Below are 57,671 nucleotides of genomic sequence, written 5' to 3' on the forward strand. Positions count from 1 at the left end.
CCCAGCATCAACGAATGGAAGAAGCTTGGCCTTGAATTCTCCGGTATCTGCACCGGTTTCCTCGGATCTGCCAGACAGATTGCCATCGTATCCGACTTTATCCGTGATTTTAAGCGGCCGGACAATCTGGTCATCATCGATCCGGTTATGGGCGACTACGGCAAACCATATCCGACCTACACAAAGGAAATGTGCGATCATATGAAGGATCTTGTCTGTTATGCCGATATCCTGACCCCAAATATGACCGAGGCCTGCATCCTGACAGATACCCCTTATGAAGATAAGAAGTGGCACCTTTCCGAGATCGAAGCCATGGCTGCCAGACTCTCCGAAAACGGCCCATCCAAGATTGTTATCACCGGCATCACACAGGGCCAGTACGTGGCCAATTTCTGCTACGAAGCCGGCAAGCCATCCAGAGTACTCAGAACCCACAGGATTGGTACATCCCGCTCAGGTACCGGCGACATCTTTACAGCGATCATTGCTGCCGATGCCGTTAATAGCGTTCCTTTCGACCACTCGGTTAAAAAGGCATCCAACTTCATCAAAAAGTGTATCCAGCGCTCCATTGAACTTGACATTCCACTGACAGATGGTGTATGTTTTGAAGAAGTACTGCATACATTGAAATATAACTAACTGACAATTTGAATCAGAAAATTGCAAAGGAGTATTAAATATGACTATTCTTTATAAAGTACACAACAATCTTTATGTCAATCTTACGAATAAATGTCCATGTTCCTGTACTTTCTGTCTGAGACAGACAATGGATCATGTGGGAGAATCCGATTCCCTGTGGCTTACCCGTGAACCGGAATATGATGAGATTATCGCCGATTTCGCCAACTTTGACGTGGCTTCTTTTGATGAACTCGTCTTCTGCGGTTTTGGCGAACCGACAGAACGTATCGATGTGCTTCTGAAAGTTGCCCGCTATTTTAAAGAAACTTACCACAAGCCGATCCGTATCAATACCAACGGTCTCGGCAATCTTGTCAATGGCCGCGACATTGCACCGGATTTCAAAGGACTGATTGACACCATTTCCATCAGTCTGAACACACCGAATGCCGACCGTTACCACGAACTGGTCCGTAGCCGTTTCGGTGATCAGTCTTTCCAGGCGATGCTCGACTTCGCCAGGGAATGTACTCACTATGTACCGAATGTTGTCATGACCACTGTCGATACAACACTGACCAAAGAAGAAGAAGCCCAGTGTAAAGCCATCTGTGACAGTCTCGGCGTCACATACCGCATCCGCCCATGGGAGAGCTAAAGGCGGCCGCAGGTTCTTATGTCAGCATAGGCTTTAATACGCTGCTCATATAGATAATAGCTCTGAACAGTTACTGTAAAATCTAAAAACAGGATTCAAATGGAAGCAACCTGCATTAAACTTCTCATCTGCATCCTGTTTTCATTTTTATGACTGCATGTTATTTTTCTTTATTATTCTTGCTTCCTGCAAATAACCACCATAAAACAACTACAATGATCACAATCACAATAATCCATATGATCCATGACCATACAGACATTCCGGAAGCAGTATCCACAGCCGCATTTATTTCAGTATCCATCTCCGGCGCCTGACTGTTCAGTTCCTGCGCATCCTGTGTATAACTGACAGTGACAAAAGGCATCACATAATCTTCCGGAAGATTTCCTGCTATCTTATACCCATCACCCAGCTGGGCCTCAAAAGTATAGACTGCAGATACATCTGAATGTTTTGGTACATAAGTATTACCACCCAGATTGTCACTGACGCACACCCACGTCACCGGCACTTCCACTTCCTCGCCTGTTGTCAATTTAGCCGTCAGCGTTGACGGCAATTTGCGTGTCACATCCGCAACAACAGAGCCGTAAGCCACTTCATATTCTCCTATCGCTTCATAAACACCATTCTCACCATAGTTATTAAAGGAGGAAATCTCTCCTTTTTCCGTTGTTTCTGCTGCAGAAACAACACCTGCAAGAAAAACTGTTATCATACATGCCATCAGCCATTTTGCAATTCGTCTTACATTTTTCATCATCTTATCACCTTTCTGCTTTCTATTATATTTTTATCAGCATTTTGTCCAATCAACGCCCAAAATATGTATCACCATATGTCAATCGTGACATTGCACAAGAAACGCATCGTCATTTTGTGCAAAATTAAATGAATAATTTTTTAATCTTTGGTAACACTTATAGACATCACCTATGATAAGATACAAACATAGCAAAAGACAATTTCTTAATCCCTTTTTTAAATATATACCTTCCCCTTACAGGCAGCCGAAAGGCTGCCAATTTTTTTTGCTTTTTTACCTGTCATGCTCAATATCACCTTTTTCTGTGCTTCCGTTCAGGTAACGCACAATTCCCACTGAAATCGCCCAGGCTGTTTTCTCCTGATACATCTCCGACTTCAAAAGCGCCTCTTCAGCTGCATTACTCATAAAACCACATTCACAGATAACCGTTGGTACAGTTTCCTTTCTCAGCAAATAATAATCCTCATTGGCTTTCTCCTGTCTTGTATTATCCGGATCCTGGAATTCTATCAATGCCTGCTGGATAGACGCTGCAAGCCCTCTGCTGCGTTCTGACGGTCCATAATAAAAGACCTGGGCACCCCTGTATTTTTCTTCTGTAAAGCTGTTCTGATGGATGCTGACAGCCAGTATACAGTTTTCATCCGTCATAAGGGATACTCTTTTCTGCATATCCTCCTTTTTATCTGACGGTCGCATGCCATCATAGAGCTGTACGTCATTCTCCCTCGTCATACGCACATGAAATCCCTGCGACTCAAGATCCGCTTTCAGTTTCAACGCGATGGCCAGATTAATATCCTTTTCCAATGCACCGCTGACACCGATTTTACCCGCATCGAAAAACCCGTGTCCACTGTCAATAACAATAAAATGCGCTTCTTCTCCGGCCATAACGGACACAGTTTTATTCACCCTCGTTTTATAGCCGGATATTGTCCGTCCAAATAGTACACTGTAAACCATCACAATCGCAAGTCCCCACAGAAGTCCGCTAATTCCTTTTTTCCACACAAAAAAATCCTGCCCGCATCTATCATCCCTTTCAAGACAATATATGCAAACAGGATTTGTTTTATCCTTTGTCTAATACAGCTTCATGTACTCCCGGAAATGTTTCAAACCCGTCTACTGAAGATAAGATCTGATCGTATTCCAAATATCCGTTCCGCTCTCAAAACCAATCTTCCACTCAGCAACCCCTGCAAGGTCAAACTCTTTGATGAGTTTCATCTCTTCTTCAACGGCCGTTGCATCCTGCAACCAGATCTCATAGAAGTTGCCATCCTTATCCGAAGTATAACTGCCATAATTCAAACCGATATCTTCAAGGAACTGTGGCGTCACACCATGATCCGTCAGATAGCTCAGCGCTTCTGACATACCACAGGCAAAGGCACTGACTGTGCCGTCCGGGGTTGTACACCACACTCTGGAATAGAACGGGATACCATTGATGACCTTGGACTTATCCACGACATTCAATGTATCTGTAATCCCTTTTCGGACAAAATTCAGTGATGCGACAGGCCCCGGTGTTTCAGAACTTGGCAGCGTCTCATCATATCCCATAATAACAACATAGTCTGCAACAATTCCCTGCTCCCTGCGATTATAATAATAGGTATACTCAGGTACGTAATTGTCAATGGACAAAATAATGTTGTTGGCACGGCAGGCAATCGACAATTCTCTGATAAACTCAATATAGTCATCTGCACCTTCCTGTGAAATCAGCTCAAAATCAATATTGATACCATCAATACCATACTGATTCACATAACCAATGACATTGCGGATAACCTGTTCCCTCTTAGATGTATATCCCAAAACCTCATCTGTCTTAGATGAATCGAAGTAGATCGTTCCGTCATCACCCGGAAATTCATTGGAAAACAATGCCCATACTTCAATATTGTTCGCATGGCATGTATCCACATAATCCTGTGTGGCAATGGATGTCACACCGCCATTTGTATCAGAAAATGAAAACCAGGTTGGTGCCAGCGTATTAATCCCCGGCGCAGAAGTCAGAACACTTGATAAATTGCTGTTGGCGGCTGCACTCATCACCTGATGCCAACCCATATTGATCTTATAATCCTTGTGGATGCTGGTATACTCCGGTTCATCAAATGCCGGCGCCTCGGGCGTCTCAGTCTCTGCGTCATACAGTGTCTTATTGGATACCCAACCGACATAACCATCCTCTGTAGCTACATTGCTCCAATCATCATAGGCTTCAAGAAGCACCATCTTCTCTCCCTTGGTTGCCTGTCTGAGTACTTCACTCTTGACACCGCCCTTATAGCGGACTGCTGTATCCTTCTTCAGTGTTACAATCTGTTGTTCTGCCCACTTTGTAGCCATCACAACACGGTTCGGCTCAGTATACTCGGCATAATCCATCTGCGTATGTGCCTTCACATAATCTGCAGCCACATAGTAGCTGTCATTGTAAGTACGCACGATCATGTAACCCTCATCCGCATCACTGCTGCCATTCCATGTCTTCACAGTATATTCCTGCTGATCCGGGGTTATCATCATCACTTCTGTCGGCGTTGTAAACAACAGCAGCTTCTCATTGTCATCCCAATAAAAACGACTGTTGATGGTTTCTGTGACCAGAGCCATACTCAGATAAACTCTTCCGTCAATGGCAACAGCCCTGTCTTCCTTCAACACTTCCTGATTCAACGTGATGGCATATTCATTCTCAGATAATCCCATCTCCGCAGCATAATCTATCACCTCTTCTGTCGGCTTATACCGGCCTGCCAGAATACTCCAGACTACTCCGCCTCCTACGCCTATAATCAGCAAAATAACGATTATAATCGGCAATACTCTCTTCATTGGTTCCTCCTTTGCCTACTGACCGCCATCATAAATTTTCTGACACGATCTGCGTTCCCAGTCTGGATTCAGACCAGAGAATCGCACCTGCTGCAACAGCCCCAACTGCCAATACAAGCAGCATCAGCTGATAGATACGAAGACGTTCCTGATCACCATCATAATCATGGATCTCCACATCAGCCATATGGTAATAGTTCCTGTAATCTTCAAGTGTCATGTTCTCGGCCTCGGCCAGCTGTTCTGTAATCTCGTTCTTCCTGACAACCTGTCCTGTTAATGTATAATCGCTCAGCGTATTCGCGTCCAGTGAACTGTCCTCAACCAAAGCCCCTTTATCTCTGGCCGGTATATCTGTCAATATATAATAATCACCCACTGAACCCATATAGCAGTATGAACATACTGTTCCACTTCCATTGACTTTATAGTAGCCGGTAAACGTCAGTTCCATCCCTTCAATCTTGATATAAGGGGATCTGCTGTCGGCAATCTGTCCTAGTACTTCTGTCGTCGCCTGGGAAGCGTCCATACGATGTACAAGCCACGGATTCCTGTAGAACAATATACTGCCGATGGTCACTGCAACCAGCGCACCTGACAGTATCCAGAGTGCTAACGCCTTCCGTCGGAGCCCACGCTCTGCGATCTCATCCGTTATTACTTCCATATAAACAGTCTCCTATTCATATACTTATCTTATGATTATACTACATAGCCGTCAATCCATCAACATTTCTGCCTGTAAAAAACACTAAAACCGGTATTTTCTTCCATTTTTTCTGAAAAAATGGGCTCATTTTCTCTTCTTCCTCCACTTTTCATGGCTGAAATCCGTAAAAACGTCCTCTGTTCTCCATTTTTATGCTGTGCTGCCTGTGATATGTTATATTCTGCACCCGCATATTCCCATGTAATGATACTGTTCATCAGACATATAATAATGATAACAGCCGCTCACCCCTGCATCAACCATCTTCAAATGACAGCTTCCATTGATCTTCGACACCTGACATAATGCCTCGACACCCATCCGCTCTGCAACCAAAATCCCATGCGTTTTCCCCTTTACAGCCTATTAAATAATCGCTATAATGAAGATACTTGCAGAAAAGGAAGTGATTTGTCCTGTTTTTGCATGGAAAGGAGTGAGAACATGAAGTTAGAACGCATCAGTGAGAATCAGATTCGCTGCACACTGACCCGCAGTGATCTGGCAGAACGTGAATTGAAGATAAGTGAGCTGGCCTACGGCACAGAGAAGGCTAAGGCTCTTTTTCGCGAGATGATGGTTCAGGCATCTGATGAACTCGGTTTTGAAGCAGATAATATTCCTTTGATCATAGAAGCTGTTCCTGTTTCCAATGAATGTATTATGTTGATTGTCACCAAGGTGGAGGATCCGGAGGAGCTGGATACACGTTTTTCCAAGTTCACACCTTCTCCCGAGGATACGGAAGATCTGTCAGACACCGATGATGAGATCTACAGCAGCGCAGACGATATTCTTGACATCTTCAAGCGTCTGGGCAGCGATATTCTGTCCAAGACCGCTGAATTACACAGTATTTCCGGAACCGCCGATCTCCCATCCGATACAGAGACAACCAGCAACGATGCTTCCTCTGAGGATGAAGAGCCCCAGAAGACCATTTTGCGGATTTACGAATTCAGGACATTGAATGAAGTGTCCTGCCTAAGTGAACAGCTTCCGGCAGATTTCGAATGCGGCAATACCCTGTACAAGAATCCGAACAACGGTCATTATTATCTTGTACTCTCCAGCGAAGGCGTATCACGCACTGTTTTCGGCAGCATCTGCCGCCTGGCTTCAGAATTCGGTTCCATACAGAAGGCCAGCGCCAATACCTTATATTATTTTGATGAACATTATGAGACAATCATTCGTGAAAACGCACTGCAGATTCTTCGAAGCTTATAAGAAGTGTATGCTTAGATCAGATTCTGAATTTCATATGTATAAACCTAACAAAAAAGGTTACTATATTGCTATAGTAACCTTTTCTTCATGTTTCATAATAAACCGGATATACCGGCCAACAGGATTATTCCTGAGAAATAGCTTCTGTAGGGCAAGCGCCTGCACAAGAACCACAATCTAAGCATGCATTAGCATCGATAACGTATTTGCCATCACCTTCGCTGATAGCGCCAACAGGACATTCACCTGCACATGTACCACAAGAAACACAAGCATCAGAAATTACGTATGCCATAATCGTATACCTCCTAATAATGATAAATATTAATTTTCGTACGACTCTATTCTATAACAAATTGGCATTGAATACAAGTATAAACTTGTATAAATCAAGAAAATTCATTGGTAAATGAGAAAATTTTCACATTTACCAATAGCCTCAAAATTTTTCAAATGATGTCTTGTTGCAAAATAATTTAAAGTATATTATAATGTGAGAAGATGCGTTTTTCGCACAATACGAAAGGAGTGATATTATGGCAGCAGCTGTAGTTACAAAAGATACTTTAATCGGAGATCTTCTCCGCATTGATGCCAATGTAGCACCTATTCTTTTAGGTATTGGCATGCACTGCCTTGGCTGTCCTTCTTCTCAGGGTGAGACAATTGAAGAAGCAGCATTTGTTCATGGCATTAATCCTCAGGAATTAGTTGACAAGATCAACGAATTTCTTGCAACAAACAACTAATCCTGCACATCTTTATTAGGTTCCAGGTATACATAGAGCTGCAGTGGCTATTCAACCAGCAACGCTGCAGCTCTATGTATGTCCGGACCTTTTTTAATATCTGAATTTTCTTTTGAATAACCGTTTCCGTCGTTTTGGCACACCATAGGACGGCACCTTTGCAGCTGCCACTTCCCGGCCTGCTCTCTGTTTGCCGCGAATCGCCTCATCCAGCAGTTTATAATAGCGTTCCGACTGTCCTTCCTGTCTTTCCTCAACCTTTCCAAGCTCCTGTATAACCACATCCGCCACCTGGGAAATCATTGTATTTTCAAGCTGTACATTGTTTCTCTGCAAAGCTTCGGTTACAATTCCGTCCATAATGTTCTTAAAATGCTTCATTTTATCCTCTGCCGACAGAACCTTATACGGCTTCGCCTCTACAGGCACCGGCTTGTCCTCTTTTTCCTTTATCTCCTGTTCCTCATTTCCGCCGGTTGTCTCATTGTCTGAAATCTGATTCTCAGGCTTATGATGCTCTCTATCATCCTGTTCCCGCGAAGCCGCCGGTGAAACTGCCGCAAGCTCATCTTCTGTCATATTGTCCTCAGCATTCTCCTTCTTTCCAAACGGCGCATCTTCATTCAAGGTTGTAATGATCAGACGAATAGCCTTCAGCTGAAAGCCTTTCTCCTTCAAATCGCGGATGTTTTCGAAAAGATGTATTTCCTTCTCTGTGTAATATCTGTGTCCAAGTTCATTTCTCGGAATCTCAATGGCCAGTTCTTCCTCCCAGTATCTCAGGACATGGGGCTCAACATTGATCATTCTGGCCGCATCCGATATAATATATCTCGTTTCTGCCATTGGCTACCTCCATCAATTTCCTCTCATCTTGTCTTCTTATCTGGTGTAGAAATCGCAGTTGGCTTGCCTGTTGATTCCATTATAACAAAGTTCCTGTATTAAGCAAATTTTTTCCCTGCCAATCCTTCGTTTGCTTCCAACAAAAAAGACCCTTTATCTATTCCGCTGAATAAATAAAAGGTCTCTCGCTGTCGCATCCGGTTGTGATTTGCGATAATTTCAAGTTTCGCTATTTCTCTTTATTGGCAAACTTTGTATAATTCGGCAGCCATACAAGCTCTACTGTACCGATCGGGCCATTACGCTGTTTGGCAATAATAACTTCCGAAATATTCTTCTTGTCCGTGTCTTTGTTGTAATAATCATCACGATAAAGAAACATAACCACATCCGCATCCTGCTCGATGGCACCAGACTCACGAAGATCCGACAACATCGGGCGATGATCCGGTCTCGTCTCACATGCACGGCTGAGCTGCGAAAGGGCAATCACCGGTGCATTGATTTCACGGGCCAGCGCTTTCAGAGAACGTGAAATCTCTGAAATCTCCTGCTGCCTGGACTCCTGTTTCTTGCTGCCGCCGGTCATCAGCTGCAGGTAGTCAATAATGACCAGGCCCAGATCATTCTCAAGCTTATACTTACGGCACTTCGAACGCAGCTCTGTGATCGATATACCCGGTGTATCATCAATAATCAGCGGCGCTGTACTGATCACACCTGCGCTTTCTATTAACTTCTCCCAATCAGCCGGCTGAAGTGTCCCCGTTCGCATGGACTGGGAATCCACTTTGGATTCCATGGAGAGAATACGATTGACCAGCTGATCCTTCGACATTTCCAAGCTGAAAATTGCTGTCGGCACATGATTGCGCACACACATATACTGGGCCAGATTCAGAACAAAGGCCGTCTTTCCCATAGATGGTCTGGCAGCAATAAGAATCAGATCTGAGGGCTGAAGGCCTGATGTCTTGTAATCCAGATCATAAAAACCTGTTGCCAGCCCTGTTACAGTTCCTTTATGGCGGGCCGCCGCCTCTATCTTATCTATTACCGACAAAACAACGTCCTGAATCGGCACATATTCATCTGTACTCTTCTTCTGGATCACATCAAAAATACGTTTCTCCGTCGTATTCATGATCTCTTCAACAGACTCCTTGTGCTGATAGCAGGCATTGGCAATCTCTTCATTAACACGGATCAGTCTGCGCAGCATCGCATCATCAGCCACTGTCTGCGCGTACTGCCTGATGTTCGTCGATATCGGTACACTATCAACCAGCTCACTGATATATTCAATACTGGCAAATTCCTCAGGGACGTCTTTCATCTTCAGGCGTTCCTGAAGCGTCAGAACATCTACAGGCTTTCCTTCATTGTAAAGTTCTACCATGGTCTCAAAAAGGATGCCGAATTGCCGCTGATAAAAATCATCTCCTGTAAGCATCTCAGATGCCGCAACAATCGCATCCGCATCCATGATCATGGAACCGATAACCGCTTTCTCCGAATCGATGCTATGGGGCATAATCTTCTTTATAATCGCCTCATCCATGTTCTGTGCCTCCTGACTCAAGTTCAGTACAGGCCAAATCAATCACTGACTCGGCCTGTACTGAATGGTTTATCTGTAATATATTGTAACTGTTCAGAGCCAAGCAAAATTTCAAAAAACAGGTATAAAATGCTTGCGTTTTTAAGACTGTTTTTGAAATTTTATTTGGCGGATACGCCACATCGACGAAATGCGTAGCATTTTGGAGGTTAGCTCTGAACAGTTACAATATTTTAATGTGTGCCGCTTATGCTTCGGCTACTTTTACTGTAAGCTCTGCTGTTACCTTCGGATGGACTTTGTAAGGGACTTTGTACACACCCAGTGAACGAACAGGTTCAGCCAGCTGCAGTTTTTTCTTGTCAATTTCAATATTCAGCTGGCTCTTGTAAGCTGCTGCGATTTCCTTCGAAGAAACAGAACCGAATGTCTTACCGCCTTCGCCTGTCTTGATCGTTACTGTAACGGATTTCTCCTTGATATCCTCTGCAAAAGCTTTAGCTGCTTCAAGAATCTCTTTTGCCACCTTTTCTTCATTGGCTTTCTGAAGCTTCAGATCATTGATATTCTTTGCTGTTGCTTCAATACCAAGCTTCTTCGGCAAAATAAAATTACGCGCATAACCATCGTTGACATTGACTGTATCTCCCTTTTTGCCAAGAGTTTTAACATCCTCAATTAAAATAACTTTCATTTTAGATTTCTCCTTCCATTTTCATCGATTTGATGACGGATTTCACTTTAGCCTCCGCTTCTTCCACCGTCATATCCTTCAGCTGTGTTCCGGCCATCGTACTGTGACCGCCGCCCCCAAGACGCTCCATAACCAACTGTACATTCATGCTGTCATAGGATCTGGCACTGACATAAATCACACCCTTCACCACCGTAAAGACAAAGGAAGCCTCCACACCGGTAATATTCAACAGCTCATTGGCTACCTGTGCCCCAACAACTGTCGGACTCTCCAGCCCCTCAGATGGGCATTCGGCATAAGCATACGCACCCTCTACAGATGCATTCTTCACAGCTTCCGCCCGTGCCTTGTAGGTCTGCATATCATCTCTGAGTTTCAGGCGGACACGGGTAATATCTGCGCCGCTCTTCTTGAGAAAAGCAGCTGCTTCAAAGGTTCTGACACCTGTTTTACTGATAAAATTGTTCGTATCGATCATTAATCCGGCATACATAGCATCTGCCTCTTCCGGACGCAGCTTCACCGAATCTGTAATATACTGCAAAATCTCGGCAACCATCTCACATGCTGATGATGCATACGGCTCAATATAAGAAAGCACCGGATTCTCGATGGAATTTCCGCTCTGACGATGATGATCGATAACAACGATCGTCTTCGTCAGGTTCAAAAGTTCCGGTCCTTCCGTCCTCTCACTGGTGTTCACATCCACAACAACCATGGCCGTATTCATATTGACAATGCCTCTTGCTGTCTCCGATGTAACAAACATATCACTGTCATACTCCGGATTGTCCATAAAATGATCGATCACCGGACGTACCGATGTGGTAATATCATTGATGACGATAAATGCCTTCTTGTTCAGGCTTCGGGCCGCTCTGTAGACACCGATTGCTGCGCCAAAACTATCCAGGTCACCGATCTTATGACCCATAATAGCCACCTGTTCCTTGCCTTCAATTACCTGACGCAGCGCATGTGCTTTGACACGCGCACGGACACGTGTAGACTTCTCCACCTGCTTCGTCTTGCCGCCATAATAAGAAATCTTGTCTTTCTCCTTGACAACCGCCTGGTCACCGCCTCGTCCAAGAGCCAGATCAATGGCATGACGAGCCCAGTCCAGCGCCTGCGCATAACTGGCTGCATTAACACCCAGACCAATACACAGTGTTACACTCATCTCATTGCCGATATTAATCTCTCTGACTTCATCCAGCAATGCGAACTTGGAACTCTGAAGCACTGGCAGATATTTCTGACGGATGACAAACATATACTTGTCCTTCTCCATCTTATTCACAATGGCATCATAGTTCTGCATATACTTGGTGATCTTTCGCTCTACCAGTGCCGACAGAAGGGAACGTCTGACTTCCTCTGTACTGTTCAATGCCTCTTCATAGTTATCTACCAATATAATACCACATATGAGCTTCTGATTCTGGATCTCCTTCCTGGACATCTGTATCTCTGTCTCATCGAACAGATAAAATGCAAATAACTGATAGGCCTCCGGCTGCATCTCTACAACCTTATTCTCCATCGCAAAGTCATCAATGCACACCTTCATAATCTCAGCCTTGTAGTAGCGCTCTTTATAGCGAATATGGGCATACTTCTTCTCTTCCTCATCATCCGGAAACATCTCCTGCTTGATATCCGGAATCAATGTTCTGATATTCTTCATATCAATAAATTCACCCATTATCTCTTTCATACAGGAATTCGCCCATAAAAGCTTTCCTGTCTCATCCAGAATGGCATAAGGAATCTCAAGATCATGAATCAGATTATGCTGGACCTGTGCAAATTCGATGGCAAAATTCACCAACTCATCCACAATAGACGGCTTTAAATAAAAATAAATCACGATGGCTGCTGCCACATATAAAACAAAACAGGCAGTCATCAGAAGACCTGCACGGTAATCAACCAGATACATCAGCACTGTTGCCACCAGCAACAGTGCACTCAATAGTACCGGCCAGCGCATGTACATATTCAGCCGTCCTTTAAGTTTGACCTTCTTATTCATACGATAACCTCTTAAAAACACTATGAAATTTGCTTAGAGGTGGGAAAACACTCCCATCTGTTACTATGTGCTGAAGAATTCCGCTAAAATGCAGAATCCCACTTATACGCTCTAGTATATCATTTTCCACCCTTTCAGTAAAGCATTATTCCACCCAGCCAACCTTCCTGCATGAGATAATCACTCAAAATCCCCACAAACCACCAAAACTGTGATATACTTCAAATATGTACCGCTACACGGGCTGGCATCAAAAGCGGCCTGCGTTGAAACATTTTCTTTGTACACTATGCGAAATCTTTGATGTTTCGCAATCACTATTCATTAGAAGAAAGGAAGAATTTTATGAACACAGCAATTTTCCTTGCAGATGGCTTCGAAGAAATCGAAGGTTTGACAGTTGTAGACATGTTTAGAAGAGCCGGTATCCCGATTCAGACAGTCTCCATTTCAGACTCTCTGACCGTTACCGGCTCCCACGATATCAAAGTTCAGGCAGACTGCCTGCTTGCTGATTTTGATTTTAATACTGTAGAAATGCTGATTTTGCCGGGCGGCATGCCGGGTACCACAAACCTCAGCAAATGTGAACCGCTTTGCGATGCCCTTATGCAGTTCAGCCGTCAGGGCCGTTATCTCGCTGCTATCTGTGCAGCGCCAAGCATTCTCGGCAGCCTCGGCATCTTAAACGGACGTGTTGCCACATGCTACCCTGGCTTCGAAAAGAAACTCTTTGGTGCCTATATCACCACTGATCCCGTTGCCAAAGACGGTCATGTCATTACAAGCCGCGGCATGGGTACAGCCATCGAATTTGCCTCCACATTAATCGGCATTATTCAGGATCCTGAGTCAGCGGATAAGATCAAAGCATCTATTCTTTATTCCTCTGACGCTCCTCAAATTCTTTAATCTTTTTCTCAACCTTGTAGATATTCCGGCATTCCGGATATCTTGCAAGGAACATATTCTTGAAGGCGAAGAACGAAGACACTTCATATAATTCGCCTTCTGCGCGCAGCGCAGGCTCTTTTCGTTCAATGAGATCCTGCATGAAACTGTCTTTCTTCAATGCCGCATATTTCTTCATAAATTCAATGGTTACCGGCAGTCTGCGAAGTCTCGTCACATAATCCGGATGTGCCGCTTTCTCGGCATCATATTTCTTCTTTTCATTCGAATTTTCATCATTCAAGGCTTCCTCAAGTGCTTCATTAATATAGATCACTTTCAGTTCATCATGGATCATCATCTTCGGTTCCATAACTTCCAGTTCTGTCAAATCCATATCCTGTCCATTATTCTCCAAACTTGTCATTGCCATATACCTCCATTTTCCTTACTCTGTCACATTCATCTGTCTCTATTATAATCTAATCCTGCGCTTTTGCAAAGCAATAGACCGTATAAACCTGAAAATCACCGCCGAAATATACCGATGTTTGCGGCTTTGCACGCTGTCTGCACAATCCAAACAGGCGGCCCGCATATGCAGACCGCCCGATTTATTACTTTTAAATACCTTCTCTTATGAATTTCACTTTAATACCTTATGTACTTCAATCGACGCTTTGTAATAACCCCTTATTATGCGCCAACGAAACAGAATACACAAAGGATAACCAGATATAATACACACCATCCGATTGTCTTGCTCATGATCTTACCATCAGAACCAGGAAGGTTGATAGCTGCAACACCAAGAGCGATACTCTGTGGAGAAATCATCTTACCGGCTGTAGCACCTGCGCCATTTGCAGCCACTAACCAGATTTCGTTGATACCTAACTGCTGTGCAACAGACTGCTGTAATGTTGCGAACATAACGCTGGCAGATGTAGCGGAACCTGTAACGAAGCATCCGATACCACCGATCAGTGGAGCGATTGCGATATAAGCATTGCCCAATAATGATGAAAGGGCATTTGCCAGATCCATAACCATACCTGCATAACCCATAACCTTAGCAATGGAGATAATGAAGATAACAGTCAGCATTGCTTTCCAGTAACCCTTGAAAGTCTTGCCAAGCTCTGCGCCCATGTCGCTGATGCTTGCGCCCTGAACAGCTGTACCGATAATCGTTGCAATGATCATCAGGATACCAGGTGTGTTGATCCATGATAAACCAACCTTGGCACCGCCTTCGCCGCAATAAATAACAAATGATGACTTAAACTGTCCCAGGAACTGATTGATCGGAGGAACAAGTTTGGATGTACCTAACAGGAAAATAACAACTAAGATGTAAGGAAGCCATGCTTTAACCATGCTCATCTGAGGCTTATCAGAGGAAGCTGCTGCTTCTTCTTTGGACTCAAGCATATATTCTTCCGGAATATTCGTGTGTTTTCTACCCATAACGATTGTACAAACGAGGCAAACCAGAGAACCGATAACTACGCAAAGCTCAGGACCTACGAATGTGGCTACAAGATAGAAAGGAATAACAAATGATAATGCAGATACAAGTGTAATACCTACAACACCCTTTAATGCCTTTGTACCACCGCAAAGAAGGATGATAACAAATGGAGAAACAACACAAAGAGGAATCAGCAGACGGGCTGTCGGTTCTGAAAGCATCTGAGCAAACACACTTGCATCGGCTGCACCTGTAATGGTTGTAGGGAATGCAGTATTCGCTGCTGACAGAGTAGGTGTACCAATGGCACCAAACTCAGGAGATGCAGCATTACCAATCAGACAGATAACACAAGCTGTAACCGGATTAAATCCAAGTGCAACTAACATCGCTGCAGGAATAGCTACGGCTGTACCGAAACCTGCGATACCTTCCATGAAGTTGGAGAAGCCCCAGCCGATAACAAGAGCAGCTACACGTTTATCATTGGATACAGATGCCAGCATTGCTTTGATGACATCCATCGCACCTGTTCTTAAACTCATGTTATACAGGAACATGGCACCAACGATAATAACACAAATCGGCCATACCGCTGAAACAACACCTTCTAAAGTACCTGTGATCGCTTCCGGAACTGTCATGTGATAAACAGCAACACCTTCAATGATTGCAATAACCAAACCAATACCACATGATTTGTAACCGGCCATCTTCAGACCAGCCATAGAAATAATAAGCCAGGCAATAGGAATAATAGCAAGAATAATTTCTAGTAACATAAAATCTTCCTTTCTCTCATCAGACTCCAACTGGTCAACCAGTTAGGTGATAAAAATGGTCTTATTCCATCTTACGCATTTCTTGAGTTCTGCAGGCTACCATCCCTGCCAGACTCTGTGTCAATGAAATAAGACTTGTCGTCCTTAACCCTACCACAGATTAAAAACATTCGCTCCACACCGACCGCTAGCCTGAAGGTGTGAACCATTTGATTTGTCTAAATTATATAACTTTTATATCTGAATGTCTACACTTTTATTTAATGTATACAATATCTTTATAATTTTTTTGTCTATTTTTTCACATTTTATGTATATAATGGAAACTATTTTAGGCATAATTTGCATTTATTATACATCATTTCTTCGGGTATTAATGTATAAATTGTTATTTTATGTTTATTTTTCTGTCCCCTTTTCCTTTCTTTGACAAGAAAATAACGGACAAATATAAAAAAACAGAGCGTTTTCTAAAAAAATTGTAAAAAATTTCATAGAAAACACTCTGTTTTTTATTTATTTAGAGAAAAATATCTGGCAAATTAACCCATGCTCTTAGCTGCAAAATATGTTGTACCATATTTTTCGGAAGCTTCTGCTTTTGCTTTCTCAAGATCTTCAATTGTCAGTGCATCAAGTGCTTTAACAACAGCTTCATGATCCAGTGGTGCAAGACCAAGCATTTCACGTGCTTCTGCAGATGTAGCAACTTCGTTGCCGTAAGCTTCAACAGCTCTTGCAGCACGTTCAACGAGCATCAGGTTGTTGGCAAGGATCTTCTTGCCTTCTTTATCGTAACCATAGACAACGTTATCTTCCATACCTACACGTACGTGGCATCCGTTAGCCAGTGCAGAGAACATAACCGGCAGATGACCTTTACCGATACCGAAACCGGAAACTGTAACTTCCTTAGGAAGGTTGCCTTCTGCCTGAAGACGCTGGATGTATGCAAGCATATCCTGAACATCAGCTGGTGTAGCTGCAAGACCGCCTACAACACCAAGACAAAGCTGGAAGTGCAGAGGTGCTTTTACGATACCTTTCTTCCAGTATACACCTACGGCACGGATCATACCCATATCGAATACTTCGAATTCAGGTTTGATATTTCTTTCCTGATACAGATTACCAAGAGTTGTCAGGAATGTTGGAGAGTTGCTGAAGATACCGCCCGGGATCCCCCAGTTGAATGTACCTGCATCGAATGTACCCATTTCGATACCAGGAACATTTGCATGATGCAGCATACGAACTGCGTTGCCGTAAGGTGAGTCATCAGATACACGGTTATCACCTGAAGATGTGCAGTTGATGATAACATCGCAGTCTGGGTAGTTCTTACGGATCAGTTTGATTGTTTCGTAGAATTTAACAGGATCCATAACACCTGCGCCGTTGTCATCACGCATATGCAGATGAACGATAGCTGCACCTGCTTTCCAGCACTCATAGGCTGTTTTTGCGATTTCTTCCGGTGTTTCAGGAACATCGTAACCGTGAGGTGTGATGGCACCTGTTAAGGCTGCTGTGATAATTGTCTTTGCCATAATATAATACTTCCTTTCGTGAAAATAATAAAATACTTTGTCATAATTGTACAGCTCTGCTTCCAAAATGCGCTGCATTTCGTTCAATTACATTGTATTGATATTTCTTCGCATTTTCAAGTCCATTTCCGAAAGTCATTATGCCTGCTTTGGCGGGCATTATGTGAAAAAAGCATAACAGCATCCGACATCAAAGTCCCCTTAAACACCTCTCGATATGGTATCATAGATGTATGTATGCAATTAGCATTTTTGTTTCTATATATAATATACTAAATTAAAATATTTCGATGCATTGCAAAATCAATTTCCCTGTGATGAACTGACGATTTTATACAACTTCACAGTCCCTGGTTTGCAATGCCCCATATTTAAGGAGGAAATTTTATGAACTTATATGATACCCATACAATGAAGCGCGGCGCAATCCTTGTGGATGTCTGCGGTTACACCGGCGAAGAAGATTTTTATGCCATGCACAAAATTATCGATGAAGTCATCAAACCGGAGGATTCCGGCTTCAGCGTGGATTCCATGTGTATCGGCGGCTATTTTAATAAGGATGGTATTCTTGTCCGTACCAGCAGTGAAAGCCCTTATGACGGCCTGAGTTTTTTCTACGAGCCGGCCAAAATGTCCGCAGAAGATGTCAAAAAAATCGAGGATTGGATTGAAACAGTTGTCAAAGAGCTGCATGCCCGTCTCCCTCGATAACCGTTTTTGAGTCTACTCCCAAAGTCATCATGCCAAATCATGCATGATGGTTATGCACATTTTGCATAGACTTGGGTTTATCAATTATTTCACAGTCTTTTATTTATATGTTAAGATGAAGAGGACGAAAGCTGTCAAGGCTCGAAGCCTTACAGTCTATAAGTAATATTTTGTGAAAACAAATAAAAATATAATTTTAATTTTTGAAAAACAGGAAGGAGACTCATAAGATGGAAATCGAAAGAGGAAAAGTCAGAACAAGAGAAGAAATCATGGCTTGTTTCAAGGATGGTCAGACAATCGCCATTGGTGGTCAGGCCGGCGCTTACATGCCTTGGGATCTTCTTGATATGCTTGAAGAAAGCGGTGTTAAGCACCTTACAATCTGCTCTATTGATTCCTGCAACCCAGGTTTCGCAATCAGCCGTCTGATTGAAAATGGCCAGGTTGACAAAATGATCACAACCCATATCGGTACAAACCCTGTTGCCCAGAAGTTGCTTGCAGAAGGCAAACTGGAAGTTGAATTCTTCCCAATGGGCAGTTTCATTGAAAAGATGCGTGACGGCGGTGCCGGTATCGGTGGATTTCTTACCAAAACAGGTCTTGGCACAGATATGGAAAAAGGCAAACAGATTATTACAACATCTGATGGCGAACGTTATATTCTTGAAGAAGCAATCCATGCAGATGTAGCACTTACAAGATGCCGTCGTGCCGATCCTCTCGGCAACCTTGCTTACCACGGAACAGGTACAGCTTCACACCCTGTTATGGCAACATGTGCAGATATCTCCATCGTACAGTGCGACCTGTACTGCGACTTAAACGAAATTTCTCCTGATGATGTAAAGGTACCTGCTATGTATGTTGATATGCTTTACACAGACAGCCGTGAACAGAATCACATTATCGGACGAATCAAGAGAAATCAGTTGGAGGGTATGTAAGATGGATAACAGAAGATTTATTGCCAGAAGAGCTGCTCAGTATTTTAATGAAGGTGACACTGTTAATCTTGGTATCGGTATTCCAAGTGCCTGCAGTGATTTTGTAGATCCGACAATCGCTTTCCAGACAGAAAATGGTATGATCGGTGTCGGTCCTGTTGCTAAAAAACTTGCCATCTGCGATACTTATCAGAACGCAGGCGGCATCAACTTCGTACCGCTTATGGGTGCTTCCGCATTCGATACAGCTTATTCTTTCGCTGTTATCAGAAGCGGTCGTATGGCTGCCACTGTTCTCGGTGCCCTTCAGGTTGCTGAAAACGGTGATATCGCCAACTGGGCAAGTCCTGGCCGCGCATTCGGTATGGGCGGTGCTATGGACCTTTGCAACGGTGCAAGAAAAGTTATCGTTGCCATGGAGCTGACAACAAAGAAAGGTGAGCCAAAGATCTTAAAGAAATGTACTTATCCTTTAACAGCTCAGGGCTGTGTTAACCACATCGTAACAGAGCAGTGCGTAATCGATGTGACTCCGGAAGGTCTGAAACTGGTTGAGATCCGTGCAGGCAAGACACCTGAAGACATTCAGGCACAGGTTGAGCCAACACTGATCATCGCTGACGATCTGAAAGTGATGGAAGAAGAATAAGAGATGAAGGTTTGCTCAAGGTTTACTGAGCGCTGACCTGATGACAAAAATCCCCATGAAGCAGCACGTTTTTAGAACGTGAATCGTTTCATGGGGATTTTTTCACAGGTTCAACTGAATCAGTGGGACTGAGTGCAAATAAAAAAGGTTCGCAATCAACAACTTTATACAAGCTCAATCTGTGCATAATCTTTCTCAAACGTTTTGCATCCTAAAAACGCATTGTTTAAGAAAGAGAATGCAGCAGATGAACTGTCAAAGTTCCTGAAGCGAACCTTCTTTATTACAGAAACCTCAAGCCGAAGCGACCCTCGTTTTCCTATTCTTTTTTATCAGAAAATGCTCTGTCGGCTGCGGTACGTACCATTTCATCCCATGATGTGAAGCGGGTACTTTCTCTGACAAACCCATCAAACACTTCCTCATTATATACCATAATATCTGATTTCCAGTTTGTAAATACTGCGCTGGAAGACTGAAAATCTCTGAAAGCTTCAAAATTCGTCTCCGCCTGCATGAATTCATCGGTGAAAATTGTTTCCAGCAACTTCTTATCATCGGGAGACATTGGAATATACGCAAATGCCATTTTACTGATTCTCCGGATTCTCGTAGAACTCTTTAGCTTTCTGTTCTACATATGCACGCCACTTCGGATGGTCAGCTTCCATGCTAGGACGGATTACATTTTCAATACATCCTGGGATTTCACCATCAACAACCTGGCCTGTCTTGATTGTCAGGTAAAGACCTGTTTCTCCTGGAGGGCATCCTGGAATCCACATACCTTTATCTGCAAATCTCTTTGTACAGTTACCATGAAGGATGATCTTATCCTTTGGCTTATCAGGAATAGTATTTCTAGGACCTACAACGATTGTCTTATCAGAGTTTTCTTCATAGATACCCAGTGCTTTAAGTGTTTCCATGTTCAGTGCAAGCAGAGCCTGGCAGCTTGAGCATGCACCCTCGCAGCGGATATCATATTCTGGCCAACGGTCAGCCATGTTGCCAAGGTATGGAATCCACATCTTCTTGTAAACATCTTTCACCTGTTCACCAACAACTTCGATCTTGTCACGATCTGTTGTACCAAGACCAGCTTCATCAGCTGCTCTGAAGTAGTCCACCTGGTTTGTATCGATACCTACAACATCACATGCGATAAGGTCAAGAGCAACTGGATCATAACTACCCATGATGATACCTACTTCCAGAGGAGTTGGTGTATGTGGGCTGTAACCGGATGCTACATTGATAGCGTCTACGATGTTGATATCAGGACGTACTGCCCACCAAACATCCATCATAGCCATTGTCAGGTTCTGCTGATGCATCTGGGAATGTACCTGATCCTGTACAGTACCTTTGATGTTCTTTAATGCACAGCTGAATACCATGGAAGCATGTGCTTTCATGATAGGCAGGTTGATGATATGATCTGCTTCAAGCAGTAAACGAGGGATTTTACATCTCTTAATGTTGGATTTGTAACCTCTTACAGCTACATTAACAAGGTCTTTTTCAGCCTTGATATCGTAAAGTTCAACACCTTCTTCTCTTGCTACATCAGCCTGACCGGATACTTCGAAACATTCCATTGTATCACAGCCGATAGCTGCTGATTCTGCAACAATGATTCTTGAAGGCTGAGCTTTCTTAACTTCGCGGATAACTGCACGAAGTGTTTCAGGGCTTGTACATACAGCTGTATCCGGACCTTCTGCATGACCTGCATTTGGTTTCAGAATAACTGTTTCGCCTCTTTTAATCATGTTTGTAACGCCGCCAAGAAGATCGAATACCTTAGTGACACTTTCCTGGACAGTAGGTTCTTTCGCAATGGCTACAACTGCTTTTTTATCTTTTGCCATTAGTTAATTCCTCCCATTCATTTTATATGTATAATTAATTTTTATTATACTCCAACTCATTTAAAATTGAATTTTAGTAAGTACCGTATTTGTAAACACGGTCCGGTACATCATTCATATCATCTTTATCGATGAATACAACCATACGCACCTTGCTGCCATCACCCATATACCAGCGGGATGGAAATGCACAGATGACACATCTCTTACCTAAAACTTTATCTTCCTCCTGTATTGACTTGCAATTATTATTATAGTTTCTCACACCGCATTTGCAATGCATTTTATCTATATTTCGACAAAATGTTGATATCTTTTTCGAATTATGATATGGTTTAGTTATGAATTTTACATCAACATTCTGACGTTTGCTTAATTATATCAGCATTTTTGCTGATAGATTTATGGTAAAGGCATCACTTTTTGAAAGGAGCACTTTTGTTTATGGATATTAATCGACTTAACGAATTCATCACACTGGCCACGCTGCTGAACTACAGCAAAGCTGCCAACCAGCTTTATCTGACACAGCCTGCTCTCAGCCGTCATATTCATGATCTGGAACAAACACTGGGAACTCAGCTTTTCATTCGTGACACCCACAACGTGCATCTCACATCCGTCGGCGAAATCTTTCTCAAAGAAGCTCAGGAAATCATCCAGCGTTACAATCATGCCCTTGATCTGATCAAAGAAGTTTCTTCAACCTCCACCGGAGAACTGAAAATCGGTTTCCTTGGAACAGCTTCCCAGTCTTTCCTGTCGGATTTTGTCATGGGGTTCACCGCCAGCCATCCACAGATCAAGCTCTCTATGACCAGTGATGCCCTGGATATTCTTGTTAAACAGCTCAATGACGGTTTCACTGATCTTGCTTTCGTCACCCATGTAGATAAGAATTACCTCATCGGTCTTGAAAGTAAAACAATCATGAAGAGTCCGTTAATCGCAGTGATGCACCCAACGCATGCTCTGGCTAACCGTGACTCACTTTCTATCAAAGATCTGTCCGGGTTCCCAATGATCAATTTCTCACCTCAGGCGAATCCGATCACCAGTGACTTTAATAAACAGATTTTCAAGAAAGCCGGTGCCCAACTCAATATTGTACGAGAAGTCCCAAATATTGAAACCGCTGCTTTCTGCGTCAGCATCAACGAAGGGATCTTTATCATGCCCGAGTATCTGCGTTCTTCTATTGGCTCTCTCAGAACAATTCCTCTGTCAGACCCATTTGCCTATGTTACACTCAATCTTATCTGGAAAAAGAAAAATCCAAACATCTCCATTCCTGTGTTTGTTGACAGTTTCTCAACTTATATACAAAACAGAAATCCTAATCTGACACCTGATGATTAATCAGGGGGAGGGTTGGAGCAATTGCTTAGTGCAGTTGCTCCTTTTTTAATGTTTGTAACAATCAAGTAAACTAATATGTCGTATTCTGTATAGTATAACTTGCTTCAAGGTGAGTATAACAATTTTACCCTTCAAATGGAAATTCTATCTATAAAAAAGCGTTATGTAAAAAAAACATAACAATATTTCATGTTTTCACTGCTTTTTGGCATAGCATTTTTCACAATTTTCCCGTGCCAACTTTCATGCAGAAAGTGAAAGAACGATTATTCGTCTTTTGCATAAACCTGTTTGGAAACGACATTTCCCATCAAAGACGGACTATTGTATAATACACTTAAGCGAACAGCGAATAAAAAAACGCAAACATTAAATTAATTTTTAAAGAATGTATGTAAAACACAGGAGGTATTATTTATGTGCGACAATAAGCCAATGGCACCTTACGCCAAACTGCCGGAACTCGAAGAATACAAAGAATGGTTCAAAGACTTTGCTGACCTTTACCGTGAAGATGGTATCCTTCAGGTAACATGGAAGACAAACGATGGCCCTATGCACCACAGCGGTATGTCCCATCGTGCAATCGGTCAGTTAGTAAGAGTTCTTTCTCTTGACTTCAAGAACGAAATCATCATCTTCACTCATATCGGTGACAACTGGATGACAGAATCTGACCCTAACGGTTGGGAAACATATTCTGAACTTCCTACACAGCGTTTCCAGCATCAGTACTTTGATGATACAAACCTGATCAAGAACATGGTATTCGATCTTGATGTTCCTACAATCGGTGCTGTACCTGGTCCTGGTTTCCACTGGGATTCCGCTTTCTTAAGTGATGTGACTATCTGTACAGAAGATACTGTTATGGAAGTTCCACATGCCCAGGGCGGTCTGGTACCTGGTGATGCTATGGGTCTTATGTGCCAGCATTACTTTGGAACAAAACGTGGTAACTACTACATGATGACAACAAGACAGTTCACAGCTAAAGACATGCTTGATCATGGTATGGTAAGCGAAGTTGTTCCTAAGGGCAAAGCTGTTGAACGTGCTTGGGAAATCGCCCGTATGTGGAAACTCATGTCCTACGAAAACCGTACAATCATGTCCAACCTGGCTAAACGTCCTCTGAAGAAACTCCTTGTTGAGGATCTGAAGCTTCACACAGTCAGCGAACAGTATGGTTCTCTTCTTCGTATAGCTGCCGGTGATCTTGGTGACGAACATTCCGCACAGCAGGATGAAAAATACATCAGCCGTGTTAACGATTATCGTTACGCAACAACCGATATGCAGGAACCAATGACAGCTGAACATTGGGCTGGCATGGCTAACAGAGCAGCAGACTGGTTCAAGAAGGTTGAAGCAGGCGAAATCGAAAACCCATTCGATACAAGCAAGCCAGTAAAACCTTATCGTCCAGCTCCAGCTAAGAAATTAAATAAATAATAACAGCAATCGGTATTGATGACCGATTTCACCTCAAAGGCGGTCTTCCTTGACAGAAGATCGCCTTTTTATACAATTATCAGGAGGTATGATTATGTGTAACAATAAACCAATGGCACCTTACGCCAAACTGCCGGAACTCGAAGAATACAAAGAATGGTTCAAAGATTTTGCAGATCTGTACCGTGAAGATGGTATTCTTCAGGTAACATGGAAGACAAACGATGGCCCTATGCACCACAGCGGTATGTCCCATCGTGCCATCAGCCAGTTAGTAAGAGTTCTTTCTCTTGACTTCAAGAACGAAATCATCATCTTCACTCATATCGGCGACAGCTGGATGGTAGAATCTGATCCTAACGGTTGGGAAACATATTCTGAACTTCCTACACAGCGTTTCCAGCATCAGTACTTTGATGATACAAACCTGATCAAGAACATGGTATTCGATCTTGATGTTCCTACAATCGGTGCTGTACCTGGTCCTGGTTTCCACTGGGATTCCGCTTTCTTAAGTGATGTGACTATCTGTACAGAAGATACTGTTATGGAAGTTCCTCATGCTCAGGGAGGTCTTGTACCTGGTGATGCTATGGGTCTTATGTGCCAGCATTACTTCGGAACAAAACGTGGTAACTACTACATGATGACAACAAGACAGTTCACAGCTAAAGACATGCTTGATCATGGTATGGTCAGCGAAGTTGTTCCTAAGGGCAAAGCTGTTGAACGTGCATGGGAAATCGCTCGCATGTGGAAACTCATGTCCTACGAAAACCGTACAATCATGTCCAATCTGGCTAAACGTCCTCTGAAGAAACTCCTTGTTGAGGATCTGAAGCTTCACACAGTAAGTGAACAGTATGGTTCTCTTCTTCGTGTGGCTGCTGGCGATCTTGGTGACGAACATTCCGCACAGCAGGATGAAAAATACATCAGCCGTATTGCTGATTACCGTTACGCAACAACCGATATGCAGGAGCCAATGACAGCCGAACATTGGGCTGGTATGGCCGACAGAGCTGCTGAATGGTTTAAAAAAGTCGATGCTGGCGAAATCGAAAATCCATTCGATCCAAAGAAGCCAGTAAAACCATATCGTCCGGCTCCGGCCAAAAAACTGAATAAATAAAAAATAGAGTGCACTAGGTAATCTATGGCGCGCGTCCGCACGTCTCATCTTATCGAATGCACTCTTTCTACTTAACATAAGTGCTTTTCATCGCTGTTATTTTTGAATACTTTTCGCTTTTGAAAGTTCTTCGGGAAATTCTGCCGCCACGGTTCTGAGCATTGCTTTCGCATTCATATCAAAGGCTTCTCTCGGCCATGCGCCATCTGCCGCTTTCTTCCAGAAAACTTCTTCCATCTCAAGAATCTGCGCTTCCAGCGTCGGATAGGATGCCAGGATACGGATAATCTCATCTTTTGTTGCCGCAAGGCCTTTCTCCATATACTTCCAATAGCGTTCGTCCGGAATCACAAGTCCCCGGTGCGGCATATAAAGCTGCTTCGGATCTGCCTCTCTGGTACGGCGCAGACTGTCCACTGTCTTCTTATAGCTAATCAGGAATGCCGGTACATATCCCCCTTCAAAATCCCCTTCCAGACCGATCGTCTCAGATGAGATCATCACTTCATCATTAATCAGGAAGGATACCGAGCACTGTGTATGCCCAATCGTCTCGATCACTTCCACTACAAACTCACCCAACGCAATACGGTCGCCATCTTCAAGCGGCTTATCCGCATACAACAGCTCCCCTTTGTAATCGTCACTCTTCCATTCATGATGTGATTCTTCCGCTGCTGTCTTCGACATATGAAACATCATCTGCTGCACTTTCGTTTTCTCAAATATATGACAGGCATATTCCGCAGCGTACACTTTAATCTCCGGCCATTCCTGTCTAACATACGGAACTGCAGCCACATGATCATAATGGGAATGTGTCAGGAAAACGGCCCGCAACGGCTGCGTACCTAATATTTCTCTCACACGCTGTACAACGGTTTCACCATAGTAGGCCATCCCAGGGTCAAATAATATCGCTTCCTGCTCTCCCTGAACCAGAAAACAGGTTCCCTTAATATCTTCATCAATATAGTAAACTTTCACCTTTTTCTCCTTTTCATTATTTTCTAATCCTCTTTCAGGTTCGAATGTCTTTCGCCGATTATCCCGGCATTCACTGGTACTATTATAGCATCGCCGCACCACTTTCGCCAATTCATAATAGCCTCCTCATTATGTCAAATCCTCATAATCACCGGATTTACATATCACTTTGCCTTGAAGAAAAAAAGAAAAGCCGCAGAATCAAATTTCTTTAATTCTGCGGCTTTCTATACACGCATTGACTATACGACTATAGTCATTTTATTCAATTTACTGAATAGCTTTCTTTTCCTTTACAGCTACGATCAGGATACCACCGATAACAGCGATAACAGCAAATACCACGTAAGGTACTGTATAACCGCTTGTCATTGAACGCAGTACAGCAAGTACAAAGAATGAGCAGGATCTTACGATACCACAGATCATGTTCATGCAAGCATAAGATACGTTGAAGTCTTTACGACCGAATACCTGAGCTGCCAGGGATGGAAGGAAGTTACCGTTACCGCCGATAGCACCGCCGAGCATGAAAAGTCCAATGTACATGCAAGGTGTTGGAGGTGCGATCAGGAATGCGATACCGATAAAGTACCAGATACCGAACATCAGGCAGGCTTTCTGTGTACCAAGTTTCTGGTCAACAACACCCCATGCCCATGAACCGATCATACCGATAACAGCAGCGATTGTCAGCATAGACAGAGCGCCTGTTAATTCATAACCTCTTGCAGCCATAAAGTAGCTGACTAACTGAGACATAATACCTACAGTAGCAAGACCGAAGAAGCCGGCGCCAAGACCGAAGATCCAAACATATTTATTCTTAAGAGCACCAGCATAGGAAACCTTTTCCATTTCCTTTACGCCTTCTTCTTCTGCCTTGATGATTGCAGCAATTTCAGGGTCATTATCCGGATAGCAGCCAGCTTCTTCAGGTGTCGCTTTTACAAAGATACCAAGTAAGATAGCCAGAAGAATAACAACACCACCAAGGATGGATAAAGCACCGGAAATCTGGAACTGGCCTGAAAGACCTGACAGAATCCAGTTAATTAATGCAGATGCAAGGTTCATACCAATTGTTGTGATACCCATAACGATACCTTTTTTTGTTGGGAACCAGTTAGCGCAGATTGCGAAACCACAGTTGCAAGCAAAAGCATTGATGAATGTAACGATACATACAAGTGATACTGCGTACATTGCGATGTTTACGGAGTTACCGTAAGCGATCATACTGATACCGGCAAGCACCATTGTAATGATAGTTGTCTTTTTAAGACCTGCCTTTTCAATAAATGCAGCCCATAATACACAAGCAAACAATGCGATAATGGATGCTGGTGTTGAAATAGATAACAGAACATCCGGGTTCCAACCATGATACTCTGCCATCATAGGTACGATTGTGTTCAGACCATCAACTGTAATACCTGTCATAAAGAACAGCATGACGATTTCAAAACCGATAACAGTCCAGCCTTTTGTACCAAAATTATAACTTACTTTGTTAAGATCGACGTTCTTTTTATTATCACTCATGATCTTAAATCCTCTCCTTCATGTTCATGCATAATCGTGCAAAAAATAACTTTGTTGCAAAATAGCGTTTAAAAATAAATTCTCCCTTGCGCGCTTTTTTGGAATCATTTAATCTTGAGATTATTTTAACAAACTATAGCAAATAATGGAAATTCACTTTATGTTTTGCTTTTATAACAAATGGTTATAACAAATTCTGCATTTTATTCGTTTTTTCGATAACCGTGCCAACTTTTTACAAAGCGTATAGGCCTATTCAAAATCCTTTTCATGATTTCGCTGTAAGCAGTTGGCGAGCGAACCTTTTTTAGATTATACTAATAACAGATGAATTTCAACGATATGATTTTTTCAAAGGAGGATTTACAATGAATTACGTTAATACAGTAACAGGTCCTGTGGCTGCTTCTGAACTTGGCCGTACACTGATGCATGAACATTTCTTATTCGGTTTCTGTGGTTTCCAGGGTGATGCCACACTCGGTGGTTTTAAAGAAGAAGAATACACAAGAGACTGTCTGAAAGCGGTTGATGATGCACGCGCATATGGTATCAATACAATTGTTGACGCAACCACCAACGAATGTGGTCGTAACGTACGTTTTCTGAAAAAGATTTCTGATATGACAGGCATGAACATCATCTGTTCTACCGGTTATTACTTCCAGGCTGAGAGTGCTTATGCTTACTGGAATTTCAGAAGAGGCTTCGCTAACATTGAAGAAGAAATCTACGAAATGATGGTTACTGAGCTTACAAAAGGAATCGAAGGCACAGATATCAAAGCCGGCGTCATCAAACTGGCCAGCAGCTTCAATGAAATCACACCTACAGAGGAAATCTTCTTCAAAGCCGCTGCACGTGCTCAGAAGGAAACAGGATGCGTTATCATTACCCACACACAGCTCGGTACAATGGGACCAGAACAGGCACAGCTCTTAATTGCTAACGGTGCTGATCCGTCCAAGATCGCCATCGGTCATATGTGCGGCAGCACGGATGTTGACTACCACGAGGCCGTTCTGAAGCAGGGTGTTTACGTCAACCTTGATCGTTTCGGTCTTGAAGGCGAACTTTTCCATACACCGACAGATGAACAGCGTATGGATCTGATTAAAACGCTTTCTGACAAAGGCTACGGCAACAAGATCCTTCTCGGCCACGACTCTGTCAATGTCAACCTCGGCCGTGGTCTGATCATGACACCATTTATGCAGGAAGCTATGAAATGGGCCAATATCACAGATATCGGTGCCAGAGTTCTTCCTGGTCTTGCAAAACGCGGCATGACAGAAGAACAGATCGATGCGCTTCTTGCAGCTAACCCAATGACTATCTTCGGCTAGCCTATTAATAAGGAAGGCAAGAATGAATACACACGCTTACACACCGATGCATATACAGAATCTGATTAACCGTACGGCTATGGAAGCGAATATTCTGCCCCTGACATCCAGATGTGATTCTGCATGTATTTTCTGCAGTCATCAGAACAATCCGCCCCAGGTACAGGTGCTCTCCGTCGGGGAACGCTCCCTGGCGGATATTCTGGATACCATGCAGTATCTGGATCCAGCAAGGACAATCACCATCGGTGAATCCGCAACAAACATTATCGAAGGCGAACCGACCTCTCACAAAGATTTTCTGAATGTTCTTCAGATTTTACGCCAACGTTTTCCACAAACACCTGTCAGCATCACAACGAACGGACATCAGCTGACAAGAGCGCTCATCGCCCAATTAAGCAGACTGATGCCTGTGTATATTAACCTTTCTATGAACAGTTCATCCGTCACCTGCCACAGACAGCTCATGCGGGATTCTGAAGAAAAAGCAAACTGTGCCATTGCCGCCATTGCTTTACTGGATGAATATCGTATTCCTTTTTCCTGCAGTATGGTCGGTATGCCTAACATCACCGGCACGGATGATATGCGTCAGACAATCCGGGATATCGCGCACTACGGTGCTGATTCTATTCAGATTTTCATGCCGGGATTTTCCTCCCATATAAAAAAGAATATTTTTCCGGATCCGGATCATATCTATGCCGAGCTCAAAGCGCTCGTTGATGAAGTTGCGCCTCAAACCGAGTGCCCGGTTCTTTTAGAGCCGTCTTATGTTCAGGATCTTCGCTGCATGATCAGCGGCGTTCGGAAAAACTCTCCCGCATGGCAGGCGGGACTTCGCAAAGGAGACGAAATTCTGACCGTCAACGGTGAAACACCTTACTCAAGAGTCGCCGCTTACGGCTATCTGAATGGTCCCGGCACACGCACAGTCACTTATCGCTCCAGTCAAACGGTGCTCGAAGCCACATGGCAGAATACGTCGGACGGCTCCTGTGGGATTGCCATGGAATATGATTTTGACCCGAACAGAGCCGATTATATGAAAAAAGCATTAAGTGACGCACCAGGCAAGGTTCTTTTACTTTGTTCAGAGTTTGCGTATCCGCTGATGCAAACTGTGCTGTCTGGGATGGCACTTCCAGAAGACGCATGGGATCTGATTTATGTACCGAACATTACCTTTGGCGGCACAATCCGCGCAGCCGGTCTGCTCTGCTACGATGACTATGTTCAAGCCGTCCGGGATTATTGTGATCATCATACACCCCCGGACGCTCTGGCTGTCCCGGGAGAAAGCTTTAACTATCTCGGCCTTGATCTGACCGGACATCATTATTCAGAAATCGGTAAGTCCTTTCATTTACCTGTCGCATTGATGTAATGCCGCTACTTTTCTGAATTGCTACACGATTATTTATAACGATTATTTACAGGAGATTTTTATGAGTCATAAAACTGTTATTTGCTTTGCTATCTGGACCAGCTTCTGGTCTGCACTTTTTAATCACTTTTACACTGTTTACTTTGGTTCATTCGGTGTTCCATGGATCATGTTTGTCTGCATGGCCATCTACTTCGGTATGGGCGGCACACCAAAACAGGTACCGGGTATGATTCTTTCCGCATTCTGTGGTCTGGCATGGGGACAGTTCGACTTCATCCTCATCAACTTCTTCGGCGGCACATGCCATATGTCTGCTGAAATGGCCAGCTTCATGGCCATCCTCGTTGGTACAGCCATCACCATGTACATTCATATCAAACTGCTTGGTGCAACACCGCTTGGCTTTATGCCGTTTATCTTTGCCGGTGTCTGCCTGACATTCTCACAGGGCGGCGGCAACGTGGCAGGACTTGCCTTCACATTATTTGTCGGTATCATCCTGGCGATGATCTGTGGTCTCGGACTGACCTACTGCTCAAAGAAATTTGATTCGGCCGAGAATACGAAATAGTTTTTCTAAATCAAACGTAAAAAATATCCATCCTTTCTCACTGCAAACGCACGTCTTACGCCGTGAAATGTTTGCCGCGAGAAAGGATGGATATTTTTTACTGTTTTTTGATGACTTGACATATATAGTCGATACCAATCGGATCACGTATTCTCTTTAGCCGCAGATAGCACCCATATCAGCAACAATCGCCTCACCATTAATCATACCGGACATATCCGATGCCAAAAACAGTACCAGGGCTGCCACTTCATCTACAGTTCCGAGCCTTCTCTGAGGAATCGTTTTCAGTACATGATCTCTGAATTTTTCATTTTCAAATTCAGCTTTATTAATCTCCGTCACCACATAGCCCGGGCAAACAGCGTTTGTCTGGATACCGTAACGACTCCATTCAAGGGCCATGGTCTTCGTCAGATTGATCACACCGGCCTTGGAGGCACCGTAGAGTGAAAGTGCGCTTGTGCCTTTTAAGCCGCCAACAGAAGCAATATTGATGATCTTTCCGCCCTTTTCGGATGCCTTCATCACAGCTGCCGCTGCCTTGGAAGCAAACAAAACACTTCTGAGATTCGTCTCCATAACCATGTCGTAATCTTCCACGTCCAGATCAAGAATCTTTTTCGTAATCGCGACACCGGCACAATTAATCAGAATATCCACGCCACCAAAAGTCTCCGCTGCACCTGCAATCAGGGCATCGATCTCATCAATATTTCTTACATCGGTACGAATACCCTTACCATGACCGCCCGCAGAAGTAATCGCCTCTGCAACAGCAGTACATTCATCCTCATGTCTTCCGGCCACAACCACATTGGCGCCGCACTGACCAAAAGCCAGCGCAATTGCTTTACCGATACCCTTTGTACCGCCGGTAACAACCGCCGTCTTGCCAGCCATATCGTAGGATGCCATCTTCACAGGCCCATTCATATTTACCATTTCAATACCTCCTATTCCTTCAATAGTCCACCAATTAATATCTGCTTATAAAAGCAGCTCCAACTATCAACTGTTTCAAAAAATCACTCACATTAACAACAAACTAATCGCAAAAAGGGAGCTGCTGTGACAAATTTATCCTGTCTGACAGCAGTTCCCTTTTGATAGGCAACAGATAATTTCAAAACTCATTTTTCTGGATAAACGTAAAAAATTATTTTGAAATTATCTGTACCGTTTTTTAGAATTTATGATGCAGTTTAAGGATATCGATTAGCATCTTATCTCTGTACTGAGCGATTTCTGCATTTGTATGGCCCACTTCATCTGGAAGATTTTTCATAATCTCATCCATTTCCTTCTGAGCCTTTGTACCGTAATCGGCAGGAATTGTATCCCATGCAGCGATATCTGCGCAGAGGTTAAAGCCACCTGCCAGCATATCCATCATACCTTTAAGACCATCTTTGTTGCCTAACTGCATGATCATGTTATGGCCAAAGATTGCCCATCTGATAGCAGGGCCAAATGTCAGAGCCTTATCAGCTTCTTCTACTGTACAAACGCCTCTTTCAACAAGGTCAACCATTTCACGGAATACAGCAAGCTGCAGTCTGTTGCAGATGTAACCTGGGCAGTCTTTCTTCAGAACGATTGCCTCTTTGCCAAGAGATTCATAGAATTCTTTTGCAAGTTCAACATTTGCTTCGTCTGTCTTTTCTGTCTTCGTGATTTCTACGAGTGGGATAAGGTGTGGTGGGTTGTAAGGATGACCGCCAACACATCTTTCAGGATGTACAGCATGTTCTGTAATCTGTCCAAGAGGAAGACCTGATGCAGATGTAGCTACGATTGCATCAACCGGCGCATACTTTTCGATTTCAGCAAGCATGCTGTGTTTGATTGGAAGTCTTTCAGGACCGGATTCCTGAATAAACTGAGCATCCTTTACAGCTTCTTCCATGCTTGTTGTAAACTGGATTCTTGCAAGAACCGCATCCTTGTCTTCAATTGCACCGTTTTCAGCAAGGAATTCAAGGTTGCTTACGATTGTCTTCTTATCGTTTGCAAGACAATCATCATTAATATCATAAAGTTTTACGTTCAGGCCCTTCATTGCGAAGAGAACAGCCCAGCTACCGCCGATTACACCGCCGCCGATACCGGCAACATTCTTAATATCTGCTACTTTCATTATTCACACCTCTGTAAAAAAGTTCATTTAAAAGTTTCTTTATTAAGCCGCCCAAAGCTGGCATCATAAAATGTCAGCTCTGAACGATTCTACATTTACTTTTATCTTACAGTAATTCAAATACTGCTGCTGCGCCCATACCGCCGCCGATACACATTGTAACAAGAGCTGTTGTCTTCTTGTTATCCTGAAGGTAATCAAGTGCTTTACATGTAAGGAATGCACCTGTAGCGCCCATTGGATGACCAAGAGCCATAGCGCCACCGTAAGGGTTAACCTTTTCTGGGTTCATCTTAAGGACTTTGATACATGGAATAGCCTGAGCAGCGAAAGCTTCGTTCAGTTCGATGACATCCATATCATCAATTGTCTTGCCGGCACGTTTCAGAGCCTTTGGTACAGCATAGATCGGTCCAAGACCCATCATTGTTGCGTCACAGCCTGCAACGCCGAAGGATACCATCTTTGCAATTGGTTTGATACCAAGTTCTTTTGCTTTGTCAGCAGCCATTAATACAACGAATGCTGCAGCATCAGATGTCTGTGAAGAAGTAGCAGCTGTAACTGTACCGCCTTCTTCAGCCGGGATGAAGCAAGGTTTAAGACCTGCAAGTATTTCCATTGTTGTTGTTGGACGGATACCTTCGTCTTCTGTAACAACTTTTTCGTTGCCATCCTTGTCAACAACCGTTACAGGGATGATAGATGGAGCAAGTTTGCCTTCCTTCTGAGCTTTTGCAGCTTTCATGTTGGATTCGTAAGCCATACGGTCCATTTCTTCTCTTGTTACGCCGTAGTTCTTAACGATGTTTTCAGCTGTCATACCCATGCTCATGTAAGCACCTGGTGCATGCTCATTTAACCATGCATCCTGAAATTCTACAGGATATGGTGCGTATGTATCTGTCATACTTTCAACACCACCGGCTACGATAACATCACCCTGACCGCAAGCGATTGCATTGGCACCTGTTGCGATAGCCTGAAGACCTGAAGAACAGAAACGGTTAATTGTATGACCTGCTACGCATTCCGGCAGTTCTGCTCTTGCGCAAACACTCTTAGCAATATTCATAGATGTTGTACCGTGCTGTACTGCACAACCCATGATAACATCTTCGATTTCAGAACGATCTAACTGAGGCACTTTGTCCAGTACACCCTTTAAAACCTGTGCGGAATATTCGATTGGGTGAGTACCTGCGAAAGAACCTTTTCTTGATTTACAAACTGCTGAACGACCATATGCAACAATAACAACTTCTCTGCTCATTTTGCAAAACCTCCTAATAATCTTTATGAAATCATTCGTGATATCTGTTGAAACGATATCTTGCTTTCCGTATTTCTTTTCATAGTTAGCATACCACATTTCTTTTTGACACTGAAATAACCCTTTTCGGCACGTTTATACAAAAACTGAATAACCATAAATATGGTAGAAACGGGCTTTTGGCACGCAGTGTCTTTTTTAGATCAGACAGCGATTTCGCCGTAATTTCCACCTAATCGAAAAAAGGCACCCGATTCATTACTGAACCGGATGCCCGAATTTCAATTAGTCTGTGATATATGGCATTAAAGCGATATGTCTAGCTCTCTTGATAGCTGTTGTAAGCTTTCTCTGATGTTTAGCACAGTTGCCTGTGATTCTTCTAGGAAGAATTTTACCTCTTTCAGAGATATATCTCTTTAACTTGTTTGTATCTTTGTAATCAATAACTGCATTCTTATCTACACAGTATACACATACTTTTTTTCTTCTACGCATAGGTCTTCTCTTCATCTGAGTGCCTCTGCCTTCTTCTTTATTGTATGGCATATCAAAACCTCCTTCTCAAATTCAATTCTTTCTGTTATTCATTCATAACAGATCATGTCCTATTTTAGCTGAATGGCAATTCCTCATCAATGCCATCCGGAATGTTCATAAAACCATCCGATGGTGCCTGACTTGGTACAGGTCTGCCGGACTGCTGATAACCACCGCCATAATTATTATTGGCTGCAAAATCACTGCTGTTGCGATCACTTGCTGCTTTGCTCTCGGCAAATTCCTGTTCTTCAACAATAATATCTGTTGTATAGACTCTCACACCGTCTTTGTTGGTGTAACTGCCTGTCTGGATTCTGCCTGTGATCACAATGCGAATGCCCTTATGAAAATACTTCTCTGCGAACTCAGCCTGACGGCCAAAAGCAACGCAGTTGATAAAATCGGCATCCGGCTCACCGTCACGCTTAAATGTACGGTTCACTGCCAGTGAGTAACGGGCAACTGCTGTTGAGCGCTCACCCTGTGAATATCTGATCTCCGGATCTCTGGTTAATCTTCCCATCAAAATAACTTTATTCATTTAGACTTACCCCTTTTCTAATTAAGCGTCCTGTCTAATGCATAAGTATCTGATTACATTCTCCATAATACGGACACGCTGTTCAACTTCGTTTGGACAGTTTGAATCGGATTCGAAAGTGATGAAGTAGTAGAAACCTTCTTTCATCTTCTGAATTTCGTAAGCAAGTCTCTTCTTGCCCCATTCGTCAACGTTAGTAACAACGCCACCAAAACGAGCGATAACTTCCTTGATCTTCTCGATGCTTGCTGCTCTTTCTTCATCTTCGATCTTTGTAGTAAGAACTACTGCTAATTCGTATTTGTTCATGCTAGTGCACCTCCTTCTGGACTTCACGGCCCTCCCATTGCGGAGAGCAAGGAATTAATTTATAACATATCACAATTCACTAGTCTATCATATAAATTCAAGCATTGCAAGTATTTTTTATCCTAGTTCTTTTAAAAATTTGTCCTCAAAAACTTTTATTCAGCAATTGACACATAATGACAAATTTTTTAATTCGATTCTGATATACTCGTTGCATAAAACAATCAAAACAGATTATAATATAAGGAGGAAGTATATGTCAAAAACCAACTTAACACCAGCAAACGCCTATACATATGGAGGGAATCTTGCTATGTCATTACCAAGTAACACGACTTACACCGCAGATGATTATTGGAATCTTCCAGATGGAGAACGAGCCGAATTAATCAATGGTCAACTTTATGCACTGGCTTCACCAAGCAGAATGCATCAAAAACTCATCATTGAGCTTACTTTTTATTTTCAACAATATATTAAATCCAACAACGGTGACTGCGAAATTTATGCAGCTCCTTTTGCTGTCAATTTAAACGCCAACGACCAAACTTTTGTAGAACCAGATATTTCTGTCATCTGTGATCCTGACAAGCTTAGTGACAGGGGCTGTGAAGGCGCACCAGATCTTGTGATTGAAGTTGTATCGCCAAGCAGCCGTCGAATGGACTATATCAGGAAAATGGCACTTTATGCCGATGCCGGTGTCCGGGAATACTGGATCGTTGATCCTGCTACCGAACAGACGACACTCTACCGATTTGAAGAAACAGATGCACCTGCCATTATTCCCTTTAATCAGGACATCCCGGTTGGCATCTATGAAAATCTGCAAATCAATATCGCAGACTTACTCCAATAAACAGCATTCAAGCTTTTAACAGTCTGGTGGTATCAGAATCCCGGCAAACGTTTGGCGATGAGCCTGTTTGCCGGGATTCTGATTACCACAGACTAAAAGCCTGGGACTTTGATCTATCTCACGATTTTAACTTCTTCTCCATCTCGCTCCAACCTGCGGATATTCTTTTCCACCAGCTTGCATTTTACCTTCAACAAGGGGCATAACCTTCTCTTCTTTTGTTGAAAGCATTATTCCTTTTGTAAAAATTTCTGTTCTTTGATTCCAATTATCCAAAGGGAATGCCCATAAAGATTCCGTTGATACTTGTCCACCACTTCGCTTAATGTTAATCTCATTCATCTGACCACTTTCTAAATTTAAATATCCTTTAAGAAGCTTCTTACTTACTATACGATTCACAACAGCCAAAAGTCACAACAATTTATAAAAAAACAACCAATTGTCATCCGGCCTAATATATGTTACATTGTAAATGTTTGGTTCGTTTTTTACATAACAAATGCAAATATATTACGTATCGACCTTGAAATCATTAATTTTATGTCAGGTGCTTCTGTCACGGCCGGCATTTGGATGCTGTATTTTGGCATCCTATGTGCCGCTGCCAGTGATAGACAACGGGAGTGTTAAAATTTTCGTAACTGTTCAGAACCAATGTCATTAAGTTAAGCTTTAGGTACAAGACCCCAGCAACAGTCTAACCTGTTTTTTATATACTACTTGGCAAAAAATCCTGGAGCCTTTTCGAAACATCCGGAGAAAGATTTTTCCAGAAATTTAATTCCAATTATGCTTTTTCTCTTTATCGCGGAAGATATCAGTTGCTTGCCTGTGACGGTTCATCCTTTACTTTTACAAGAAACCAGAAAGATATTGACTCTTATTATGATCCGGATGGCAGATCCATCCGGGGATATAACCAGATCCATGCATTCAACGTATTTGCTCATGCCATAGAAAGAAAATCTTATTTTTTAATCCGGGCAAAAGATGTAAATGTTCACCGGCTTCTTGGCAGGGACTTTCTTTCGGAAGATTCCTTTGATCTTCAGGTAGAGCGGATACTTACACGCTCCCAGTCAAAAAAGAAGTGGTGTCACCCGGAGCTGGAAGACCGATACCTTTTCAATCGAAGAAATAAAAATGCTTTACGGACTCCGCTGGGGAATCGAAACTTCTTTTCGCGAATTAAAACATGTCCTTGGTGCGAAAAACTTTCATGCAAAGGAACGTGAGTATATCGAAATGGAAATATGGGCACGCCTGATCCTGTATAATTTTTGCTCAATTATTACAGCTCATGTAGTTATTGAACAAAAGGACAAGGAGCGAAAACATGCTTATCAGGTGAATTATACGATTGCCTACCAGGCATGCCATTATTTTCTTGGTTTGCATGATGGGCAAGAAGCACCAAATATAGAAGGCCTGATCAGGCAGAATATACTACCTGTCAGGCCTAATCGGAACTATGCGCGCCAGCATAGATACCGTGTCCCAGTCAGCTTCACTTCTTAACTTAATGACATTGCCCGTGTACAGTAACATTTTTGCAGGTTATCCACAAGAGTTCTCACATTGCCCTGCTTTTTCCCCTGTTCTCTCCCCCATAGAACAAGTCAAGGCCGACTGCAGCGTGAATTATCCACCTGCAATCAGCCTTAACTAACTATAAGATCACTGCATCATAAACCTCTTCCGGTTTTGCTTCCAGAAGTCTTTTTGCCATATCCCGCTTCATCTGTGCCAGGATCACCTCTTCTTCCTCGGTGCGGTTTGGTTTTCTTGCCATCTCAATAAAATCCTGACGTACAAAGCCCGGGCGAATGGTGACAACCACCGTCTTTCCTCTGTAGCTGAACCGGAAATAATATCTTCCATGGGGGCTTTCCAGAATGCCTGCTGCCTCCGGCAGATCTTTGTCCACATGGATCCGTCCGTCAGTAACGCAGCGGGTCACCATCTCGAAAGCATCACGTCCTCCAGGACCCGGAAATGCGGTGACGAGCTCGATCTCCCTGCGCTCCAGAAGTTTTCCGTCATCAAGCTGCGGAAACGCTCTCTGCATGACCTGAAACGCATGTGCTACACCGCCCGGATATCCTACTCCGTGATACTTTAACAGGTCCTCGAAGCTGAATTCAAGTTTCTGTCCCTTTTCAAGCACTGTAATCTTTTCCATTTTTATTTCTCCTTTTTCTTAAGATTCCTCATGTATTATTTCTGTCTGTTGTCCAGAATTTCAGAGACCTGTTCATCTGTCAACTCATACTGATAAACAAGCTCAAAGAATTCCTTCACTTCCTCTTTCATGTCCATATTAGCGAAAATATCCGGGTACTGGATCTTTGCAGCCCACTTGACCATGAGCGGTGTCTCCACACCTGCCGGATCCCAACGGTAAGCGCCGATCGGGATTTTATAGACCTGATGATTCTTCACTGCATTGATAACGGACCAGTCTCTTCCTTCCTGTTTATTCTCAAGAAGATCAGACGGCATCAGATCTGAATGGTTTCCAATATAGATAATATCCGGATTCCATAAAAGCATCTGCTCCATATCAACCTCTGCCATTTTTCCCGTCAGATCTTCCGCCGGATTTTTAGCTCCGCTCGAAATCATCCAGTGGTCATACTGTTTTACGGACACATTCATATCACTGTAAAGCTCAACGACTGTCGGTTTGTCCTCTTCTGACACATCGGCAAGGCATGAGGTGACCTCCTCGATTCCCTCGTCAATATACTGCACCAGCTGCTCTCCGCGCTCTTCTTTCTGGCAAACAGCTGCAATGATCTGAAGATTTTCTTTTACACTGTCCAGTTCCGCGCTTCGAAGTGCCACAACTTTAAGTCCCGCGTTTTCCATCTTCTCGATTTCCTTGTCTTTCGTCGAATAGATGAATATAACATCCGGGCGCAGTTTCAGGAGTTCCTCAACATTTACTGTGGAATCCTTTGTGCACCAGTCTGTCTCTGCATTTTCCAGCTGCGGGTACATGTCCTTCAGCACGCTTTCATTGTACGCTGTGATGGAAGATGGGTTGCAGCCGACGATATTGTCCGTTGCGCCCTCGATCGCATAGTAGATGGACGGGAACGGCTTGCCGACTGTGGCAACACGTTCCGGGACCGCATCAAATTCGATTTTCTTTCCGCGCACGTCTGTGACTGTATAGCTTCCGCTCTCCGTCTCAGCTGCCGCTTCTGTCTGCGTCTCAGGAACTGTTGTCGCAGCCGCTTCTGTACTCTGACTGGCATTGTTTCCGCTGCAGGCAGTCAGCACAAATGCAGCAGCTCCCGCTAAAACGAAGCCCATCATTTTTCTCATGTCTTTATTCCTCCGTTTGTTTTCTAAATTTATAATGCTATATGAATATTTAAATGCTTAAAGGATAAACCTCCATCAGATCTGCCGCCTCTTCCCGCAGGATATACGGTCTCTGGCGCAATCCTTTTCCAGTGTCGATCCGCTCTTTAAGAGAAGTACCTCTGATTCTCTCTTTCAGACATGTCTGCACTTTTTGCAGTTCCGCCTCACTGTAAGGCGCTTCTTCCAGAACAGATAATGCCTCATCGATCTGTTCCTTTGAATTAAAGGTTCCCAGAACGGAATGTACCCATGGGATCGACAGCACATAGCTGTAAGCCGCCTGCACGAGACTCTGATCTTCCCGGATCCGTATCGCGTCAAAAATATGGGAATATTTCAGAATATCTCCCGTTGCCAGCGGATTCATGGCTATGGTTCCCGCCCCGCTTTCCCATGTTGCTTTCAGTCCGTCCGCCCGGTACGCGCTGTTGACCACATTGAACCCCTGCACACTGTAGTCAAAGGGATACTCTTTTACGATCGGTTCGAGTTCCTGATTTTTCATATGCGCGGAGATCGCGATATGTTTTATCAATCCCTCTTCTCTGGCCCTCTCCATCTCTTTGAGTGCTCCATATGCCTTCGCGCCGCTCCATTCTACGCCGCTTTTAACTCCCCAGAGGCAGGTAAACGCATCGATGCTGTCCACACCAAGCCGTTTCAGGGAATTTTCCAGATCCCGTCTAAATGTTTCATGATCTCCTGCATGTGTCTTTGACATGATGAAGAACGGGCGGCCTTCCTTTTTCATTTCTTTTACCGCCTCTCCCAGGATCAGTTCCGAATATCCTTCCCCGTAGGTGACGGATGTCTCAAAAAAATTGATTCCTTTTTTATAGGCATATAAGAAGTTTTGAACATGTTTGTCCATATCTGCCGGATCGTTCAGATGATGGGTCCCCATGGAAATTCTGGACACGGAAATTTCTGAACGTCCTAAAACTGTATACTTCATTTTTCTCTCCTCTCTTCCTCATCTTCCCGGTCATTGTCAGTGATCCGGTAAGGTGCGATCGTTCGGTAGGTTCTTCCTTCCGCTGAAAAATCCAGAATTCTGGCATGCGTCTGGAAAAATTCTTCCACATTGTTTTCGGTAATGATCTCCGCCGTGTCTCCAAACTTCTGCCGATAATTTTGTCCCAGCAGCAACGTCTTATCTGACAGCTGCAGCGCATGGGCCGGGAAATGTGTGTTGATGATGCAGGCCGTATTCTTTTCCTGATTGATATACGAGATCGCGTCCAAAACCCGCAGCTGGTTCTTCATGTCCAGATTTGACTCCGGCTCATCTAAGATCAGAAGTTTCGGTCCTGAGACCAATGCCCGCGCAAGCATTACCATCTGCAGCTCGCCGCCGGACAGTTCGTTGCAGTACCTCCCAGCGAGTTTTCCGACACCCAGTTCCTTTAGCATCTCATTAGCCCGGTCAAAATGATCTTTTTTCGGGGTATAGAAGAAACTGTTCTCTCTGTCGAGCCCCATGACGACCATTTCCAGAACTCCATAGGAGAATGCGCTCCGTTTTGCCTGCGGCACATAGCTGATCTGTTTCCAGAGTTCTTTATCGGAATATGCGTTTAAATTCTTCTCAAGGATCCGCGCCTCTCCCCTGTTCCATGGCAGAAAACCCATGATGCATTTTAGAAGAGTCGTTTTTCCCACACCGTTCGGACCTAAGATCGTCATGATCTTCTGCTCCTCCAGGCAGAATGAGATATTCCTCAAGATTTCCCTTTGTCCATAAGAAAAACTGCCATTTTTTACTTCCAGTATCATTCCCTGCCTCCTGACGTTTTTCTGAGGATCACGGCAAAAAATGGAGCGCCGACCATCGCTGTCAGAATGGATAGCGGAACCTCTCCCGCTGTTGCCGCCCTGGCTGCCGTATCGATCAACAGCAGGTAGATCGAACCCATAAGAGCACTTGCCGGAATCAGTGTCCGGTGGTCATTTCCGATCAGAAGTCGCGCAATATGGGGAATCACCAGCCCGATCCATCCGATGATGCCGCAGACGGACACGGTGACCGCAGTCATGATCGTCGCGATCAGGATCACGGCGAGACGAAGCTTTTTGACGTTGATTCCTAAAGATCTGGCTTCCTCCTGTTCCAGTGAAAGCAGGTTCATCTTCCAGCGAAGGATCATGGCCACTGCCAGACACGGAATCTCAATTGCTGCGCAGAGCAGGACATCCCTGTATGAGACATTTGCCAGACTTCCCATCAGCCACATGGTGATCGTCGGAAGCTTGTCCTCCGGATCCGCGATGTACTTGATAAAAGAAACTAGCGCATCAAACATGGACTTCACAATAACGCCCGATAGCACCAGCACGAACAGTTCGCTGCGCCTCTTGATGCGTGATAGGTTCAGAACGATCACCACTGCCAGAAGGCCGCAGCCGAGTGCGATCACCTGTGTAGCAGCCATGCCGCACGATAACAGGATCGCTAACGCCGCGCCAAATCCAGCTCCCGAAGAGACTCCGAGAATATCCGGGCTCACGAGTGGATTTCCGAAAACGGCCTGATAAATCGCGCCAGAAACAGAAAGCCCTGCCCCCACCAGAATTCCCATAAGGATTCTCGGAAGGCGGATACTCAGTATAACACTTGACTCGTATACATCCATTCCATCGGTCTTTCCGATGAACGATCTCCCTATAATTTCGAATGCCCGAAACGGACTGATCGGATAGCGTCCTACACAGATCAGTACCAGAAACAGGACGATCAGAGCGATGGTCATGATGAACATCACCGGTCTTTTATTATTTTCCAGAATTCCTCGATCCATTGTTGTCTCCTTACACATAGCTCATTGGTTAGTTGCCATCAATTAGATATAACTAACTATACATCATTTTTCGAATTTTGTAAAATAAATAAAATTGTTCATTTATAAATAAAAGCTATGATAAATTAAAAATGAGCCCCGGCACATTCTCACGCCGAGCGCCGGCGCTTGCGACAATCTGCATCTTCGTGCGGGTGCGCATCAAAATAGGCGGCCCGCTATCGGACCGCCCCGTAAAATTTCATGATCTCTTTTATAAACTGCTGCACTTCTTCCTGCTTCCAGCTGTCTTTTGTCCAAGCAATGCAGATTGGAACAGGCTTATCGCCTTCCAACTGTTTCCCAACAATTCCATCATTCTGACGGATCGCCTCCGCCGGAAAGTATCCTGTCGCCATATTTGCGGCGATCATCTGAAGCGCCGTGCTTTGCTGGTCATATCTCCATGAGACCTGCGGTCCCTCCTCATAACCTGCCTGTAAGAACATCTGCCGTAATGCCTCTGTTTTGTGATGGTCGTGTTTTGTGGATACCATCTTTTCTTTCGCGATCATCGGTACTGTGATCCGCTCTTCATGTGCCAGCGCATGGTTTTTCGAGACACAGTACAGCATTTCTGTAGTCTTAAGTTCCGCCCATTTCAAATCATTTTCCATTGGATCTCCACCGTGATTCAGGACCAGAACGGCATCCAGCTTCTTGTCCCGCAGTTTCTCGATCAGTTCTGATGTAGAATCCACGGTCACCTTTATCTCCACATTCTGATACTTTTCGGCTTCATTTGAAAAATACTCCATGTAGGCGGCAGAACCCGCAGATTTTGTCAGACCGATCCGCAGATTCCTCGTATGTTTTACCATATTATGTACCTGGTCATCGAATTCCTTCGCGTGATCCAGCATCTGGGACGCATATTGGTAAAATCCTTCCCCCGCCTTCGTGAGCCGGATACTTTTCCCTTCCTTATCCACCAGGCGGACCGCATACTCCTTCTCCAGTTCACGGATCGCAGCCGTAACCGCTGGCTGCGTCACAAAAAATTTTTTCGCGGCCTGCGTGATGCTGTGGCATTCGCAGACCATGCAGTAATATTTCAGTTGTTGTAGTGTCATTTTTTCACCATGTATTGATCTATTAGGACTGTAAATGTTTAAAATATATAAGTTAGGTCTTACTAACTGCATATATTATACTACAGGGTTTTTGGGATTGCAAGTCTCTGAACAATTCTCACAGTATATCAGCTCTATTCCGGTTACTGTACACGCCCAATGTCATTAAGTTAAGCACACGCTCTCGGTCACAGCAATTAAAACCTGGAGGTATTTTATTTGCCCATCAGGCAAACCAAGAAAATAATGGCATGCCTGGTAGGCAATCGTACATCTTTTGCCCGGATTAAAAAATAAGATTTTCTTTCTATGTTTACCTGCTCTGCAAAAGTCATATAGGTACCTCATGTAATTAAAAAAATGATATCTAATTACAGGGGCCGCTCTCGCTACCTTATAAAGGGAATCAGTAGCGAGAGCGGCCGCACATTTTGGCTTTTTTGTCAAGTAGTATATAAAAAACAGGTTAGACCGTTGCTGGGGTCTTGTACCTAAAGCTTAACTTAATGACATTGGTTCAGAGCTAACCTCCAAAATGCTACGCATTTCGTCACCTATCGGATAATCTTCATTTCTTCCCCATTTCTCTCCAATCTCCGAATGTTCTTCTCCACCAGCTTACGAGCCATCATCACCTGATGCTCACAGCCGCAGCACTTTAATCTGAAATCCGCACCACTTCGAAGCACTTCCCAGTCAAAACTGCCGCAGGGATGCTTCTTCTTCAGCCGTACGATGTCGCCTGTTAAAATCTCCATTTTACGCCTCCTTGTATAGTTGTATCATCCACGCTATTTGCAAAGTATATGCCAAATTCTACTCACTTGTCGCTCTTTAAGTATAACGAGGATTTCTTCCGATGACAAGGCATTATCTGTTTTCTACTCTATTTCCATCCATTCTTCTATCGAATAATAAGTCCTTCCTTCAAAACAGCCCCTCTTTTCCTCTATACATTTTCAATAATATATGCTACATTGTAAATCGAACATCCTTATTTAACATTCAAATACTTCAACCCGGTAATTGCGGCTGCTATCTTGAATTGAATATAGAAATTAACCGTTCACAGAAGGTGCTTCTAATGCCTCCGGTACTTAGGTGGTGTCTTTTACCACCTTATGTACCGCTGAGAGCATTAGGCAGTGCGAACGTGCCTGCTGTGAACGGCTAATTTCTATATTCTATCAATACACTGTTTCGCAATTACCGGCCGAAAATTTATTTTTGGAGGAATTTTCAATGCAGCATTCACTTAATCAGGTGCGCATGATTGCCACTGACATGGACGGCACTCTGCTGAACAGTCAGGACCAGATGCCCCGTGATTTTTTTGATATACTTAATCAAGTTCACAAACTCGGAATTCTTTTTGTCATTGCCAGCGGGCGGCCATACCCAACCCTTGCCATGCAGTTTGAAAGTTGCATGGACAAGCTTGTTTTTATGGCTGAAAACGGCGGATGTCTCGTCAACGGCGACCAGCTGGTTCATCAGGACATTCTTGATACGGATGCCCTTTCTTATCTTCTCGGGCGCTGCCGTCAGGTTCCCGGCGCCATTCCGATTCTCTCCGGTTTCAAAACGGCCTATCTCTTCGATCAGACATCAGATGATGCCCGCAAAGAAATAGGCCGTTACTATAAGAAAGTTCAGTATATCCATGACATCTCTGAAATTGATGCCCCAGTAAGCAAAGTGACTGTCTGTGACTTCAAAGGTGCCGAAAGCAATTCATTTCCGGCTCTGTCTGATGTCCGTGCACCTTTTAAAGCTACTCTGGCCGGCTACATGTGGACAGACCTCAGTCTTGCCGCCACAAACAAAGGCCGCGGACTCGCTGCACTTCAAAAAAATTATGGTATTTCACCGGATGAAACCATGGTTTTCGGAGACTATCTCAATGATTATGAAATGATGAAACAGGGCTATTTCAGCTACGCTATGGCCAATGCTCACCCTGATTTAAAAGCCATCAGCAACTTTGAGACATTGTCAAATGATGAAGATGGTGTACTGTACATCATTCGTCAGCTCATTCACAGCAGACAATAAACGGCGGAGATTTCGATAATTAAAGAACCCACTTCTCAATGGCCGCAGCAACACCATCCTCATCATTCGACAGTGTAACGTCATCTGCCATGGCCTTAATCTCTTCATCGGCATTTCCCATAGCCACTGCCAGGCCTGCTGCCTCAAACATGGTTCTGTCATTCATCGTGTCCCCACAAACCATGATCTGTTCCGGCATAATTCCAAGTTTCCCGGCCAATTTCAGCAGACTATGACCTTTATTGGCTGTCGCAGCAGTGATTTCCACATTAAAACTATTGCCGAATACCACACTGAGCTCCGGGTCATTATGCATTTCATCAAACAATTGCTGTCTCAAAATCATATCATCAAAAGAGGCCAGCATTTTCTCTATATTAAACTTTCCCGAATAAACCCGTTCTCGCAAATCATCCACCGGTATTCTGGAAACCTTAATATACTCCTTGAACCAATCCGGGAAGTTTTTATAAACATGAAGTGCTCTGTTATAACTTTTTCTGTCAGCATAGGACTTTCCATCATGATAAAACTCAATCAGCGCATCTATCTGAATTAAATGATCAATGACTCTGCATGCCGTCTTATAAGGTATAAAATCCGCATAGATAATACTGTCCTCCCACAAATCAACAACCGCTCCGCCATTGGAAGTCAGTGCATAACGCACCCCTGGAATTGAAGTAAAGCTCTCCGGCAAACCGGTCTTTTGCCGTCCGGTGGCAGGCATGACAATTACACCCTTTTTAATTGCTGCCGCAATCGCTTCCCTTGTTCTCTCTGTTATGACCTTCTCTGAATTAAATGTGGTACCATCCAAATCCAATGCTACAAGCTTAATCTCTCTCTCCATTCTGTACTCCTACAATAAAACATCTGCATTCAAAAAAAGACTTGATATTCATCAAGTCTTTGAGTTGCGGGGGCCGGATTTGAACCAACAACCTTCGGGTTATGAGCCCGACGAGCTACCGGGTTGCTCTACCCCGCGATATTCTGTTACGACTTATCTGTCCCATAAGTCGTAAATCATTATATCGCGATTATAGAGTATTGTCAACCGTTTTTTATAACTTTTTTGATATTTTCTTAAAAGTCATCCTTATAAATCCGTTTTTAACTGTTTTTGGCATTGTACGACTTTGATAAAAAATACGATGCCTGGCAATTGATGATTCTCTGTTAGATACTACTGAATCTCTGAAGTCATAAACCCATACTGTGCATCTCCGTATTCCCAGCTGACGGTGACTTCATACACATATCCCGGCTCCACATCTCTGACAACAAACTCTCCGTCAACACTCTTTTCTACATTGACTTCTTCTGCCAATGCATCCAAATCATCATCCGCAGAAGCCGGATATTTATCTGAATTCCAACGGCGCACAGTCACCTTTGTCGGTGTCAGATCACAGCTGATGGTAAAGTCCGTCTTACCTGCATCCATGGACATTTTCTCCAGATTCTCCCACTGCATCACTGCTGAACCGCATGCTGTCACTGTGTTATCTTCTGAACTGTCCGTTTCAGAATCGCCTGAAGGCGCTGTCCATGTAGAGTTGCCCGGCCCGCTCATCAATGACATGGTCTGACCAAGAGATGAGCTGTAGACAACACCCACTGTCGGAACTGTACTTGTATCCGGTTCAGCAAAAACCATATCAATGACATCCTGGTACTGCTTCACTTCATCTGCCGTACCCTCACCGGTAACGACCATCTTGCTGACTCCCGGATACTGCCCCGGGTAGCTCTCCAGCATAATGCCGTCTCCATAAACATCCACATAATCTCCGGCTTTTAAAATTTCAGATGTGATTTTTTTGCCGTCATTATCCTTCAGATCATTTGGAATAGATGTCGTAAACACCGTTCCGTTGTCTCTGTCTGCCAGAAGCCATGTACCGTTCTTCCCTGCCAGCAAAATACAATGCTGCGCCGCTGAGACTTCATCACCGCTTAAATCACCTGTTTCCCTTTGATTGCCCGCTGTCTGACTCTCTGTCTGCGCTGCTGACTGGTTGCCAGTGGTCTGCGTGTTCTCTCTTCCTGCTTTCTGGCCGCATCCTGCAATTAATGCTGCTGTCAGACATACCGCCATCAAAATACCCGTTAATTTCTTCATCAATATAAACCTCCTGCATATCTGCTGTCTTTTTGCTTTCTAAAAAATTATTGTCCTTCTTGATTCATCTCAGGACTCGTACATCGTTGTGACAATAGATATACGTATGGCTTTATGATTTTTTATGGATAAATGAATATTTTTCTGTAAATGTTCAGCATCAATTACTTTCGAATGGCCGCTTCTGTACGAAAAGTCTCTTCCATCTTTCTGTTTTTGTCTCCTTAATTCATCCGATGTTTCATATTCCTCAAATACATCAGACATTTTAACTGTTATTTTCTTCAAATTGTGTTTTTTCTCTTATTTTTGTGTAAATACATCTGATGTATTTATCATATATTTATTCTGAAAAAAAGCAATACTGGAATTTTATCTAAATTATTATCTACTATTTTGTACATTTTAACATTTTGACATTCCCTTTAATAACCATTATTATATTTTATAAGAAGAATAGAACCAAAGAAATGGAGAAAATCATAGGATGATTTCGTCACCAGAAGAAAAAAGTCTTCCACAGAAAATATCAGAAGACATTATCACATTTATTTTAGAAGAAAAACTACAGCCGGGAGATAAGCTTCCTAATGAAACCGTCCTTTCCGAACATCTTAATGCCGGAAGGAGTTCCATCCGTGAAGCCATGAAACTCCTGGCTTCCAGAAATATCGTTACGATCCGCCAGGGCTCCGGTACCTATATTGCTTCATCCCCGGGGGTGGTGCAAGACCCACTGGGATTCACCTTTATCGGCAATAAACAGAAGCTGATTCATGATCTGCTGGAAGTGCGTTTTCTGCTTGAACCTTCCATTGCTGCAATGGCTGCTGCCCATGCCGATGAAAATGACATAAAAAAAATCACCGCACTTTGCGATGAAACGGAAGCATTATTAAAGAGGCATGATGATCACACCCAAAAGGACATTGAATTCCACACAGCTATTGCATTGAGCAGCAAAAATGTTGTTGTTCCCCGTCTGATTCCTGTCATTAACAGCTCTATTCCGCTGTTTGGTGAAACAACCAGTGGGGCTCTGCACGAAGAGACAATTGAAACACATCGGGAGATTGCAGATGCAATTGCCGGGCACGACCCGCTGCGCGCTCAGGATGCCATGTATCTTCATCTGGTATATAACCGTAAGAGAATCCTGCTTATTGAAAAGAATACCGATCAGATATAATTTCACATGTCTCAGTAGCCGCACCATCAAAAGGAGGAGAACATTATGAGCAAAATATGTAAATTCCTTACTCTTATTATTCTAATTGTTGCCGTTCTCCTGTTTGGGATTTATCAGTATCGCACCTTCATTCAAACAGAGATTTACCAGGAGAATTCTGAACATCTTCTGGCAACCTATGAACAGGTCAACCGGACCTTTACGCTGTTTACGCAACGCAACTGGAATGTCCTGTCTGACTGGGATGAATATCTGCAGTGTATATCAGATGCTGAGAATACTGAAACGGTATGGCATGATTTTGCAGACCGGAAAAACAACTGGCAATACAGTGATTTCTATATGTTTAACGAACACTGTGATTTTCTTACAGCCAACAACCGGAAAGGCACTGCAGACAGTATCCGGAACTGTTTTCAGGAAATGTACAGCTCCGAATGCCCCACTATTTCTGACTATACTGCCAGCAGCGGCAAACATAAGGTCGTCTTTGCGATTCCATTGAGCCATCCATTTTGCCTTAATAATATAACCTATACAGGCGTCGCTGTCAGTTACGATGTCTCTACAGTAGAGGACATGATATCTAATAATGTATATGGCGACAAAAGCAGCTGTTATCTCGTCAATGCAAAGGGACACGTCATTCTTTCTCTGGAATCTCAATCGGAGTTTCTGTCAGGACATGAGAATCTGTTTACCTTTCTGAAGGACAATGCCGTATTTTCAGAGAACACATACGATGCCGTTGAACATGACCTTCAGAAGGTCGTCAAAGGCCGTGCTAAATTTAACAGTCAGGGGACTTCATATTACATGGTCTACCAGCCTGTTGGTCTCAATGACTGGAACATTCTCGGAATTGTGCAGACAGCTGCTGTCAATTCCCCGGATGAAAAAATAATGCATGTTACCATTGCTGCAATCACCGTACTTGCCACCTGCCTGCTTCTTTTACTTCTCAGGCTGTCGTCCTTAAACGCAGAATACAAGCTGAAGCATCAGGAATTACTGCATCAGGCTTTAAAAGCCCAAAAAGAGCAGACTGATCAGCTATTTTACGGAATGACCTGCATTGTAGATCGCTATACAGTCGTTGACCTGTTGAAGGACAGATATGAATACCATGAATACAGTAGCAACAGCCTGTATCCCGAAACTGGCTCCTATCAGAATCTGCTCGATACGGTTGCAAGAAACTATATCGTATTATCCGATACAGAAAATATAAAAATAAGCCATCTGCTGAACAAAGAATACCTGCAGAAAGTGCTGCATAAAGGAAACGGTATCATGAAAATCGAATACAGCAAACGAACAGAAAATGTTTACAAAATTATGAATGTCGTTGCTGTAGAATGGGATGAAGCAGGTATCCCGCAAAAAGTCATGATGATTGCACAGGATATCGGCAAACGACATGAACTGGAGAATCTTGCCAACACAGATGGCCTGACCGGCTTATTCAACGAGCGTTATTTCAGTTCTGTCCTGCACCGCAAAGAACAGAAAAAGCTTCCTTTTGTTCTGTACTATCTTGATCTGGATCATTTCAAGCCTGTCAACGATACCTACGGACATGATATGGGCGATAAACTCCTGAAAGCAGTGGCAGAACGACTTTTAAAATGTATCCGCAGCAATGACTTTGCTTTTCGGATTGGCGGAGATGAATTTGCACTGATTATCAGTGCAGAAATGGGAGATTCACTCTGCATGCAGACGAAAATGCGCATCGTCCAGTCTCTGCTTCTTCCTTATGAAATTGACGGCAAGACACTGCATATCGGTGCCAGCTGCGGCTATGCTGTCTATCCTCTGGAAACAGAAGATACCGGCAAAATCCGTATTCTTGCAGACCAGCGGATGTATGCAGAAAAAAAAGAAAATCATCGGAAAGCCGCAGAATCTCAGTCCAAAGATCCTTCTCCAAATGACTGAGTGCAAAAGAGGGGCTGTCGGGAAATGTAATTTTTCATCCCGACAGCCCCTGCTGCAATATCTCTCAGCACCACATCCCCCGCCGGATGGCCATATGTATCATTCACCTGTTTGAACTGATTCACATCTATAATTTCCACACATTCCATGCCCTCCATATGAGTGAGATATGTCTCAAAATAGCGTCTGGAATATGTAGCTGTCAATGGATCCAGGAACAGTTTTCGACTCTCTCCACGACTTTTATCCAACAAAAACCTTGTTCCGTTTGCATCGATCCAACGTCCTTCATTCATCTTGGACAGCATTTCCATAACACACGGTGTTCCGTTAATACAAAGATATTTGGAAACGACATAATACATATCTGTCTTGGTAAACTCCAGCTTATTCAGCATTGTCTTCTGAGACAAAGCACGGGTCGAAATACAGTTTGTACAATTCCCCCCTGTCTCCCAGAAAGCCGCACAATGCTGGTCGGTTTTCCTCAATGTTCCATTATGATCCAATTCCAGCACTGCATTAGCTGTCGGATCTACAAGCCGAACAATGTCAAAAATCTTCCGAAGCTGATCAACAATAGCCTTTACTGCCATTCCATCTGCTGTATCACTTTCTGCAAGGCCATCCAGAATTGGGATATCTGCCGACACCTCCTGTGGCCTGATCAGCTGCCCGACTGCTCCGATATAATGTTCCGGGGACAGATCCGACCAGAGCGAATGTACCCTCAGATCACACCACTCATACTCATTTCCCTTTGGCATCATGATACTCATTGAAAATTCCCTGTTCTCCGGTGTCGTTGCATCCAATGCGTCTTTCAACCGGTGAAAATCCTTCTGACTCAGGCAGGTAAAGCAATTGGTATCTGCAACATTTTTGACCGTATAACGGTACTGCGGCGGTTCATCCCAATTAGTAACATTGACCAGTCTGGAAACAGAATCATAATCAAATTGAATTCCACCTTTTAATGAGGCAAAAAAATTCATCCGCTCCTGCATGGATTCCAGCATATGCTGAGAACGTTCACTGCTTGGTATCTCCGTTTTATTCATAATTTCCGTGGTCAGACGGTCTGCTTCACTGCGGTAGAGAGAATCTCCTGCGTCATACTGTGCGTCCATTCTGAGCCTCGGTGCAATATCCTGCAGGCACTTTAAAAGCAGCGGATTAAAGGCACCACATTCACCGGCCAGAATCATATCCAGTGCCGTTTCATGATCATAAGCATCCTTATAACATCTCTTGCTGGTCAGTGCATCATAAACATCTGCCAATGCAACCACCTGCGCTGCGATAGGAATCTGCTCTCCAATGAGTCCATCCGGATAGCCGTGTCCATCCCACCGTTCATGGTGCCATCTGCAGATTTCTCCGGCAATGCGCAGCAACGGTTTTTCCATTTTTGTCGTCATCTGATTGATAATATCCGCACCAATCGTTGTATGTGTCTTTACAATGCTGAATTCCTCCCGGGTCAGTTTTCCCGGCTTGTTTAAAATACTTTCAGGAATACTGATCTTGCCAATATCATGCAAAGCGGAGGCTGTTGTAATCATAACAATATCTGACTCGGACAGATGATATTCATCCGTCTTCTGAACCAGTCTGCGCAGCAGAAGCTCTGTAGCTGTTCGAATATGAAGAATATGTTCTCCGCTCTCACTGTTCCGGAATTCCACAACATGACTCAAAATTCCAATCATCAGATTATTGTTCTCTTCTTTTTCATAAATCTGATCGGCAACCATCTGCATCAACCTTTTCTGATTGGCATACAGATTGAGTATATTCTGTACACGTCTTCGCACTATAAACGCATCAAATGGCCTGCGGATATAATCTTCCGCTCCAAGGATATAAGCCCGTTCTATGACATCTTTCTTCTCCTCTGAGGATATCATGATTACAGGTATATCATTAATCCAGTGAAATGTATTCATCCGGTCCAGTACCTGAAAGCCATTCATTTCCGGCATATTAATATCCAGAAGCATCAAATCTATATTCATATCCTGCTGCAGAATATGAATAGCCTGACGCCCATTTTCCGCCTGCACATATTCGTATTCATCACCAAGAATCACCATCAGAATCTCCCGATTCATCTCTGCATCATCAACAATCATGATTTTCGCTTTTGTCTTCATGGATTCTGCCTCTTTTCTTCTGTATATTTACCCATCATGCGTTTCATAATCCGCTTTTTAATCAGGTCAAACCTTTTCTGATTGTTCCCCATTTACAGAAGCAGACATCGTCTCTGTCTGCATTAAACTTATAAGTGCTTTTTCAGGTAGCGGTTTCGAGAAATAATATCCCTGAATCATATCCACACCCCATCTGCTGATCAATTCCATCTCTTCTCTTGTCTCCACGCCTTCCGAAACAATATGATAGTTCATTTTGCGGAATGTTTCCACAACACTCTGGTAAAACTGCGCGCGCTTCTCATCATTGCAGATATCAAAAAGAAGTGAGCGGTCAAGCTTGATGGTAGAAAACGGAAGCCGCATCACCGTATTCAGATTGGCATATCCCGAGCCAAAATCGTCCAGACACAAACGAATACCTGCTGCTGTCAATCCGTCCACAACCATTCCCAGACTGGCGCTGTACTCTGTTGCAACTGTTTCAGTAATCTCAAACTGTATCCACTCATGCCTGATCTCATATTCATCCATCATACGGATAAAATGACTGCTGCAGTCATTCCGCATCAAATCCAGAGACGACAGATTCACCTTTACGTTCAGCAGGCGTGACATCAATTCCCTGTTTTCCTTCAGGAATCTGCAGATACGTCTGAACTGCATATCTGTAATCTGTTCAATCATATGATTCTTTTCTGCAATCTGAATAAACACATCCGGTGCAATCCAACCCAGTTCCGGATGATACAGGCGGCTCAGCGCCTCCACGGTAATAAATCTTCTTTCCCTGGTAGAATATACCGGTTGATAGTATACTTCAAAGAGATCTTCCTCAATTGCTTTGTGAAGATACTGTTCCACCCGTTTGTAATACATAAAACCATTCATTGTCTGGCGGTCATCCTGTATCACTTCTGTCAGTCCGCTCTGCGGTGTCAAAGACTCCAGATATTCCGCATATTCCATGATCAGACCGCTTTCTTCAAGCTTCTGAGCATTGATAATGCCGCTTATAATTACCGGAACAGCGATATTTTTATCTTCCACATCCAACACCTTATTTACATCAAACAGCCTCTTCAATTTGGCAAAATAATATTCATATTCTTCCAAAGAAGAAGTCAGCACAAGAAAGCGCTTTCCGGTAATACGGGTCACCTTCTGACCACAGAGCGCTCCAAGCTGTCCGCCTATCTGCTGCAAAATAGAATCTCCCCCCTGTACCCCTGCTACCCTGTTAATATGCCTCAGCTGATACAGATACACTGTAATAATATGAAAAGATTTTCCTGACGCAATGAGTTCGCCCATCTTTCGTGTCAGATAAAGATGATTATATAAGCCGGTCAGACTGTCCAGATTAGCATTTGGATTGTTGATCGTAATGAACAATGCCAATATACCAAGACTCATTCCAAATCCAGTCATCAAAAGTGACTGACAAAACATCTGCAAGACCACACCGACACCGGATATCACAAAAATCTCCAAAAGTATTTTTTCTTTTTGAGGCCCAAGCTTTTTGCGCCAGAGTAGAATAAGCAATAATGCCACTGCAAAATGCCCCAACGCACTGACATACATCAACAGATACCATGGTCCTTTCACATATCCCGCTGTCACATCAAAAGAAAAAAGCTTTTCCGTAAATGGATTTGTCAGAATCACACTAATCAGAACAAGGGTTGGCACACCAGATATAAACATCTTCTTAGCTGAAATGATTTTCTGCTCATGCAATGTCTGAATGTAAAAAATAAATGTAACGGGAAGCAAGGCCTGCAGCAGATAAAATATCGTTGTCACGATGACTGCGGCATTTTCCATATCGCTGTTGTATGAAGTAATATAGTAATTAGTGAAAAATTCAGCAACAACATCTGCCGTTCCAAGAACAGCAAAGAAAAGAAATACCCGGTTATTCAGATCCTCTGCTCTTTTCTGTCCCAGAAAATGCCACAAAATCAGCAGCAAAATAACCATTGCCGAAATCAGAAAATCTATGTTGTAAATCATATCTGTCCTCCGCCGTGTTTCATTTATAAGAAAACATCATTCTGTCTGCCTGCATTTTCCAGTCACTGATAGAAAGCAGTGTTCCATCCGCTTTCCTCAGGTAACTGCAGCCAAATTCCAATTGAACAGGATACCTGCTTCCGGATTCTTTTTTCATCTCATTCCTTATCATCTGCTCCCACTCTTCCGGTCTCTTCTGCGGACGAATCACCACAATTGCAAACTCATCACCGGCAATACGAAAACATTCTGTATGCGGCTCACATGCGTCACTTTCTGCCGCCTGAATGCTCCGGGCAGTCCGAATAACTGCTTCATCGCCTATCTGCATCCCATATGTATCGTTAATCGTTTTCAAATTGGCAATATCTATAAATATAAGCAAAACATTTTCCAACAGCATTGCATCCTGCTGAAGTTGATCCAGCTGCTGTTCAAATGCCTTTCGATTCTTCATTCCCGTCATCCGGTCTTCTATAGACATCCTTTCATATACGGCCTGTTCCATACGATACTGAATATCATTGGATACTTTACAAAGCAGTCCCCAGAACAGAAAAGAAATAAAAAGTAAAATACCAAACTGAAAAAGCGCATCATACCAGTAGATGGCGTACATCCAATATAAAGCAAGGGCAATCACTCCGCTGATGCCCAACACGCCAAATGCCTTCAGACAAAGCTCCAGCTCCTGCGTCTGATGCTTTTGATATTCTCTCCATAGAAGAATGGCCATCGCTGCAACACCTGTAAATAATATCAAATGCGTTACAAACAGCATATTTTTAAAAGGAACCGCAAACCAAATATTCACGATGCCCTGTCCTATCGCATTCCCATAAAAAAGTAAAATCCATATCTCCGGAATCCATTGATTTTCCTTACTTACCGTATTCTGTATAAAATGCAGCATCGGCACTGACATCAGCATAAATGCATAGAAAGACACTAAACTTCCTGCTGCACTGTGCTTCCCATACATCTGGTAAATTCCAGAATCCAATATACACCATAAGCTGCATATAATCAAAAAACTGCGACATTCACAAAACGTTTTTCGACAAGCTGCCGATGTCTGGTATAAAGGAAAATACTTACTGCGACAATTCCCAATCCCAGCATACTGATGATCATTAAAATCGAAAAAGCAGAGGCCTGAAGATGTCTCACGACAATTGCAGAAAAACTGCCAAGTATCGGAACCTGTATATCAAGACTTCTACCTGCTGTTCCCTCATAAATAAAGCATAGCGGTTCCTGCCCCGTCTCCTCCGGCAGGCGGACATCTGCCCACATCTTTCCTTTCATCTGTTTGTTCTTCTGGAACTGGTTATCCGCATAATGATAAAGAATACGCTCCCCTGTCCTGATTTCCAGATTATCCTGTATTCCTCTTGTGGATACAATTAGTCCCCTGTCATCCTCTGTCAGAGTATCATTATAAAGAATTACTTTTCCTTCCGCATCCGCAGTCACAGAACAAGGCAGTTCAAGTTCAATCCTTTTCCCGTCCTTCATCTGATACCACCCACTGCAGAGTGACCGGATGCTTCCCCTCTCCGTTCTTGACTGATAGTATATTCCGATCAAAAAGGACATGAAAGCCACTACAATGATAACACAGACAATTTCGATTTTTTTCCATCCCGGAACCTTTTTCATAACACTTCCTCGTCTACATCCGTAACAACGCATGATTTTTGTGATTTTGCAGCATACATCAGTTTATCCGCACGCTCAACAGCCTGCTCAATCTCCTCGCCTTGGGCAATAACCCCTCCGATACTCGTAGAAACATGCATT

Annotated in this window: 57 protein-coding genes, 1 tRNA gene and 1 pseudogene (2 of these 59 cut by a window edge); 19 read left to right on the forward strand and 40 right to left on the reverse strand. The window is 43.4% G+C overall.

The genetic code is table 11. From position 1 onward, the window contains the following. Nucleotides 1–645 carry the 3' portion of a pyridoxamine kinase gene (locus NBH03_RS07530; protein WP_015513877.1) on the forward strand. Its footprint begins 198 nt before the window's first position, so only the last 645 of its 843 coding nucleotides appear in the window; its start codon lies off the left edge, out of view; it ends in the stop codon at nt 643–645. A 40-nt stretch (nt 646–685) separates the two neighbouring features. Beyond that, a complete protein-coding gene (locus tag NBH03_RS07535) occupies nt 686–1,288 on the forward strand; it encodes a TIGR04100 family radical SAM protein (RefSeq protein WP_250798719.1) in 603 nt (200 codons plus the stop codon). A gap of 160 nt (nt 1,289–1,448) precedes the next feature. Here NBH03_RS07535 and NBH03_RS07540 read toward each other — a convergent pair whose 3' ends face one another. The 5 genes from NBH03_RS07540 to NBH03_RS07560 all read right to left on the reverse strand — a co-directional run bounded on the left by NBH03_RS07540 (nt 1,449) and on the right by NBH03_RS07560 (nt 5,967). Next, on the reverse strand, nt 1,449–2,054 hold the full coding sequence (locus NBH03_RS07540; RefSeq protein ID WP_227082357.1) for a hypothetical protein: 606 nt from the start codon (nt 2,052–2,054) through the stop codon (nt 1,449–1,451). A 276-nt stretch (nt 2,055–2,330) separates the two neighbouring features. Then, the gene (locus NBH03_RS07545) at nt 2,331–3,074 is read right to left on the reverse strand and encodes an N-acetylmuramoyl-L-alanine amidase (protein WP_250798722.1); all 744 of its coding nucleotides are present in this window, start codon (nt 3,072–3,074) and stop codon (nt 2,331–2,333) included. 114 nt (nt 3,075–3,188) lie between these two features. Then, on the reverse strand, nt 3,189–4,919 hold the full coding sequence (locus tag NBH03_RS07550) for a glycosyl hydrolase family 18 protein (RefSeq protein ID WP_250798724.1): 1,731 nt from the start codon (nt 4,917–4,919) through the stop codon (nt 3,189–3,191). A 28-nt stretch (nt 4,920–4,947) separates the two neighbouring features. Continuing rightward, nucleotides 4,948–5,589 (reverse strand): hypothetical protein, encoded by a 642-nt coding sequence (locus NBH03_RS07555; protein ID WP_015513872.1) that lies wholly within the window; start codon nt 5,587–5,589, stop codon nt 4,948–4,950. A 216-nt stretch (nt 5,590–5,805) separates the two neighbouring features. Beyond that, nucleotides 5,806–5,967 carry a hypothetical protein gene (locus NBH03_RS07560; protein WP_181967089.1) on the reverse strand — a complete coding sequence of 54 codons (162 nt, stop codon included), beginning with the start codon at nt 5,965–5,967 and terminating at the stop codon, nt 5,806–5,808. Nucleotides 5,968–6,075: 108 nt separating this feature from the next. Between NBH03_RS07560 and NBH03_RS07565 the strand changes: the two genes are divergently transcribed. After that, on the forward strand, nt 6,076–6,861 hold the full coding sequence (locus NBH03_RS07565; RefSeq protein ID WP_250798729.1) for an adaptor protein MecA: 786 nt from the start codon (nt 6,076–6,078) through the stop codon (nt 6,859–6,861). Nucleotides 6,862–6,985: 124 nt separating this feature from the next. On the opposite strand, the gene fdxA is transcribed toward NBH03_RS07565, so the two are convergent. After that, entirely contained in the window at nt 6,986–7,156 is a 171-nt protein-coding gene (gene fdxA, locus NBH03_RS07570) for a 4Fe-4S ferredoxin (protein ID WP_015513869.1), read from the reverse strand. Nucleotides 7,157–7,397: 241 nt separating this feature from the next. Here fdxA and NBH03_RS07575 point away from each other — a divergent pair, with 241 nt between their 5' ends. Next, nucleotides 7,398–7,610 (forward strand): DUF1858 domain-containing protein, encoded by a 213-nt coding sequence (locus NBH03_RS07575; RefSeq protein ID WP_117540411.1) that lies wholly within the window; start codon nt 7,398–7,400, stop codon nt 7,608–7,610. 93 nt (nt 7,611–7,703) lie between these two features. Here the strand turns inward: NBH03_RS07575 and NBH03_RS07580 are convergent, their stop codons facing one another. The 4 genes from NBH03_RS07580 to NBH03_RS07595 all read right to left on the reverse strand — a co-directional run bounded on the left by NBH03_RS07580 (nt 7,704) and on the right by NBH03_RS07595 (nt 12,755). Then, a complete protein-coding gene (locus tag NBH03_RS07580; protein WP_250798735.1) occupies nt 7,704–8,456 on the reverse strand; it encodes a MerR family transcriptional regulator in 753 nt (250 codons plus the stop codon). 229 nt (nt 8,457–8,685) lie between these two features. After that, entirely contained in the window at nt 8,686–10,017 is a 1,332-nt protein-coding gene (gene dnaB, locus NBH03_RS07585; protein WP_015513866.1) for a replicative DNA helicase, read from the reverse strand. Nucleotides 10,018–10,264: 247 nt separating this feature from the next. Then, nucleotides 10,265–10,711 (reverse strand): 50S ribosomal protein L9, encoded by a 447-nt coding sequence (gene rplI / locus NBH03_RS07590; RefSeq protein ID WP_117529127.1) that lies wholly within the window; start codon nt 10,709–10,711, stop codon nt 10,265–10,267. Nucleotide 10,712: 1 nt separating this feature from the next. Beyond that, the gene (locus NBH03_RS07595) at nt 10,713–12,755 is read right to left on the reverse strand and encodes a DHH family phosphoesterase (RefSeq protein WP_250798737.1); all 2,043 of its coding nucleotides are present in this window, start codon (nt 12,753–12,755) and stop codon (nt 10,713–10,715) included. Between the two features lie 345 nt (nt 12,756–13,100). Between NBH03_RS07595 and NBH03_RS07600 the strand changes: the two genes are divergently transcribed. Beyond that, nucleotides 13,101–13,667: a DJ-1 family glyoxalase III gene (locus NBH03_RS07600; RefSeq protein ID WP_250798739.1), complete on the forward strand. Its 567-nt coding sequence runs from the start codon at nt 13,101–13,103 to the stop codon at nt 13,665–13,667. Here NBH03_RS07600 and NBH03_RS07605 read toward each other — a convergent pair. The 3 genes from NBH03_RS07605 to NBH03_RS07615 form a co-directional block, all read right to left on the reverse strand. Next, on the reverse strand, nt 13,630–14,073 hold the full coding sequence (locus NBH03_RS07605) for a hypothetical protein (RefSeq protein ID WP_015513862.1): 444 nt from the start codon (nt 14,071–14,073) through the stop codon (nt 13,630–13,632). The two genes, NBH03_RS07600 and NBH03_RS07605, sit on opposite strands and share 38 nt — an antisense overlap. Nucleotides 14,074–14,342: 269 nt before the next feature. Beyond that, nucleotides 14,343–15,902: an L-lactate permease gene (locus tag NBH03_RS07610; protein ID WP_250798741.1), complete on the reverse strand. Its 1,560-nt coding sequence runs from the start codon at nt 15,900–15,902 to the stop codon at nt 14,343–14,345. Between the two features lie 542 nt (nt 15,903–16,444). Continuing rightward, a complete protein-coding gene (locus tag NBH03_RS07615; protein ID WP_215690752.1) occupies nt 16,445–17,452 on the reverse strand; it encodes a beta-keto acid cleavage family enzyme in 1,008 nt (335 codons plus the stop codon). Nucleotides 17,453–17,839: 387 nt separating this feature from the next. On the opposite strand from NBH03_RS07615, the gene NBH03_RS07620 reads away from it, so the two are divergent. The 3 genes from NBH03_RS07620 (at nt 17,840) to NBH03_RS07630 (ending at nt 19,765) form a co-directional block, all read left to right on the forward strand. Continuing rightward, the gene (locus tag NBH03_RS07620; RefSeq protein WP_215631680.1) at nt 17,840–18,166 is read left to right on the forward strand and encodes a histidine kinase; all 327 of its coding nucleotides are present in this window, start codon (nt 17,840–17,842) and stop codon (nt 18,164–18,166) included. Between the two features lie 230 nt (nt 18,167–18,396). Next, on the forward strand, nt 18,397–19,116 hold the full coding sequence (locus NBH03_RS07625; RefSeq protein WP_250798750.1) for a CoA transferase subunit A: 720 nt from the start codon (nt 18,397–18,399) through the stop codon (nt 19,114–19,116). A gap of 1 nt (nt 19,117) precedes the next feature. After that, nucleotides 19,118–19,765 carry a CoA-transferase gene (locus tag NBH03_RS07630; protein WP_250798755.1) on the forward strand — a complete coding sequence of 216 codons (648 nt, stop codon included), beginning with the start codon at nt 19,118–19,120 and terminating at the stop codon, nt 19,763–19,765. A 319-nt stretch (nt 19,766–20,084) separates the two neighbouring features. Here NBH03_RS07630 and NBH03_RS07635 read toward each other — a convergent pair whose 3' ends face one another. From NBH03_RS07635 to NBH03_RS07645, 3 genes are all read right to left on the reverse strand, one after another. After that, nucleotides 20,085–20,354: a hypothetical protein gene (locus NBH03_RS07635; protein ID WP_250798757.1), complete on the reverse strand. Its 270-nt coding sequence runs from the start codon at nt 20,352–20,354 to the stop codon at nt 20,085–20,087. Nucleotide 20,355: 1 nt separating this feature from the next. Continuing rightward, nucleotides 20,356–21,639, reverse strand: coding sequence for a DUF362 domain-containing protein (locus tag NBH03_RS07640; protein WP_250798759.1), 1,284 nt, complete (start codon nt 21,637–21,639; stop codon nt 20,356–20,358). A gap of 73 nt (nt 21,640–21,712) precedes the next feature. After that, nucleotides 21,713–21,904, reverse strand: coding sequence for a hypothetical protein (locus NBH03_RS07645; RefSeq protein WP_250798768.1), 192 nt, complete (start codon nt 21,902–21,904; stop codon nt 21,713–21,715). 179 nt (nt 21,905–22,083) lie between these two features. Between NBH03_RS07645 and NBH03_RS07650 the strand changes: the two genes are divergently transcribed. From NBH03_RS07650 to NBH03_RS07660, 3 genes are all read left to right on the forward strand, one after another. After that, a complete protein-coding gene (locus tag NBH03_RS07650; protein ID WP_250798772.1) occupies nt 22,084–22,998 on the forward strand; it encodes a LysR family transcriptional regulator in 915 nt (304 codons plus the stop codon). A gap of 417 nt (nt 22,999–23,415) precedes the next feature. Continuing rightward, nucleotides 23,416–24,453, forward strand: coding sequence for an enoyl-CoA hydratase/isomerase family protein (locus tag NBH03_RS07655; protein WP_117540427.1), 1,038 nt, complete (start codon nt 23,416–23,418; stop codon nt 24,451–24,453). A 94-nt stretch (nt 24,454–24,547) separates the two neighbouring features. After that, on the forward strand, nt 24,548–25,585 hold the full coding sequence (locus tag NBH03_RS07660) for an enoyl-CoA hydratase/isomerase family protein (RefSeq protein WP_117540431.1): 1,038 nt from the start codon (nt 24,548–24,550) through the stop codon (nt 25,583–25,585). A 96-nt stretch (nt 25,586–25,681) separates the two neighbouring features. Here the strand turns inward: NBH03_RS07660 and NBH03_RS07665 are convergent, their stop codons facing one another. Next, the gene (locus tag NBH03_RS07665; protein ID WP_250798873.1) at nt 25,682–26,674 is read right to left on the reverse strand and encodes an MBL fold metallo-hydrolase; all 993 of its coding nucleotides are present in this window, start codon (nt 26,672–26,674) and stop codon (nt 25,682–25,684) included. Nucleotides 26,675–26,842: 168 nt separating this feature from the next. Beyond that, nucleotides 26,843–28,117 (reverse strand): MFS transporter, encoded by a 1,275-nt coding sequence (locus NBH03_RS07670; protein WP_215690746.1) that lies wholly within the window; start codon nt 28,115–28,117, stop codon nt 26,843–26,845. 368 nt (nt 28,118–28,485) lie between these two features. Between NBH03_RS07670 and NBH03_RS07675 the strand changes: the two genes are divergently transcribed. From NBH03_RS07675 to NBH03_RS07685, 3 genes are all read left to right on the forward strand, one after another. Further along, nucleotides 28,486–29,463: a phosphotriesterase family protein gene (locus NBH03_RS07675; RefSeq protein WP_178439077.1), complete on the forward strand. Its 978-nt coding sequence runs from the start codon at nt 28,486–28,488 to the stop codon at nt 29,461–29,463. A 22-nt stretch (nt 29,464–29,485) separates the two neighbouring features. After that, nucleotides 29,486–30,853 (forward strand): radical SAM protein, encoded by a 1,368-nt coding sequence (locus NBH03_RS07680; protein ID WP_250798774.1) that lies wholly within the window; start codon nt 29,486–29,488, stop codon nt 30,851–30,853. Nucleotides 30,854–30,914: 61 nt separating this feature from the next. After that, nucleotides 30,915–31,427: a DUF1097 domain-containing protein gene (locus tag NBH03_RS07685; RefSeq protein WP_250798777.1), complete on the forward strand. Its 513-nt coding sequence runs from the start codon at nt 30,915–30,917 to the stop codon at nt 31,425–31,427. A 156-nt stretch (nt 31,428–31,583) separates the two neighbouring features. Here the strand turns inward: NBH03_RS07685 and NBH03_RS07690 are convergent, their stop codons facing one another. The 6 genes from NBH03_RS07690 to rpsF all read right to left on the reverse strand — a co-directional run bounded on the left by NBH03_RS07690 (nt 31,584) and on the right by rpsF (nt 36,233). Then, nucleotides 31,584–32,372: an SDR family NAD(P)-dependent oxidoreductase gene (locus tag NBH03_RS07690; protein WP_250798783.1), complete on the reverse strand. Its 789-nt coding sequence runs from the start codon at nt 32,370–32,372 to the stop codon at nt 31,584–31,586. A gap of 241 nt (nt 32,373–32,613) precedes the next feature. Then, complete coding sequence (locus NBH03_RS07695) at nt 32,614–33,567, reverse strand: 3-hydroxyacyl-CoA dehydrogenase family protein (RefSeq protein WP_015513842.1); 954 nt, start codon at nt 33,565–33,567, stop codon at nt 32,614–32,616. 106 nt (nt 33,568–33,673) lie between these two features. Continuing rightward, nucleotides 33,674–34,840 carry a thiolase family protein gene (locus tag NBH03_RS07700; protein ID WP_250798786.1) on the reverse strand — a complete coding sequence of 389 codons (1,167 nt, stop codon included), beginning with the start codon at nt 34,838–34,840 and terminating at the stop codon, nt 33,674–33,676. Nucleotides 34,841–35,125: 285 nt separating this feature from the next. Further along, on the reverse strand, nt 35,126–35,389 hold the full coding sequence (rpsR, locus tag NBH03_RS07705; protein WP_015513840.1) for a 30S ribosomal protein S18: 264 nt from the start codon (nt 35,387–35,389) through the stop codon (nt 35,126–35,128). A gap of 64 nt (nt 35,390–35,453) precedes the next feature. Further along, nucleotides 35,454–35,924 carry a single-stranded DNA-binding protein gene (locus tag NBH03_RS07710; protein ID WP_215690743.1) on the reverse strand — a complete coding sequence of 157 codons (471 nt, stop codon included), beginning with the start codon at nt 35,922–35,924 and terminating at the stop codon, nt 35,454–35,456. 21 nt (nt 35,925–35,945) lie between these two features. Next, on the reverse strand, nt 35,946–36,233 hold the full coding sequence (gene rpsF, locus NBH03_RS07715) for a 30S ribosomal protein S6 (RefSeq protein WP_015513838.1): 288 nt from the start codon (nt 36,231–36,233) through the stop codon (nt 35,946–35,948). 313 nt (nt 36,234–36,546) lie between these two features. On the opposite strand from rpsF, the gene NBH03_RS07720 reads away from it, so the two are divergent. Next, nucleotides 36,547–37,092, forward strand: a complete 546-nt coding sequence (locus tag NBH03_RS07720) for a Uma2 family endonuclease (RefSeq protein ID WP_503586970.1) — start codon at nt 36,547–36,549, stop codon at nt 37,090–37,092. A gap of 126 nt (nt 37,093–37,218) precedes the next feature. On the opposite strand, the gene NBH03_RS07725 is transcribed toward NBH03_RS07720, so the two are convergent. Next, complete coding sequence (locus NBH03_RS07725; protein WP_250798790.1) at nt 37,219–37,434, reverse strand: hypothetical protein; 216 nt, start codon at nt 37,432–37,434, stop codon at nt 37,219–37,221. A gap of 777 nt (nt 37,435–38,211) precedes the next feature. On the opposite strand from NBH03_RS07725, the pseudogene NBH03_RS07730 reads away from it, so the two are divergent. Further along, nucleotides 38,212–38,613: pseudogene (locus NBH03_RS07730) on the forward strand (transposase); the annotation flags it as partial. A gap of 151 nt (nt 38,614–38,764) precedes the next feature. Here the strand turns inward: NBH03_RS07730 and NBH03_RS07735 are convergent. The 7 genes from NBH03_RS07735 to NBH03_RS07765 form a co-directional block, all read right to left on the reverse strand. Further along, nucleotides 38,765–39,277 (reverse strand): hypothetical protein, encoded by a 513-nt coding sequence (locus NBH03_RS07735; RefSeq protein ID WP_227082619.1) that lies wholly within the window; start codon nt 39,275–39,277, stop codon nt 38,765–38,767. A gap of 35 nt (nt 39,278–39,312) precedes the next feature. After that, entirely contained in the window at nt 39,313–40,428 is a 1,116-nt protein-coding gene (locus NBH03_RS07740) for an ABC transporter substrate-binding protein (RefSeq protein ID WP_227082621.1), read from the reverse strand. A 49-nt stretch (nt 40,429–40,477) separates the two neighbouring features. Continuing rightward, complete coding sequence (locus NBH03_RS07745) at nt 40,478–41,425, reverse strand: aldo/keto reductase (protein WP_227082623.1); 948 nt, start codon at nt 41,423–41,425, stop codon at nt 40,478–40,480. Further along, nucleotides 41,422–42,246, reverse strand: a complete 825-nt coding sequence (locus tag NBH03_RS07750; protein WP_227082625.1) for an ABC transporter ATP-binding protein — start codon at nt 42,244–42,246, stop codon at nt 41,422–41,424. Before NBH03_RS07750 ends, NBH03_RS07745 begins: the two co-directional genes overlap by 4 nt. Then, complete coding sequence (locus tag NBH03_RS07755) at nt 42,243–43,286, reverse strand: FecCD family ABC transporter permease (RefSeq protein ID WP_250798794.1); 1,044 nt, start codon at nt 43,284–43,286, stop codon at nt 42,243–42,245. The genes NBH03_RS07750 and NBH03_RS07755 overlap by 4 nt, the downstream gene beginning before the upstream one ends. Before the next feature lie 200 nt (nt 43,287–43,486). Then, nucleotides 43,487–44,380 carry a LysR family transcriptional regulator gene (locus NBH03_RS07760; RefSeq protein ID WP_227082628.1) on the reverse strand — a complete coding sequence of 298 codons (894 nt, stop codon included), beginning with the start codon at nt 44,378–44,380 and terminating at the stop codon, nt 43,487–43,489. Nucleotides 44,381–44,934: 554 nt separating this feature from the next. Continuing rightward, nucleotides 44,935–45,138, reverse strand: coding sequence for a DUF951 domain-containing protein (locus NBH03_RS07765; protein WP_227082630.1), 204 nt, complete (start codon nt 45,136–45,138; stop codon nt 44,935–44,937). A 484-nt stretch (nt 45,139–45,622) separates the two neighbouring features. On the opposite strand from NBH03_RS07765, the gene NBH03_RS07770 reads away from it, so the two are divergent. Next, nucleotides 45,623–46,435, forward strand: a complete 813-nt coding sequence (locus tag NBH03_RS07770) for a Cof-type HAD-IIB family hydrolase (RefSeq protein WP_250798796.1) — start codon at nt 45,623–45,625, stop codon at nt 46,433–46,435. A 19-nt stretch (nt 46,436–46,454) separates the two neighbouring features. Here NBH03_RS07770 and NBH03_RS07775 read toward each other — a convergent pair whose 3' ends face one another. The 3 genes from NBH03_RS07775 to NBH03_RS07785 all read right to left on the reverse strand — a co-directional run bounded on the left by NBH03_RS07775 (nt 46,455) and on the right by NBH03_RS07785 (nt 48,563). Next, on the reverse strand, nt 46,455–47,288 hold the full coding sequence (locus NBH03_RS07775; protein WP_227082634.1) for a Cof-type HAD-IIB family hydrolase: 834 nt from the start codon (nt 47,286–47,288) through the stop codon (nt 46,455–46,457). A 64-nt stretch (nt 47,289–47,352) separates the two neighbouring features. Next, nucleotides 47,353–47,426, reverse strand: a tRNA-Met gene (locus NBH03_RS07780). A 198-nt stretch (nt 47,427–47,624) separates the two neighbouring features. Further along, nucleotides 47,625–48,563 carry a hypothetical protein gene (locus NBH03_RS07785; protein ID WP_250798805.1) on the reverse strand — a complete coding sequence of 313 codons (939 nt, stop codon included), beginning with the start codon at nt 48,561–48,563 and terminating at the stop codon, nt 47,625–47,627. Between the two features lie 487 nt (nt 48,564–49,050). On the opposite strand from NBH03_RS07785, the gene NBH03_RS07790 reads away from it, so the two are divergent. Together NBH03_RS07790 and NBH03_RS07795 are read left to right on the forward strand one after the other, a co-directional pair. Then, a complete protein-coding gene (locus NBH03_RS07790; protein ID WP_250798809.1) occupies nt 49,051–49,752 on the forward strand; it encodes a FadR/GntR family transcriptional regulator in 702 nt (233 codons plus the stop codon). A gap of 45 nt (nt 49,753–49,797) precedes the next feature. Beyond that, the gene (locus NBH03_RS07795) at nt 49,798–51,693 is read left to right on the forward strand and encodes a sensor domain-containing diguanylate cyclase (RefSeq protein ID WP_250798811.1); all 1,896 of its coding nucleotides are present in this window, start codon (nt 49,798–49,800) and stop codon (nt 51,691–51,693) included. Here NBH03_RS07795 and NBH03_RS07800 read toward each other — a convergent pair. From NBH03_RS07800 to NBH03_RS07820, 5 genes are all read right to left on the reverse strand, one after another. Beyond that, a complete protein-coding gene (locus NBH03_RS07800; protein ID WP_250798813.1) occupies nt 51,663–53,849 on the reverse strand; it encodes an HD domain-containing phosphohydrolase in 2,187 nt (728 codons plus the stop codon). The two genes, NBH03_RS07795 and NBH03_RS07800, sit on opposite strands and share 31 nt — an antisense overlap. 66 nt (nt 53,850–53,915) lie before the next feature. Beyond that, complete coding sequence (locus NBH03_RS07805) at nt 53,916–55,868, reverse strand: GGDEF domain-containing phosphodiesterase (RefSeq protein ID WP_250798815.1); 1,953 nt, start codon at nt 55,866–55,868, stop codon at nt 53,916–53,918. Between the two features lie 19 nt (nt 55,869–55,887). Continuing rightward, nucleotides 55,888–56,850, reverse strand: a complete 963-nt coding sequence (locus tag NBH03_RS07810) for a GGDEF domain-containing protein (protein ID WP_250798817.1) — start codon at nt 56,848–56,850, stop codon at nt 55,888–55,890. Between the two features lie 44 nt (nt 56,851–56,894). Continuing rightward, entirely contained in the window at nt 56,895–57,530 is a 636-nt protein-coding gene (locus NBH03_RS07815; RefSeq protein WP_250798819.1) for a hypothetical protein, read from the reverse strand. After that, nucleotides 57,527–57,671, reverse strand: the 3' portion of a protein-coding gene (locus tag NBH03_RS07820; RefSeq protein ID WP_250798821.1) for a GGDEF domain-containing protein. It continues 623 nt past the right edge of the window; the window shows 145 of its 768 coding nt (coding positions 624–768); the start codon falls outside the window, past its right edge — the gene reads right to left on this strand; its stop codon occupies nt 57,527–57,529. Before NBH03_RS07820 ends, NBH03_RS07815 begins: the two co-directional genes overlap by 4 nt.

Source organism: Coprococcus intestinalis, assembly GCF_023656595.1.
GTDB classification, from domain to species: Bacteria; Bacillota; Clostridia; order Lachnospirales; family Lachnospiraceae; genus Coprococcus_A; species Coprococcus_A intestinihominis.

Bases quoted from the DNA above. Each gene is read 5' to 3' on its own strand.
- NBH03_RS07650 (WP_250798772.1), top strand. From the start codon at position 22,084: ATGGATATTAATCGACTTAACGAATTCATCACACTGGCCACGCTGCTG.
- NBH03_RS07815 (WP_250798819.1), bottom strand. From the start codon at position 57,530: ATGAAAAAGGTTCCGGGATGGAAAAAAATCGAAATTGTCTGTGTTATC.
- rplI (WP_117529127.1), bottom strand. From the start codon at position 10,711: ATGAAAGTTATTTTAATTGAGGATGTTAAAACTCTTGGCAAAAAGGGA.
- NBH03_RS07640 (WP_250798759.1), bottom strand. From the start codon at position 21,639: ATGGCAAAAGATAAAAAAGCAGTTGTAGCCATTGCGAAAGAACCTACT.
- NBH03_RS07615 (WP_215690752.1), bottom strand. From the start codon at position 17,452: ATGGCAAAGACAATTATCACAGCAGCCTTAACAGGTGCCATCACACCT.
- NBH03_RS07695 (WP_015513842.1), bottom strand. From the start codon at position 33,567: ATGAAAGTAGCAGATATTAAGAATGTTGCCGGTATCGGCGGCGGTGTA.
- NBH03_RS07765 (WP_227082630.1), bottom strand. From the start codon at position 45,138: ATGGAGATTTTAACAGGCGACATCGTACGGCTGAAGAAGAAGCATCCC.
- NBH03_RS07575 (WP_117540411.1), top strand. From the start codon at position 7,398: ATGGCAGCAGCTGTAGTTACAAAAGATACTTTAATCGGAGATCTTCTC.
- NBH03_RS07620 (WP_215631680.1), top strand. From the start codon at position 17,840: ATGAACTTATATGATACCCATACAATGAAGCGCGGCGCAATCCTTGTG.
- NBH03_RS07775 (WP_227082634.1), bottom strand. From the start codon at position 47,288: ATGGAGAGAGAGATTAAGCTTGTAGCATTGGATTTGGATGGTACCACA.
- NBH03_RS07690 (WP_250798783.1), bottom strand. From the start codon at position 32,372: ATGGTAAATATGAATGGGCCTGTGAAGATGGCATCCTACGATATGGCT.
- NBH03_RS07755 (WP_250798794.1), bottom strand. From the start codon at position 43,286: ATGTGTAAGGAGACAACAATGGATCGAGGAATTCTGGAAAATAATAAA.
- NBH03_RS07655 (WP_117540427.1), top strand. From the start codon at position 23,416: ATGTGCGACAATAAGCCAATGGCACCTTACGCCAAACTGCCGGAACTC.
- NBH03_RS07630 (WP_250798755.1), top strand. From the start codon at position 19,118: ATGGATAACAGAAGATTTATTGCCAGAAGAGCTGCTCAGTATTTTAAT.
- NBH03_RS07795 (WP_250798811.1), top strand. From the start codon at position 49,798: ATGAGCAAAATATGTAAATTCCTTACTCTTATTATTCTAATTGTTGCC.
- NBH03_RS07785 (WP_250798805.1), bottom strand. From the start codon at position 48,563: ATGAAGAAATTAACGGGTATTTTGATGGCGGTATGTCTGACAGCAGCA.
- NBH03_RS07595 (WP_250798737.1), bottom strand. From the start codon at position 12,755: ATGAATAAGAAGGTCAAACTTAAAGGACGGCTGAATATGTACATGCGC.
- NBH03_RS07540 (WP_227082357.1), bottom strand. From the start codon at position 2,054: ATGATGAAAAATGTAAGACGAATTGCAAAATGGCTGATGGCATGTATG.
- NBH03_RS07660 (WP_117540431.1), top strand. From the start codon at position 24,548: ATGTGTAACAATAAACCAATGGCACCTTACGCCAAACTGCCGGAACTC.
- rpsR (WP_015513840.1), bottom strand. From the start codon at position 35,389: ATGCCATACAATAAAGAAGAAGGCAGAGGCACTCAGATGAAGAGAAGA.
- fdxA (WP_015513869.1), bottom strand. From the start codon at position 7,156: ATGGCATACGTAATTTCTGATGCTTGTGTTTCTTGTGGTACATGTGCA.
- NBH03_RS07685 (WP_250798777.1), top strand. From the start codon at position 30,915: ATGAGTCATAAAACTGTTATTTGCTTTGCTATCTGGACCAGCTTCTGG.
- NBH03_RS07580 (WP_250798735.1), bottom strand. From the start codon at position 8,456: ATGGCAGAAACGAGATATATTATATCGGATGCGGCCAGAATGATCAAT.
- NBH03_RS07750 (WP_227082625.1), bottom strand. From the start codon at position 42,246: ATGATACTGGAAGTAAAAAATGGCAGTTTTTCTTATGGACAAAGGGAA.
- NBH03_RS07610 (WP_250798741.1), bottom strand. From the start codon at position 15,902: ATGTTACTAGAAATTATTCTTGCTATTATTCCTATTGCCTGGCTTATT.
- NBH03_RS07800 (WP_250798813.1), bottom strand. From the start codon at position 53,849: ATGAAGACAAAAGCGAAAATCATGATTGTTGATGATGCAGAGATGAAT.
- NBH03_RS07805 (WP_250798815.1), bottom strand. From the start codon at position 55,868: ATGATTTACAACATAGATTTTCTGATTTCGGCAATGGTTATTTTGCTG.
- NBH03_RS07760 (WP_227082628.1), bottom strand. From the start codon at position 44,380: ATGACACTACAACAACTGAAATATTACTGCATGGTCTGCGAATGCCAC.
- NBH03_RS07745 (WP_227082623.1), bottom strand. From the start codon at position 41,425: ATGAAGTATACAGTTTTAGGACGTTCAGAAATTTCCGTGTCCAGAATT.
- NBH03_RS07670 (WP_215690746.1), bottom strand. From the start codon at position 28,117: ATGAGTGATAATAAAAAGAACGTCGATCTTAACAAAGTAAGTTATAAT.
- NBH03_RS07770 (WP_250798796.1), top strand. From the start codon at position 45,623: ATGCAGCATTCACTTAATCAGGTGCGCATGATTGCCACTGACATGGAC.
- NBH03_RS07680 (WP_250798774.1), top strand. From the start codon at position 29,486: ATGAATACACACGCTTACACACCGATGCATATACAGAATCTGATTAAC.
- NBH03_RS07725 (WP_250798790.1), bottom strand. From the start codon at position 37,434: ATGAATGAGATTAACATTAAGCGAAGTGGTGGACAAGTATCAACGGAA.
- NBH03_RS07550 (WP_250798724.1), bottom strand. From the start codon at position 4,919: ATGAAGAGAGTATTGCCGATTATAATCGTTATTTTGCTGATTATAGGC.
- NBH03_RS07625 (WP_250798750.1), top strand. From the start codon at position 18,397: ATGGAAATCGAAAGAGGAAAAGTCAGAACAAGAGAAGAAATCATGGCT.
- NBH03_RS07740 (WP_227082621.1), bottom strand. From the start codon at position 40,428: ATGAGAAAAATGATGGGCTTCGTTTTAGCGGGAGCTGCTGCATTTGTG.
- NBH03_RS07720 (WP_503586970.1), top strand. From the start codon at position 36,547: ATGTCATTACCAAGTAACACGACTTACACCGCAGATGATTATTGGAAT.
- NBH03_RS07700 (WP_250798786.1), bottom strand. From the start codon at position 34,840: ATGAGCAGAGAAGTTGTTATTGTTGCATATGGTCGTTCAGCAGTTTGT.
- NBH03_RS07735 (WP_227082619.1), bottom strand. From the start codon at position 39,277: ATGGAAAAGATTACAGTGCTTGAAAAGGGACAGAAACTTGAATTCAGC.
- rpsF (WP_015513838.1), bottom strand. From the start codon at position 36,233: ATGAACAAATACGAATTAGCAGTAGTTCTTACTACAAAGATCGAAGAT.
- NBH03_RS07600 (WP_250798739.1), top strand. From the start codon at position 13,101: ATGAACACAGCAATTTTCCTTGCAGATGGCTTCGAAGAAATCGAAGGT.
- NBH03_RS07555 (WP_015513872.1), bottom strand. From the start codon at position 5,589: ATGGAAGTAATAACGGATGAGATCGCAGAGCGTGGGCTCCGACGGAAG.
- NBH03_RS07790 (WP_250798809.1), top strand. From the start codon at position 49,051: ATGATTTCGTCACCAGAAGAAAAAAGTCTTCCACAGAAAATATCAGAA.
- NBH03_RS07635 (WP_250798757.1), bottom strand. From the start codon at position 20,354: ATGGCATTTGCGTATATTCCAATGTCTCCCGATGATAAGAAGTTGCTG.
- dnaB (WP_015513866.1), bottom strand. From the start codon at position 10,017: ATGGATGAGGCGATTATAAAGAAGATTATGCCCCATAGCATCGATTCG.
- NBH03_RS07710 (WP_215690743.1), bottom strand. From the start codon at position 35,924: ATGAATAAAGTTATTTTGATGGGAAGATTAACCAGAGATCCGGAGATC.
- NBH03_RS07565 (WP_250798729.1), top strand. From the start codon at position 6,076: ATGAAGTTAGAACGCATCAGTGAGAATCAGATTCGCTGCACACTGACC.
- NBH03_RS07810 (WP_250798817.1), bottom strand. From the start codon at position 56,850: ATGTATGGGAAGCACAGTGCAGCAGGAAGTTTAGTGTCTTTCTATGCA.
- NBH03_RS07535 (WP_250798719.1), top strand. From the start codon at position 686: ATGACTATTCTTTATAAAGTACACAACAATCTTTATGTCAATCTTACG.
- NBH03_RS07675 (WP_178439077.1), top strand. From the start codon at position 28,486: ATGAATTACGTTAATACAGTAACAGGTCCTGTGGCTGCTTCTGAACTT.
- NBH03_RS07605 (WP_015513862.1), bottom strand. From the start codon at position 14,073: ATGACAAGTTTGGAGAATAATGGACAGGATATGGATTTGACAGAACTG.